Source organism: Wenzhouxiangella limi (genome assembly GCF_010499265.1).
Lineage (GTDB): Bacteria > Pseudomonadota > Gammaproteobacteria > Xanthomonadales > Wenzhouxiangellaceae > Wenzhouxiangella > Wenzhouxiangella limi.
In genome coordinates this window covers 1-53,855 of the sequence record NZ_JAAGSC010000031.1, presented here as the reverse complement: position 1 = coordinate 53,855, position 53,855 = coordinate 1, and the positions used below count along the sequence as shown (strand labels likewise).

63 protein-coding genes (1 of these 63 running past the window's edge) are annotated in these 53,855 nt (G+C 65.5%); 30 read left to right on the top strand and 33 right to left on the bottom strand.

Features of this window, described 5'->3' with window-relative positions; genetic code table 11:
- The 7 genes from lepB to rpoE form a co-directional block, all read right to left on the bottom strand.
- A protein-coding gene (gene lepB / locus G3I74_RS01825; protein WP_164209682.1) for a signal peptidase I crosses the window boundary here: on the bottom strand, positions 1-637 show its 5' portion. The gene continues 140 nt to the left of window position 1, outside the view; only the first 637 of its 777 coding nucleotides appear in the window; the start codon lies at positions 635-637; its stop codon lies beyond the left edge, outside the window.
- 15 nt (positions 638-652) lie between these two features.
- A complete protein-coding gene (gene lepA, locus G3I74_RS01820) occupies positions 653-2,458 on the bottom strand; it encodes a translation elongation factor 4 (protein WP_164209679.1) in 1,806 nt (601 codons plus the stop codon).
- Positions 2,459-2,556: 98 nt separating this feature from the next.
- Complete coding sequence (locus G3I74_RS01815; protein ID WP_164209677.1) at positions 2,557-3,975, bottom strand: Do family serine endopeptidase; 1,419 nt, start codon at positions 3,973-3,975, stop codon at positions 2,557-2,559.
- A gap of 31 nt (positions 3,976-4,006) precedes the next feature.
- Entirely contained in the window at positions 4,007-4,498 is a 492-nt protein-coding gene (locus G3I74_RS01810) for a SoxR reducing system RseC family protein (protein WP_164209673.1), read from the bottom strand.
- 15 nt (positions 4,499-4,513) lie between these two features.
- The gene (locus G3I74_RS01805) at positions 4,514-5,518 is read right to left on the bottom strand and encodes a MucB/RseB C-terminal domain-containing protein (RefSeq protein ID WP_164209670.1); all 1,005 of its coding nucleotides are present in this window, start codon (positions 5,516-5,518) and stop codon (positions 4,514-4,516) included.
- Positions 5,519-5,522: 4 nt separating this feature from the next.
- The gene (locus G3I74_RS01800) at positions 5,523-6,131 is read right to left on the bottom strand and encodes a sigma-E factor negative regulatory protein (RefSeq protein WP_164209667.1); all 609 of its coding nucleotides are present in this window, start codon (positions 6,129-6,131) and stop codon (positions 5,523-5,525) included.
- A 21-nt stretch (positions 6,132-6,152) separates the two neighbouring features.
- Positions 6,153-6,734 carry an RNA polymerase sigma factor RpoE gene (rpoE, locus tag G3I74_RS01795; protein ID WP_164209664.1) on the bottom strand — a complete coding sequence of 194 codons (582 nt, stop codon included), beginning with the start codon at positions 6,732-6,734 and terminating at the stop codon, positions 6,153-6,155.
- 181 nt (positions 6,735-6,915) lie between these two features.
- Between rpoE and amaB the strand changes: the two genes are divergently transcribed.
- From amaB to murB, 3 genes are read left to right on the top strand one after another with little or no spacing between them, the layout of a single operon-like run.
- Positions 6,916-8,445: an L-piperidine-6-carboxylate dehydrogenase gene (amaB, locus tag G3I74_RS01790; protein ID WP_164209661.1), complete on the top strand. Its 1,530-nt coding sequence runs from the start codon at positions 6,916-6,918 to the stop codon at positions 8,443-8,445.
- Positions 8,446-8,472: 27 nt separating this feature from the next.
- On the top strand, positions 8,473-9,507 hold the full coding sequence (locus G3I74_RS01785; RefSeq protein WP_164209658.1) for a quinone-dependent dihydroorotate dehydrogenase: 1,035 nt from the start codon (positions 8,473-8,475) through the stop codon (positions 9,505-9,507).
- Positions 9,494-10,516: a UDP-N-acetylmuramate dehydrogenase gene (gene murB / locus G3I74_RS01780; RefSeq protein WP_164209655.1), complete on the top strand. Its 1,023-nt coding sequence runs from the start codon at positions 9,494-9,496 to the stop codon at positions 10,514-10,516. The genes G3I74_RS01785 and murB overlap by 14 nt, the downstream gene beginning before the upstream one ends.
- A 23-nt stretch (positions 10,517-10,539) precedes the next feature.
- Here the strand turns inward: murB and rpoH are convergent, their stop codons facing one another.
- The 7 genes from rpoH to G3I74_RS01745 form a co-directional block, all read right to left on the bottom strand.
- Positions 10,540-11,397 carry an RNA polymerase sigma factor RpoH gene (gene rpoH / locus G3I74_RS01775; protein ID WP_164209651.1) on the bottom strand — a complete coding sequence of 286 codons (858 nt, stop codon included), beginning with the start codon at positions 11,395-11,397 and terminating at the stop codon, positions 10,540-10,542.
- Positions 11,398-11,527: 130 nt separating this feature from the next.
- A complete protein-coding gene (locus G3I74_RS01770) occupies positions 11,528-12,745 on the bottom strand; it encodes a heme biosynthesis HemY N-terminal domain-containing protein (protein ID WP_164209648.1) in 1,218 nt (405 codons plus the stop codon).
- On the bottom strand, positions 12,742-13,953 hold the full coding sequence (locus G3I74_RS01765) for a uroporphyrinogen-III C-methyltransferase (protein ID WP_164209645.1): 1,212 nt from the start codon (positions 13,951-13,953) through the stop codon (positions 12,742-12,744). The genes G3I74_RS01770 and G3I74_RS01765 overlap by 4 nt, the downstream gene beginning before the upstream one ends.
- 19 nt (positions 13,954-13,972) lie before the next feature.
- Positions 13,973-14,752, bottom strand: coding sequence for a uroporphyrinogen-III synthase (locus G3I74_RS01760; protein ID WP_164209642.1), 780 nt, complete (start codon positions 14,750-14,752; stop codon positions 13,973-13,975).
- 268 nt (positions 14,753-15,020) lie between these two features.
- A complete protein-coding gene (gene hemC, locus G3I74_RS01755; protein WP_164209638.1) occupies positions 15,021-15,938 on the bottom strand; it encodes a hydroxymethylbilane synthase in 918 nt (305 codons plus the stop codon).
- Positions 15,939-15,960: 22 nt separating this feature from the next.
- Positions 15,961-16,695, bottom strand: coding sequence for a LytR/AlgR family response regulator transcription factor (locus G3I74_RS01750; RefSeq protein WP_338063038.1), 735 nt, complete (start codon positions 16,693-16,695; stop codon positions 15,961-15,963).
- Positions 16,671-17,351: an alpha/beta hydrolase gene (locus tag G3I74_RS01745; RefSeq protein ID WP_164209635.1), complete on the bottom strand. Its 681-nt coding sequence runs from the start codon at positions 17,349-17,351 to the stop codon at positions 16,671-16,673. Before G3I74_RS01745 ends, G3I74_RS01750 begins: the two co-directional genes overlap by 25 nt.
- Between G3I74_RS01745 and lptM the strand changes: the two genes are divergently transcribed.
- The 14 genes from lptM (at position 17,350) to G3I74_RS01675 (ending at position 27,778) form a co-directional block, all read left to right on the top strand.
- Positions 17,350-17,520 (top strand): LPS translocon maturation chaperone LptM, encoded by a 171-nt coding sequence (lptM, locus tag G3I74_RS01740; RefSeq protein WP_164209632.1) that lies wholly within the window; start codon positions 17,350-17,352, stop codon positions 17,518-17,520. The two genes, G3I74_RS01745 and lptM, sit on opposite strands and share 2 nt — an antisense overlap.
- The gene (locus G3I74_RS01735) at positions 17,498-18,169 is read left to right on the top strand and encodes a class I SAM-dependent methyltransferase (RefSeq protein WP_164209629.1); all 672 of its coding nucleotides are present in this window, start codon (positions 17,498-17,500) and stop codon (positions 18,167-18,169) included. The genes lptM and G3I74_RS01735 overlap by 23 nt, the downstream gene beginning before the upstream one ends.
- Complete coding sequence (gene dapF / locus G3I74_RS01730) at positions 18,166-18,999, top strand: diaminopimelate epimerase (RefSeq protein ID WP_164209626.1); 834 nt, start codon at positions 18,166-18,168, stop codon at positions 18,997-18,999. The genes G3I74_RS01735 and dapF overlap by 4 nt, the downstream gene beginning before the upstream one ends.
- Entirely contained in the window at positions 18,996-19,676 is a 681-nt protein-coding gene (locus G3I74_RS01725; protein ID WP_164209623.1) for a DUF484 family protein, read from the top strand. Before dapF ends, G3I74_RS01725 begins: the two co-directional genes overlap by 4 nt.
- Position 19,677: 1 nt before the next feature.
- Positions 19,678-20,595, top strand: a complete 918-nt coding sequence (gene xerC, locus G3I74_RS01720; RefSeq protein WP_164209620.1) for a tyrosine recombinase XerC — start codon at positions 19,678-19,680, stop codon at positions 20,593-20,595.
- A 72-nt stretch (positions 20,596-20,667) separates the two neighbouring features.
- A complete protein-coding gene (gene hslV / locus G3I74_RS01715) occupies positions 20,668-21,219 on the top strand; it encodes an ATP-dependent protease subunit HslV (protein ID WP_164209617.1) in 552 nt (183 codons plus the stop codon).
- Between the two features lie 8 nt (positions 21,220-21,227).
- Positions 21,228-22,568 (top strand): ATP-dependent protease ATPase subunit HslU, encoded by a 1,341-nt coding sequence (gene hslU, locus G3I74_RS01710; RefSeq protein ID WP_164209615.1) that lies wholly within the window; start codon positions 21,228-21,230, stop codon positions 22,566-22,568.
- A gap of 123 nt (positions 22,569-22,691) precedes the next feature.
- A complete protein-coding gene (locus G3I74_RS01705) occupies positions 22,692-23,513 on the top strand; it encodes an ABC transporter ATP-binding protein (RefSeq protein ID WP_164209612.1) in 822 nt (273 codons plus the stop codon).
- Complete coding sequence (locus tag G3I74_RS01700; RefSeq protein ID WP_164209609.1) at positions 23,510-24,280, top strand: MlaE family lipid ABC transporter permease subunit; 771 nt, start codon at positions 23,510-23,512, stop codon at positions 24,278-24,280. Before G3I74_RS01705 ends, G3I74_RS01700 begins: the two co-directional genes overlap by 4 nt.
- 18 nt (positions 24,281-24,298) lie before the next feature.
- Positions 24,299-24,763 (top strand): outer membrane lipid asymmetry maintenance protein MlaD, encoded by a 465-nt coding sequence (gene mlaD, locus G3I74_RS01695; RefSeq protein WP_164209606.1) that lies wholly within the window; start codon positions 24,299-24,301, stop codon positions 24,761-24,763.
- Positions 24,763-25,380 carry an MlaC/ttg2D family ABC transporter substrate-binding protein gene (locus G3I74_RS01690; RefSeq protein ID WP_164209603.1) on the top strand — a complete coding sequence of 206 codons (618 nt, stop codon included), beginning with the start codon at positions 24,763-24,765 and terminating at the stop codon, positions 25,378-25,380. The genes mlaD and G3I74_RS01690 overlap by 1 nt, the downstream gene beginning before the upstream one ends.
- A complete protein-coding gene (locus tag G3I74_RS01685; RefSeq protein ID WP_164209600.1) occupies positions 25,367-25,699 on the top strand; it encodes an STAS domain-containing protein in 333 nt (110 codons plus the stop codon). Before G3I74_RS01690 ends, G3I74_RS01685 begins: the two co-directional genes overlap by 14 nt.
- Positions 25,687-26,427, top strand: coding sequence for an MlaA family lipoprotein (locus tag G3I74_RS01680; protein WP_164209597.1), 741 nt, complete (start codon positions 25,687-25,689; stop codon positions 26,425-26,427). The genes G3I74_RS01685 and G3I74_RS01680 overlap by 13 nt, the downstream gene beginning before the upstream one ends.
- A gap of 112 nt (positions 26,428-26,539) precedes the next feature.
- The gene (locus tag G3I74_RS01675) at positions 26,540-27,778 is read left to right on the top strand and encodes a polyhydroxyalkanoate depolymerase (RefSeq protein ID WP_164209594.1); all 1,239 of its coding nucleotides are present in this window, start codon (positions 26,540-26,542) and stop codon (positions 27,776-27,778) included.
- Positions 27,779-27,820: 42 nt separating this feature from the next.
- On the opposite strand, the gene G3I74_RS01670 is transcribed toward G3I74_RS01675, so the two are convergent.
- Complete coding sequence (locus tag G3I74_RS01670) at positions 27,821-28,033, bottom strand: hypothetical protein (RefSeq protein WP_164209591.1); 213 nt, start codon at positions 28,031-28,033, stop codon at positions 27,821-27,823.
- 20 nt (positions 28,034-28,053) lie between these two features.
- Positions 28,054-28,956 carry a VOC family protein gene (locus G3I74_RS01665; RefSeq protein ID WP_164209588.1) on the bottom strand — a complete coding sequence of 301 codons (903 nt, stop codon included), beginning with the start codon at positions 28,954-28,956 and terminating at the stop codon, positions 28,054-28,056.
- Positions 28,957-29,145: 189 nt separating this feature from the next.
- Between G3I74_RS01665 and G3I74_RS01660 the strand changes: the two genes are divergently transcribed.
- On the top strand, positions 29,146-29,334 hold the full coding sequence (locus G3I74_RS01660; RefSeq protein ID WP_164209585.1) for a hypothetical protein: 189 nt from the start codon (positions 29,146-29,148) through the stop codon (positions 29,332-29,334).
- A gap of 21 nt (positions 29,335-29,355) precedes the next feature.
- Entirely contained in the window at positions 29,356-29,862 is a 507-nt protein-coding gene (locus G3I74_RS01655) for a glycerophosphodiester phosphodiesterase family protein (RefSeq protein WP_203594458.1), read from the top strand.
- Between the two features lie 60 nt (positions 29,863-29,922).
- Here G3I74_RS01655 and recJ read toward each other — a convergent pair whose 3' ends face one another.
- The 8 genes from recJ to ppsR form a co-directional block, all read right to left on the bottom strand.
- Positions 29,923-31,671: a single-stranded-DNA-specific exonuclease RecJ gene (gene recJ, locus G3I74_RS01650; protein ID WP_239056520.1), complete on the bottom strand. Its 1,749-nt coding sequence runs from the start codon at positions 31,669-31,671 to the stop codon at positions 29,923-29,925.
- On the bottom strand, positions 31,632-32,537 hold the full coding sequence (locus tag G3I74_RS01645) for a hypothetical protein (RefSeq protein WP_164209582.1): 906 nt from the start codon (positions 32,535-32,537) through the stop codon (positions 31,632-31,634). Before G3I74_RS01645 ends, recJ begins: the two co-directional genes overlap by 40 nt.
- Before the next feature lie 5 nt (positions 32,538-32,542).
- Positions 32,543-33,025: a transcription elongation factor GreA gene (gene greA / locus G3I74_RS01640; protein ID WP_164209579.1), complete on the bottom strand. Its 483-nt coding sequence runs from the start codon at positions 33,023-33,025 to the stop codon at positions 32,543-32,545.
- Positions 33,022-36,252: a carbamoyl-phosphate synthase large subunit gene (gene carB / locus G3I74_RS01635; RefSeq protein WP_164209576.1), complete on the bottom strand. Its 3,231-nt coding sequence runs from the start codon at positions 36,250-36,252 to the stop codon at positions 33,022-33,024. The genes greA and carB overlap by 4 nt, the downstream gene beginning before the upstream one ends.
- 46 nt (positions 36,253-36,298) lie before the next feature.
- Positions 36,299-36,673: a GxxExxY protein gene (locus tag G3I74_RS01630; protein WP_164209572.1), complete on the bottom strand. Its 375-nt coding sequence runs from the start codon at positions 36,671-36,673 to the stop codon at positions 36,299-36,301.
- Entirely contained in the window at positions 36,670-37,809 is a 1,140-nt protein-coding gene (gene carA, locus G3I74_RS01625; protein WP_164209569.1) for a glutamine-hydrolyzing carbamoyl-phosphate synthase small subunit, read from the bottom strand. The genes G3I74_RS01630 and carA overlap by 4 nt, the downstream gene beginning before the upstream one ends.
- 127 nt (positions 37,810-37,936) lie before the next feature.
- Positions 37,937-38,440, bottom strand: a complete 504-nt coding sequence (locus G3I74_RS01620; protein ID WP_164209566.1) for a DUF1249 domain-containing protein — start codon at positions 38,438-38,440, stop codon at positions 37,937-37,939.
- A 57-nt stretch (positions 38,441-38,497) separates the two neighbouring features.
- Positions 38,498-39,313 (bottom strand): posphoenolpyruvate synthetase regulatory kinase/phosphorylase PpsR, encoded by an 816-nt coding sequence (ppsR, locus tag G3I74_RS01615; protein ID WP_164209562.1) that lies wholly within the window; start codon positions 39,311-39,313, stop codon positions 38,498-38,500.
- 64 nt (positions 39,314-39,377) lie between these two features.
- On the opposite strand from ppsR, the gene ppsA reads away from it, so the two are divergent.
- Complete coding sequence (gene ppsA, locus G3I74_RS01610) at positions 39,378-41,726, top strand: phosphoenolpyruvate synthase (protein WP_164209560.1); 2,349 nt, start codon at positions 39,378-39,380, stop codon at positions 41,724-41,726.
- 18 nt (positions 41,727-41,744) lie between these two features.
- Here the strand turns inward: ppsA and G3I74_RS01605 are convergent, their stop codons facing one another.
- The 3 genes from G3I74_RS01605 to orn form a co-directional block, all read right to left on the bottom strand.
- On the bottom strand, positions 41,745-42,068 hold the full coding sequence (locus tag G3I74_RS01605; RefSeq protein ID WP_164209557.1) for a type II toxin-antitoxin system PemK/MazF family toxin: 324 nt from the start codon (positions 42,066-42,068) through the stop codon (positions 41,745-41,747).
- Positions 42,065-42,277, bottom strand: a complete 213-nt coding sequence (locus G3I74_RS01600; RefSeq protein ID WP_164209554.1) for an antitoxin MazE family protein — start codon at positions 42,275-42,277, stop codon at positions 42,065-42,067. Before G3I74_RS01600 ends, G3I74_RS01605 begins: the two co-directional genes overlap by 4 nt.
- Before the next feature lie 72 nt (positions 42,278-42,349).
- A complete protein-coding gene (gene orn / locus G3I74_RS01595; RefSeq protein ID WP_338063036.1) occupies positions 42,350-42,931 on the bottom strand; it encodes an oligoribonuclease in 582 nt (193 codons plus the stop codon).
- 53 nt (positions 42,932-42,984) lie between these two features.
- Between orn and rsgA the strand changes: the two genes are divergently transcribed.
- From rsgA to G3I74_RS01580, 3 genes are read left to right on the top strand one after another with little or no spacing between them, the layout of a single operon-like run.
- Positions 42,985-43,860 carry a ribosome small subunit-dependent GTPase A gene (gene rsgA, locus G3I74_RS01590; RefSeq protein ID WP_164209551.1) on the top strand — a complete coding sequence of 292 codons (876 nt, stop codon included), beginning with the start codon at positions 42,985-42,987 and terminating at the stop codon, positions 43,858-43,860.
- Between the two features lie 55 nt (positions 43,861-43,915).
- Complete coding sequence (locus tag G3I74_RS01585; RefSeq protein ID WP_164209548.1) at positions 43,916-44,146, top strand: hypothetical protein; 231 nt, start codon at positions 43,916-43,918, stop codon at positions 44,144-44,146.
- Positions 44,136-44,585, top strand: coding sequence for a PIN domain-containing protein (locus tag G3I74_RS01580; RefSeq protein WP_164209544.1), 450 nt, complete (start codon positions 44,136-44,138; stop codon positions 44,583-44,585). Before G3I74_RS01585 ends, G3I74_RS01580 begins: the two co-directional genes overlap by 11 nt.
- Positions 44,586-44,615: 30 nt before the next feature.
- Here the strand turns inward: G3I74_RS01580 and G3I74_RS01575 are convergent, their stop codons facing one another.
- Positions 44,616-45,284, bottom strand: coding sequence for an SDR family oxidoreductase (locus G3I74_RS01575; RefSeq protein ID WP_164209541.1), 669 nt, complete (start codon positions 45,282-45,284; stop codon positions 44,616-44,618).
- Between the two features lie 167 nt (positions 45,285-45,451).
- On the opposite strand from G3I74_RS01575, the gene G3I74_RS01570 reads away from it, so the two are divergent.
- The 4 genes from G3I74_RS01570 to G3I74_RS01555 all read left to right on the top strand — a co-directional run bounded on the left by G3I74_RS01570 (position 45,452) and on the right by G3I74_RS01555 (position 49,896).
- Positions 45,452-47,560 carry a right-handed parallel beta-helix repeat-containing protein gene (locus G3I74_RS01570; RefSeq protein ID WP_164209538.1) on the top strand — a complete coding sequence of 703 codons (2,109 nt, stop codon included), beginning with the start codon at positions 45,452-45,454 and terminating at the stop codon, positions 47,558-47,560.
- A gap of 91 nt (positions 47,561-47,651) precedes the next feature.
- Entirely contained in the window at positions 47,652-47,984 is a 333-nt protein-coding gene (locus G3I74_RS01565; RefSeq protein ID WP_164209535.1) for a hypothetical protein, read from the top strand.
- 23 nt (positions 47,985-48,007) lie between these two features.
- Positions 48,008-48,997 carry an agmatine deiminase family protein gene (locus G3I74_RS01560; protein WP_164209532.1) on the top strand — a complete coding sequence of 330 codons (990 nt, stop codon included), beginning with the start codon at positions 48,008-48,010 and terminating at the stop codon, positions 48,995-48,997.
- The gene (locus G3I74_RS01555) at positions 48,994-49,896 is read left to right on the top strand and encodes a carbon-nitrogen hydrolase (protein ID WP_476726638.1); all 903 of its coding nucleotides are present in this window, start codon (positions 48,994-48,996) and stop codon (positions 49,894-49,896) included. Before G3I74_RS01560 ends, G3I74_RS01555 begins: the two co-directional genes overlap by 4 nt.
- Here the strand turns inward: G3I74_RS01555 and G3I74_RS01550 are convergent.
- Together G3I74_RS01550 and G3I74_RS01545 are read right to left on the bottom strand one after the other, a co-directional pair.
- On the bottom strand, positions 49,881-50,300 hold the full coding sequence (locus tag G3I74_RS01550; RefSeq protein ID WP_164209529.1) for a PIN domain-containing protein: 420 nt from the start codon (positions 50,298-50,300) through the stop codon (positions 49,881-49,883). The two genes, G3I74_RS01555 and G3I74_RS01550, sit on opposite strands and share 16 nt — an antisense overlap.
- Entirely contained in the window at positions 50,301-50,528 is a 228-nt protein-coding gene (locus G3I74_RS01545) for a type II toxin-antitoxin system Phd/YefM family antitoxin (RefSeq protein ID WP_164209526.1), read from the bottom strand.
- 112 nt (positions 50,529-50,640) lie between these two features.
- Here G3I74_RS01545 and G3I74_RS01540 point away from each other — a divergent pair, with 112 nt between their 5' ends.
- Entirely contained in the window at positions 50,641-51,291 is a 651-nt protein-coding gene (locus G3I74_RS01540; protein ID WP_164209522.1) for a DUF3313 family protein, read from the top strand.
- On the opposite strand, the gene G3I74_RS15810 is transcribed toward G3I74_RS01540, so the two are convergent.
- Positions 51,288-51,716, bottom strand: coding sequence for a barstar family protein (locus tag G3I74_RS15810; protein ID WP_164209519.1), 429 nt, complete (start codon positions 51,714-51,716; stop codon positions 51,288-51,290). The two genes, G3I74_RS01540 and G3I74_RS15810, sit on opposite strands and share 4 nt — an antisense overlap.
- Positions 51,713-52,138 carry a guanyl-specific ribonuclease gene (locus G3I74_RS01530; RefSeq protein ID WP_164209516.1) on the bottom strand — a complete coding sequence of 142 codons (426 nt, stop codon included), beginning with the start codon at positions 52,136-52,138 and terminating at the stop codon, positions 51,713-51,715. The genes G3I74_RS15810 and G3I74_RS01530 overlap by 4 nt, the downstream gene beginning before the upstream one ends.
- 51 nt (positions 52,139-52,189) lie before the next feature.
- On the opposite strand from G3I74_RS01530, the gene G3I74_RS01525 reads away from it, so the two are divergent.
- Complete coding sequence (locus tag G3I74_RS01525) at positions 52,190-52,498, top strand: FitA-like ribbon-helix-helix domain-containing protein (protein ID WP_203594457.1); 309 nt, start codon at positions 52,190-52,192, stop codon at positions 52,496-52,498.
- Between the two features lie 208 nt (positions 52,499-52,706).
- Entirely contained in the window at positions 52,707-52,979 is a 273-nt protein-coding gene (locus G3I74_RS01520) for a BrnA antitoxin family protein (protein ID WP_164209513.1), read from the top strand.
- A 224-nt stretch (positions 52,980-53,203) separates the two neighbouring features.
- Here the strand turns inward: G3I74_RS01520 and G3I74_RS01515 are convergent, their stop codons facing one another.
- The gene (locus G3I74_RS01515; protein ID WP_164209510.1) at positions 53,204-53,485 is read right to left on the bottom strand and encodes a helix-turn-helix domain-containing protein; all 282 of its coding nucleotides are present in this window, start codon (positions 53,483-53,485) and stop codon (positions 53,204-53,206) included.
- Between the last annotated feature and the right edge of the window lie 370 nt (positions 53,486-53,855).

Here is a 53,855-nt window from a genome sequence, read left to right as displayed (position 1 = left end):
GGTTGTCGCCCAACACAAAGTAGTGGCCTTCCGGCACCGTCCAGGTCCGCACCCCACGGTCGGGCTGGTCGGGAAAGATGAGTATCGAGTGGGGTTCCTCACCGAGATACTCCAGTCGCTCGATCGGCGTTCGGCCGGGCGGGTTGCGGTTCAGCCCCTCGCCCTCCCAGTGGCCCAGCGGTTCCTGCTCTACCGGCTCGCCGTTGATGAACAACACCTTGTTGCGGTAGGTAATGGAGTCGCCCGGGAGGCCGACCACGCGCTTGATGTAGTTGACCCGCTCATCTTTGGGAAAGCGGAAGACCATGACGTCGCCGCGTTCGGGCTCGCCGGTTGAAATAATCTTGCGGTTGAGCACCGGCAGTCGCAAACCGTAGGAAAACTTGTTGACGACGATGAAATCGCCGATCTGCAGGGTCGGGATCATCGAACCCGACGGAATCTTGAACGGCTCGAACAGAAACGATCGAAAGACCAGCACCAGCAGCAGGATGGGAAACAGCGAGGCCACGCTGGCCAGCCAGTGCGCCGGGCCGGATTCGGTCTCGCCGAAGCGGCGTCGTATCCAGAAACGTTCCAGCACCCAGAGCAGACCCGTAATCAGGGTCAGAACGGTCAGAATCAGGGCATAGTCCATGAAAGATTGACGTCTTTATTTATCGTTATCGGTGCGCAGCACGGCCAGAAAGGCTTCTTGCGGAATCTCGATCCGACCGACCTGCTTCATGCGCCGCTTGCCGGCCTTCTGCTTTTCCAGAAGCTTGCGCTTGCGGGTCACGTCACCACCGTAGCACTTGGCGGTCACGTTCTTGCGGTAGGCCTTGACCGTCGAACGGGCAATGATATGCGATCCGATCGAAGCCTGGATGGCGATGTCGAACATCTGGCGCGGAATCAGTTCGCGCATGCGCTCGGCCAGCTCGCGCCCGCGTCGCTCTGCGACATCGCGATGCACGATCGTACTCAGGGCATCGACCCGCTCGCCGTTGATCAGCAGATCCAGGCGCACGAAGGGTCCGGCCTGGAATCGAACAAAGTCGTACTCGAACGAAGCAAACCCGCGTGAGCAGGACTTGAGGCGATCGAAAAAGTCCATGACGACTTCCGACAGCGGCAACTCGTAGGTCAGCTGCACCTGGCCGCCGAGGAAGCGCATGTCCTTCTGCGTCCCGCGCTTTTCCTCGCACAGCCCGATCACCGCGCCGACGTGATCCTGCGGCACCAGGATATTGGCCAGGATCACAGGTTCGCGGATTTCGCTGATCTTGTTGGCCGGCGGCAGGCCGGCCGGGTTGTCCAGGGTCGCGATCTCGCCGTCGGTCAGCGCCAGTTCATAAATCACCGTCGGGGCGGTGGTGATCAGATCCAGATCGTACTCTCGCTCCAGGCGCTCCTGCACGATCTCCATGTGCAGCATGCCGAGAAAGCCGCAGCGAAAACCGAAGCCAAGGGCAACCGAGGTCTCCGGCTCGAACTGCAGCGCCGAGTCGTTGAGCTGCAGCTTGTCCAGCGCCTCGCGCAGATCCGGATAGTCGCTGGAATCGACCGGAAAAATGCCGGCAAACACCCGGGGCTTGAGCGGCTTGAAACCCGGCAGGGGAGCTTCAGCCGGCTGACGCGCGCGGGTGAAGGTGTCGCCGACCGGCGCGCCGTGGACCTCCTTGATGCCGGCGGCCACGAACCCGACCTGGCCGCAGCCGAGGACCTCGGTCGGGGTGCGCTTGGGATTGAAGATGCCAATCTGGTCGGCCTGGTGCTCTTCTCCGGTCGACATCACGCGAACCTTCTCGCCCCGCGTCAAGCGACCCTGCTTGATCCGGATCAGCGAGTTGACGCCGAGATAATTGTCGAACCAGGAGTCGATGATCAGCGCCTGCAGCGGGCCTTCCTCGGCATCGACAGGCGGCGGAATACGCGCCACGATGGCCTCGAGCACCTCGCGAATGCCGAGTCCGGTCTTGGCGCTGACCAGCAGGGCGTCGGAGGCATCAATGCCGATGATGTCTTCGATCTGGTGGCGGACCCGGTCGGGATCGGCGGCCGGCAGGTCGATCTTGTTGATGACCGGAATGACCTCCAGACCCTGCTCCACCGCCGTATAGCAGTTGGCCACGCTCTGGGCTTCCACGCCCTGGGCGGCATCGACCACCAGCAGCGCGCCCTCGCAGGCGGCCAGCGACCGCGAGACCTCGTAGGAAAAATCGACGTGGCCGGGCGTGTCGATGAAGTTGAGCTGGTAGCGATTGCCGGCGTCGCAATCGTAATTCAGGGTGACGCTCTGGGCCTTGATCGTGATCCCGCGCTCGCGTTCGATGTCCATCGAATCGAGCACCTGCTCGGCCATCTCCCGCTCCGTCAAGCCGCCGCACAGCTGGATGAAACGATCGGCCAGGGTCGACTTGCCGTGATCGACGTGGGCGATGATGGAGAAATTGCGGATTCGGGCTATTTGACTCATGGTCCAATAATTTCGCCGCCCCCGGCCGAGCCAGGGGCGGCGTATCTCAAAGACCCGATTATAGCGGCAAGCAGGCCCGGCAAGCCGGGCTGCATCGCTCAGTCATCGGTCTCGGGCGTGTAGGCGACAAAGGTCGTCGAACCGTTCGGGCTGTGCAGCAGCAGCGCGACCGAGCGCTCCGGCTCCAGATCCTCGACGATCGCTCTGAAATCAGCCATCCCGCCGATGCTCTGGTTGTTGATCATCAGGATGACCTGCCCGCGGCGCACGCCGGCCCGGTAGGCCGCATCGCTTTCCACGCCGCTGATGACCACACCGCCGTCGGGGTCGCCGAGCTGCTGCCGGGTTTCAGCGTCGATGGACTCGACGGCCAGACCCAGGGCGTTGCTGGGTTCCCGGTCGGGGCCTTGCGACCCCTGGGCCATGGCTTGTTCCTCATCGAGCTGCTTGATCGTCACCTGCTTGGTGATTTCCTCACCCCAGCGCGACAACACCACCGGCACCTCGCTGCCGGGCCGGACCATCCCGACCAGCGGCGGCAGTTCGGAGAACACGTCCAGCGGCTGGCCGTTGAACTCGACGATCACGTCGCCAACCTCGATCCCGGCCTCGGCCGCAGCACTATCGGGCTCGACGCGGTTGACCAGCGCCCCGGCCGGACGGTCGAGGCCGAGGGCGTCGGCTTTTTCGCGGGTGATGACTTCGATCCCGACGCCGAGATAGCCGCGCGAGACCCGACCGTATTCGAGCAGCTGGTCGATGGAGTTGCGCGCCACCTCGATCGGAATCGAGAACGACAGGCCGATATTGCCGCCGCCGGAACTCAGGATCCAGGAGTTGATGCCGACCACGGTTCCGTCGGTGCGAATCAGCGGCCCGCCGGAGTTGCCCCGGTTGATCGCCACGTCGGTCTGGATGAAGGGGACGTACTGCTGACGACCCTGGGTGCGGCCCTTGGCGCTGACGATGCCGGCCGTGACCGTCTGCTCGAACGAAAACGGTGAGCCAATGCCGATGACCCACTCGCCAACCCGCAGATCACTCGAATCACCGAAATCCAGCGTGGGCAGATCGTCAGCATCAATGCGCAGCACGGCCACGTCGGTCTGGGCGTCCGAACCGATCACTTCGGCTTCGAACTCGCGCCGGTCGGCCAGCCGCACCACGACCTGGTCAGCCTCATCAATGACGTGGTGGTTGGTCACGATCAGCCCGTCTTCGGAAATAATAAAGCCGGAGCCACCGCCGCGCCGGTCAGGCCGTCCCCCACCGGGGCCTCCTTCGCCGAAGGGAATGTCGAAAAAGCGACGGAACATGTCGGGGATATCTTCGCCCGGATCGTCGGGCGCCTGCTGGCGCTGGGTGGGCCGGGAGCCGAAGCGGATGGTCTCGACGTTGACCACAGCCGGGACGGATTCCTCGACCAGGTCGGTGAAGTCCTCACCCGGCTGGGCCCAAGCCTGCGGCAGCGCCAGCCCCAGCCCCAGAACGAATACGGTCAATGATTTGTTCAACATGCAATCTCCATTTGAGGGTAGTGCCTCGAGTTCAGATGTGGCCTTGGTCGGGGCCCGATTCAAGCCTCGGACGGCCCGCCCCTGCAGACAGTGTTTCCACGATGGGGTTCAACGCCCCCGTGCGCCGGCGAGCGACAAAGACCAGCGCGAGCGCGGCTGCCGCCAGACCGCCGAGCAGGCTCAGCACATCCTGTTCCCAACCCGGGGCCAGGAGCGTAGCAGTCGCGGCTGCAGCCAGAATGAAGACCACCACCGGCAGGCCGTAGATCACGACCGCCAATCGCACCAGCGTGCCGGACCGGATGCCGACGCGCACCGGCTGTCCCGGCGCCAGTCGGTGATCTGTAGGCAAATCCAGCTCGGCCCGGCGGCCGGCGAACAGCCGACTGAACACGCCCGCCCCACAGCCCTCGCCCCGCAGGCAGCGCTGACAATGCGTCAACGGTTCGAAGCGAATCCGGGCGGCAGCTTCAGTGGAATGCACCACGACGCCGGCCTGCCAGACATGTCCCGACGAGGTCATGACCGACGCCGGCGATCAGCGGTCGGACCCGGACTTATCACGCCGCTGTAACTGCTGGGCAATCAGGGCAACGGTGGCCGGGGGGACTTCTCCGACCACCGTGACGCGGTTCTGCTCAACCATGCCGGTGTAGACGTGGACCGGGCCGATCGCGTCGATGCGTTCGCTCGCCTGTCCGCCTCCGGCCTCTTCAACGTAGACCGAGAAACTGGTCAAACCATCGCTGAAAAGAAGGTGCTCGAAAGGCCGGCCTTCGGCACTGACCCCGCTTCCCACGCTGGCCAGGCGAAAGCCGTCGGGCAGGCGCGCAGGCGTCCAGGACGCCTGCCGCAGTTCCGACGCAGCCGCCGGCGGCGGCACCGAATGTTCGTCCATCGTGGCTTCCGGCGCGTCACGCACTTCAATGGCCGGGGCCAGCTCACTGTCGCTGATCGGCACACCCAGCTCGATATCAACAAAGGTCAGTTTCTGCAAATGCCGGCCGGCGTGATCCAGCAGGGCAGACCGCAGCAGCATGCCGGTTTTTTCTTCCAGCCAGAACCGGTGGCCGTAGCGGAACTGATCTCGGGGCCGAATCTCGATCACCCGGGTATTCATGCCTGCGACCCGCTCGGTACCGGCAAAGTCCATGCGATAGGCCAGGATGGGACTCGAAAGCTGGCTGACCGGCAGATGCGGCAAAAGCCGGGCCCCGATGCGACCCTCCACGATCAGCGGCTGATTGCCCTCCAGCAGCGTCCGCACCTGATTGCCCTCGCGCAGGATCTCGCGCGGCTGGCCGTCCATGGAATAGATTCGTTCGCGAATGCCGTTTTCGTCGGCGCGGTGAATGATGCGCAGGGTGTCGACATGGCCGTTGCGCATGTGCACCAGGGTGCCACGGTAGTTGAGCGAATCAACCGCCCTGGACATTCGATCCAGCCAGGCGCTGACGTCTTCGTCGGCCTGCGCCGGAACCATCGCCAGGCCGCTCAGCACCAGGCCGAGCAGCCCACTTCGCCAGCTCCTGCCCGGCTTCATCGTTTCAGCGGCCCCGCGATCCTGCAGGCGCCGAATCCGGCTTGGCCTGCGGCGCGGACGGCAGGTTGCCCGCGCCGACCACGATCGGAACGTAGGAGACGAAACCCGAGCTGCCGGCAGCCTGGTTATGACGCAGCAGGTAGGTATTGAGCCGCTGGCGGTCCGCGGCCGAGGTTTCGTTGAGGCTGACGGGCACCAGCGGCTGGTTGAACGGCCGATCCAGGGCCGTAGCCTGACTGACAAAGCCGGGCTGGTCGGCTGAACGCTCGCCCTGGCTTTGTTCGAGAACGCTGGAGTTGATGCCCACCAGCGCCGCGACGGCCACGCTGGCGGCAATCGCCATGCCGCCGGCCGGCTTGAGCCATCGGCCAAGCGCGGAGTCCCTGCGCTCCGGCAACGCCGGCTCGTCGTCCAGGGCGGCAGCGACGCGGCCGGCGAGACCCGTCTCGCCGGCAAACTCGCGCTGCAGGCAGGCCTTGATCACGTGATAGCGTTGCCATCGATCCGCCAGTTCGCGGTCGCCGGCCAGGCGCCGCACCAGGAAATCGCGCCCCCGGCGCTCGAGTTCACCGTCCATCAGGCAGGAAAGCTGCTCTCGGTTGGCTTCAGTCATGATTACTCTCGTTATTCCGTTTCACTGGTTGTCAAGCAGCGGTCTGAGCCGCTGATCGATGGCTTCGCGGGCCCGAAAAATTCGCGAGCGCACGGTGCCGATGGGGCACTCCATGGTCGTTGCGATTTCCTCGTAGCTCATGCCTTCCATCTCGCGCAGGGTGATGGCGATCCGCAGGTCTTCCGGCAACTCGGCAATCGCATCATGAATGGTCTGCTCGATCTCTTCTCGCAGTAGCTCGTGTTCGGGCGAAGCGCGATCCTTCAGCCGCGAATCAACCTGGTACTGTTCCGCGTCACCGGCGTCGACATCCGACTGCGGCGGACGGCGGCTCTGCGCCACCAGGTAGTTCTTGGCCGTGTTGATCGCGATCCGGTACAGCCAGGTATAAAAGGCGCTGTCGCCGCGAAAGCGCTTGAGCGCCCGGTAGGCCTTGATGAACGCCTCCTGGGCAACATCCATGGCCTCGGCATGGTCCGAAACGTAGCGCGACACCAGGCTGATGATCTTGTGCTGGTACTTCAATACCAGCATGTCGAAGGCCCGCTTGTCGCCTTTCTGGACTCGCTCTACCAGTAGCTGATCAACTTCCCGTTCGCCCATTGGCCTTGTCTTGCGGCTGTCCGACGATCGGGACACTGTTCTGGACAGCGGCCCGATCGATTAGTTTCGTGTCGCGAGGAGTGAAGCACGGGAAGAATAGCATGGGCGCCCCTGCAGTCCGCCCGGCGCGGTGCGATAATGGCAGCCACTATCGAAAACCATCGAAAAGGCTTCCAAGCACATGAGCAAACAGCAGCAGATTCTCGATCGACTCGGCATTCCCGACCTCCAGCCCGGCGCCTGTTTCGGCCCGGGGCAGTGGTCCACGCCTTCAGCTGACCGCGCCTTCGAGGCCATCAACTCCGCCAACGGCCAGGTCATCGGCAGAATCAGTGCAGCCACCGAGGCCGATTATGACCGCGTCATCACCGTGGCGCAGGAAGCAGCGGAGGCCTGGAAGATGATCCCCGCCCCGGTTCGCGGCGAGGCGGTGCGCCGGGTCACCGATGCTCTTCGGGACTACAAGGATCCGCTCGGCAGCCTGGTCGCGCTGGAAATGGGCAAGATCAAGCCTGAAGGCGACGGTGAGGTTCAGGAAATGATCGACATCGGCGACTTCGCCCTCGGCCAGTCGCGCATGCTCTACGGCAAGACCATGCATTCCGAGCGGCCGGGCCACCGGATGTACGAGCAGTGGCATCCGCTGGGCGTGGTCGGCGTGGTCACCGCGTTCAATTTCCCGGTCGCGGTCTGGGCCTGGAACGCCCTGCTCTCGGCGATCTGCGGCAATGCCACGGTATGGAAGCCGTCACCGAAAGGCGCGCTGTGCTGTGCAGCCGTCCAGAACATCGTCAACGAAGCGCTGGCCGATACCGACTACCCGCCGGTGTTCACCTCTTTCATGGAATCGGGCCACGAGCTGGCCGGGCGATTCATCGATGATGAGCGCGTCGCCCTGATGTCGTTTACCGGCTCCAGTCAGGTCGGCCGCATGGTCGGCGAGCGCGTTGCTCGGCGCTTCGGCAAAAGCCTGCTCGAACTGGGCGGCAACAACGCCATCATTCTCGACCCAACCGCCGATCTCAAGATCGCCATTCCGGGCATCGTATTCGGCGCGGTCGGCACCGCCGGTCAGCGTTGCACCAGCACCCGCCGCCTGATCGTGCATGAATCGATCGCCGATGATGTCAGCGATACCCTGGTCAAGGCCTACCAGCAGGTCCGTATCGGCGACCCGCTGGAGCCGGGCACCTTGATGGGCCCGCTGACGGACGCCGCGGCCGTCGAGCGCTTCGAGCAGGCCGTCGCGCGCGCCCGCCAGGCCGGCGGCGAAGTCCTGACCGGCGGCAAGCGCATCGAGGGTGAAGGCTTTTTCGTCGAACCCACCATCATTCGCGCCGAAAACCACTGGGACATCGTCCAGGAAGAGACCTTCGCGCCCATTCTGTACGTCATTCGCTACAAGACCCTGGAAGAGGCCTTGCAGTTGCACAACGACGTCCGTCAGGGCCTGTCCTCGGCGATTTTCACCACCGACCTGCGCAGCGCCGAATACTACCTGTCCCACCGCGGTTCGGACTGCGGGATCGCCAACGTCAACATCGGCACCTCGGGCGCCGAAATCGGCGGCGCCTTCGGCGGAGAAAAGGAAACCGGCGGCGGACGCGAGTCGGGCTCGGATGCCTGGAAGGCCTACATGCGCCGCCAGACCAACACCATCAACTGGTCGACGGAACTGCCGCTGGCCCAGGGCATCAAGTTTGGCCTCTGAGCAAGCCGGCGGCGCGGCGGGACTGCGATGTATCGCTGGCTGAGAAAGGGCATGTTCCTGCTGTCGCCGGAGACAGCGCACGAGGTCGCGGTGCGCGCCATGGCGGCCGGGCAGCTGACCGGCATGAGCCGGGTCTTTGCCGGCCCGCGTCCTGAACATCCGGTCGAGCTAATGGGGCTGAGCTTCCCCAATCCGGTCGGCCTGGCCGCCGGCTTCGACAAGAACGGTGATTTCATCGACGCTCTGGGCGCACTCGGGTTCGGTCATATCGAGGTCGGCACGGTGACCCCCAAACCCCAGCCGGGCAACCCCAGGCCGCGCCTGTTCCGGCTGCCTGAACACGAAGCCATCATCAATCGCATGGGGTTCAACAACAAGGGCGTCGATCACCTCGCACAACGCCTGCGACAGGTTCGGTACGACGGCGTGGTCGGCGCCAATATCGGCCGTCAAAAAGACACGCCCACCGACCAGGCGGCCGGAGACTACCGGATCTGCCTGGAAAAGCTTTACGGGGAGTGCGACTACATCGCCGTCAATATCTCCTCGCCCAATACCCCCAACCTGCGCGAGCTGCAGGACACCGGGCCGCTGAAGGAACTGCTGGAAGAACTGGTTCAGGCGCGGACCGCGCTGCAGGCCAAAAGCGAAACCTACCGCCCAATCGTGGTCAAGATTGCGCCGGACTGGAATCAAAAGGCCCTGGATGCGGCGCTGGAAGTCATCGGCCATTCCGGGCTCGACGGTCTGATCGCGACCAATACCACGCTGGGCCGGGCCACGGTTGAAGACCACCCCAATGCCGAACAGACCGGCGGCCTGAGCGGCCGGCCACTCATGGCTTCATCCACCGAAGTCCTTGCCCGCGCCCGCGTTGTCCTGGGTCCCGACTTTCCCATCCTGGCCTCCGGTGGCATTCACTCCGGCGACGATGCCCGGGAAAAGCACGCGGCGGGCGCCGACCTGGTCCAGCTTTATACCGGCTTTATCTACGAAGGCCCCGGACTGATCCGCGCCTGCACCCATGCCTGGGGCAAGAGCGCGCCCCATGCCGCAGCCTGAGCGCAGATTCGACGCCGACCTGGCGGCGCTGAGCACCTTTCGGCTGCCAGCCCGGGCGGCAGAAGTCATCTTCCTCGACAATCTTGATCAGCTGGCGGGGCTGTCCTACGGCCACCCCCTCCTGGTGCTGGGCGGGGGTTCAAACACGATCTTTCTGGCCAACTGGACGGGCACGGTGCTGGTCAACCGTCTACGCGGCATTTCGGTGGAACGCGCCAGCCAACGGGACAGCCGCGTGCGCGTTGCCGCGGGCGAGAACTGGCATCGACTGGTTCGCTGGTGCCTGGACCACGGCCTGCACGGTCTGGAAAACCTGGCTCTCATCCCCGGCTCGGTGGGTGCAGCCCCGATCCAGAACATCGGCGCCTACGGCGTGGAAATTGCCGACGTGCTCGAGTCGGTCACGGCCTGGGACTGGCGGCAAAACCGCCTGCGACAGCTTCCCGCCGAAGCGTGCGGCTTCGGTTATCGCGCCAGCCGTTTCCGGGACGCAGACCGGGGCCGCTTTCTGATCACTTCCATCACGCTGCGTTTGCGGCATGAATTCAGGCCGCAGATCGGCTACCAGAGCCTCGCGGCCGAACTCAAGCGCCGTCATGGCGATCGGATTCCCGGACCGCGGGCGCTTACTGCAGCCGTCATGCGACTGCGCCGCCACCGCCTGCCCGATCCGGCCCGGCTGGCCAATGCCGGCAGCTTTTTCAAAAACCCGGTGGTCAGCGGAGATTTTGCCTCAAGCCTGCTTTCCGACCATCCCCACCTGCCCCACTGGACGATGGCCGACGGTCAGGTCAAGCTGGCCGCCGGCTGGATGATCGAGCAACGCGGCTGGAAGGGAAAGTCAGTGGGCGCCGCGGCCGTCTACCCGAATCACGCCCTGGTCCTGATTAACCGCGGCGGGGCTTCGGCGCAACAGCTGGGCGCGCTGGTCGATGCGATCAGGGCCGACATTCAAAGGAGTTTCGGCGTTCGGCTGGAGCCGGAACCCATCCTGATCGGCCGCGCCTGACGCCCGGCCGCGTTGTTCAACCTTCAGGCTTCGAACCGCGCCTTGAGCTTTTTCAGCGCCGCGGATTCCAGCTGACGGATGCGTTCTGCCGAAACGCCGTACTTGTCGGCCAGTTCCTGGAGGGTGATCCTGGGATCAACCAGCCAGCGGCTCTGGATGATGTCGCGGGAGCGCTCGTCAAGATCGCCCATGCCGTCGAACAGCAGATTGTGGTGATGGTCCTCCCAGTCCTGGGCCTCGACCGCCTCGTGCGGAGAAACCGTCAGACCCTCCAGATAGGCCGCCGGGGCAACATACGAGGAATCGTCATCGTCGTTGGTCAGATCAAAGCCGATATCCTGACCGGAGAGACGCGACTCCATTTCAGTGACCACTTCGGGCTTGACGCCAAGATCCTCTGCCACGCGGTTGACTTCGGCCTGGTTGAGCCAGCCGAGACGCTTCTTCTGCCGGCGCAAATTGAAAAACAGCTTGCGCTGGGCCTTGGTGGTGGCCACCTTGACGATGCGCCAGTTGCGCAGAATGAACTCGTGGATCTCGGCCCGGATCCAGTGAACCGCAAACGAGACCAGACGGACGCCCTGGTCCGGGTCGAAGCGCTTGACCGCCTTCATCAGGCCGATGTTGCCTTCCTGGATCAGGTCTCCCAGCGGCAGCCCATAGCCAGCGTAGCCGCGCGCCACGTGGACCACGAAGCGCAGGTGGGCCATCACCATTCGGCGGGCCGCGTCCAGATCCTCGTCGTCGCGAAAGCGTCGCGCCAGATCCTGTTCTTCGTCCAGGCTCAGCACCGGCAGCCGGTTAACCTCCTGAATATAGGCATCCAGGGAACCGGTGCCAGCAGGTGCCAGCAGATGGCTCGGTACAAGCTGATTACTCATCCAACACTCCCGTTACTAATCTCTTCAAGTGTAACAGTCCACCGTGAGGCGGGCATAGCCTCGGCAGACTCAATATCCGTTTTTGGTTCGCTCGCTTGGACTGCGCAAAAACGACCAGGTTCCAGCCGCTTCAGCTCGATTCAAGCTCGCCGCCGTCTGCGGGGTCGGGGGGCGGCAGCGGCTCTGCACCCCGCCCGCTCTTGATGCGCAGGGCGTTGCGATAGCATTGCGCGGCCGCCTCCAGGCGACCGGAACGATCCAGAATACGCCCCAGCAAGGCGTAGGCATCACCGTCAGGCTGGCGCGCGACGGCCTTTTCCAGATGCTCACGGGCCTGATCGTAGTCGCGCTCGTCGAGTAGCATCATCCCCAGCGCCAGGTGCAGACCGGCGTGGTCGGGGTGAGCTTGCAACCAGCGTTTGCAGTCGCGAATCCGTCCCGGCCGATCGCCCGCCTCCACCAGCGCATAGACCCGCAACGCTTCGGTGTCCGGTGTTTCCTCGAGCAGGCGCTTGAGCTGCGCGCCGGCCAGCGCCGACCGTCCAAGCTCGGACGCTCTTCGCGCATACGCCAGGATCAGATCACGCTGGGAGCGCTGGCGTCTGGGCAAAGCCCGCCAGGCCGACTCCAGGGCGGCAACGTGCTCGGTCTGTTCGAGTTCACGCACGCCGGCATGAACCGCCAGTTCGTCACGGCGCCGCGCATCGACAATATCGGCCTTGTACAGCGCCGGGGTGAGCAGGCGCAAATCGCGCCAGCGACCGGCATCCTGATACGCCTGCAGCAACAGCCGCAACACCCCCTGGTGGGTGGGTTTTTTCAGGTGCAGACGCTCAAGCACAACGATGGCATCGCTTGCACGGCCCTCTCCCACCAGCATTCGCGCTCGCGCCAGGCCGGTGGCAAAATGGCGCCGGCCGAAGCGTGCGTCCGCCAGCTCAAGCCAGCGATCACGCCCTTCGGGATCTGACTGTCCTTCAGCCGCCCGCGCCGCGGCCAGATAACCCGCAGTCGAGGGCTGGTGATTCAGCGCGCGCTGCAACTGCCGCTCAGCCCTTGGCCAGTCGCCCTCCGCCAGGGCGAGGAATCCGTTCTCCAGCTGACGCCGGCCGCGCGCAGCCCGGGCTCGACGCAGGGCCCGGCCCGGCAGCCTCACCAGGCCAATCACCAGGGCCAGACCAATCCAGAGTGCGAGCACCAGCCCGACCAGAACCAGGGCCGACATCTCCAGGCGCCAGCGGCCGATATCGATCACGACCCGGCCAGGATCTTCCAGCAACGGCGGCGCCAACAGCGCGGCCATCGCCAGGACAGCCAGGCTGGCCACGATCAGAACGAGCTTCTTCACGACTCGTCCAGTCGCGCTTGCAGCTGTTCCAGCGCCGCCCCCAGCGCCGGCAAGTCAGGGCTGAGATCCAGCCCCGCCAGGCGCTGCAGCTGCTCGCGCGCCGCTGCCACCGGCTCGGCGTCGACGACAAACCACTCCTCGAGCAGACCGGCGGCGGCTTCCGCCTGCACCGCCAGGGTCGCTGCATCACGCCGAAGCAAAGCGAGCTCGGCGGCAACCAGGCGCAAACGCAGCTGCTCGCGCGCCGCCTCGAACTGTTCCTCGTCACGGCCCAGAGAATCACGGCTTTCCACCCGCACCAGGGCGCCGAAGGTTCGACCCAGCCGATCCCGCCAGCCATCGCCTTCATTGGCCGTCTCGGCCGCCGATTCGGCCTCCGGGAGCTGCAGCGGCCAGTTCTCGCTTGCGCGTCCCAGACGTTCCAGCCGCGCCAGTTCGGCATCAAGGTTCAGGGGGTCGTGGGCGGCCAGCGCCTCGATCTCCCGGGCAAGGGTGCGCATGACCGGATCCAGGCGAGCGTTTTCTGCCGCACTCAGACGCTCGCGGGCCCGCTCGAAGGCGCGCTGCGCCTCGCGGCTGTTGCCCCGCACTTCGGCCAGATCCTGCCCGATACGCAGCAGACCGGCCGCCTCCAGCATCAGCATCTGCTGGCGCAAATCGCGGTCGACCTCGCGCTGGAGATCACCGCGGGCGTCCAGTTGCTGAACCGCGTCCTCAAGACGACGACTCAGGTCGGCCGTTTCCCCCTTCCGGTCTGCCAGCTGCTGCTCCAGACCATCGACGCGGCGAACCAGCCCCTCGGTGCGTTCGTCGACTCTTCCCAGCCCCTGTTCCAGCGAACCCAGCTGATCAACCCGGCTATCCAGGCGGTCCTCGATCCTGTCGGCACGATCGTCCTGGGATTGCTGACGGCGCTCCAGCGTGACCAGTTGCTCGGCCAGGCTGTCGACCTTCTGCTCCAGGGCCGGCAAAACCTGCAGCTGTTCTTCCAGCCATGATCGATCGCTCGATGCCTGCCCATCAACCGGCTCCAGATACGCCTGGTAGGCCAGCCAGCCGCTCAGGCCAAGGGCGGCCAGAGCCAGCAGCAGCGCCAGCGTGCCAAGAACCCGGCCGCCCCGACGCGGTGGCTCGGGTGATGACGGCGGCTCGCGTTCGCTCTCCGACTGTCCGCCTGATTCAACCGTCTTGTCCTCGTTGCTGCTCATGCTGTTCTTTAGTTCCCGTTCATGATTCAAGGGTAACGCAAACCTGCAGGTCGCTGCGTGCCCGGGCCAGCGCGCGCAGCATCGAAGCATCATCGGCGCCATCAGCCAGTTCGACCTGATCGCCCCCGGCCGCCCGCGCCAGGGTCGCCACTCGCGGCGACGGTGCGATCATCAGGCCCGATGCCAGATGGGTCCAGGCCGCCGGCCCGAGCGCGGCTTCCAGCGCGGCAAGCGCACCGCCGCTGGCGAGCAAGGTAATCACCTCCGGACAACCGAGCAACTCAGCCTGCAGCTTCGACGGGATCGGCTGACGCAGGCGCCGATAGACATGCAGCCGCTGCACCGTCGCGCCACGCCGGTCGAGTTCGCGGCCGAGCGCCTCGCGCCCCCCGGCAGCGGCCAGCACAAGAACGCGCAGGCCGTCGGCTTCGCGCAGGCAGGGAAGACGAAGAATCTGCTCGCTGGTACCGCCGGACGCCGGGTGGCTCACATTGGTAAAGCCGAGCGCACGGGCGATGCGGGCCGTTCCCGCGCCAGGCACTATCAGCGCGATACCGGCCAAAGGCTCGACCCCGACCAGGGCAGCGGCCTGGCGCAGTGCTTCGGCGGAGGGAACGATCAAGCGATCGCAAGGCAGTGCCGACAGCAACTCCCGGCGGCAGCGCTCGGGGTCTTCGGGACCGTCAAGACGGACGGGCGCGAAATGCCGGGCCCGAAAGTCGTGTGCCTGAAGCGCCCGGCAAAGGCGAGCACCGTCATCACCGGAGCGAGTCACCAGAATGAGTGCGTCGCGTTTCATTGCTTCGAAAAGCAGACCGCTGAAAAGCAGAAAGCCCGCCGGCCGGCAGGCTTTCTGGGGATAAATTCCGGGTGCCTGACCAACCCCGCCAAAGTGCTGGGGGCTTGCGTGTTGGCGTTGGCAGTAGGGGGACGCACTTCAACAGAGAAGGTCGTAGACGGCACCCGGAAAGCGAACCTTGATGAACCCCCACCTCTGTAATTGGACACGATGATGCCACCTCACATCGGGATTGTCTACCCCGAATGACGGATTTTTTCAGGCCAGCCTATGCCGGCAGCGCGGCAATGATCTCGCGACCGCCGTGCTCGAGGATAGACTCACCGGCCTCGAGACCCAGCGCCTCGGCATCCTGCCGATCACCTTCGACCACGCGCTCAACAGCCAGCCGTCCATCCGGGCTGCAAAGCCGCGCGTGCAGCGTCAAACGACCCTTCCCATCGATCTGGGCCAGCGCGGCCAGCGGCATTCGGCAATCGCCGCCCAGGGTCGCCACCACGGCCCGCTCGGCCGCGACCTGGTCGGCGGTATCGGGACAGCCCAGCGGTGCCAGCAGTTGCTGTGTGTGCTCGTCATCGGCCCGGCACTGGGTCACGATAACGCCCTGACCCGGCGAGGGGATGAACGCCGGCGGCCCGAGCGCCAGCCGATGCTCAAGCGGGAACGCCAGACGCTGCAGGCCGGCCGCGGCCAGGATGACCGCATCGACCTGGCCACTGGTCATCAAGCCCATGCGCGTCTGCACGCTTCCCCGGATCGGCACGACGTCCAGGTCCGGGTACTGACGGATCAGCTGGCTTTGGCGACGCAGGCTCGAGGTGCCCACGCGGGCGCCCGAAGGCAGTTCGTCGGGCGTGCGCCCATCGGCGGTCAGCCACCAGTCCGCCCAGTCGCCGCGGGGCATCACGACCGAAAGTTTCAGGCCCGGCGGCGACTCGGCCGGGACGTCTTTGAGCGAATGCACCGCGATGTCGGCCTCGTTTTCCAGCAGCGCGCGCTCCAGTTCCTTGAGGAACACGCCCTTGCCGCCGATTTCTGACAGCGAACGATCCAGCACCTCGTCGCCGCGGGTGCTCAGCGGCAACAACTCTATGCTTGTTTCGGGATAGTGTCGGCGCAGTTCGTCGGCAACGTACTCGGTCTGCCACAAAGCCAGCGGCGATTTTCGGGTAGCCAGTCGGATCATTGTTTTTCCCCGTCTTTCGTTATCAGGATTGGAGTGCTCGCCGCACCGCCGCCAGGTTGCGACGGCTGACCTCGGGCTGGATCGGGCAGTCATCGATCTCGACCCGGTCGTGCCCCTGCTCATCGCGAAACAGCGCGCGCAGATGTCGGCGCGAAACCAGGGCCGAGCGGTGGACCCGCAGAAAACGATCGCCGAAGCGGTCTTCGAGACTGAGCAGCGAATCCTCGATCAGCGCTTCGCCGCCCAGGTGATGGACGCAGGTGTACTTGTCTTCGGCCTGCAGCAATCGGATATCGGCGACCCGGATGGCCAGCAGGCGCTCGCCCAGGCGCGCGCTGAGCGTGGCCGGTCCTGTCGAAGCCCGGGATTTGGCCGCTGCCGCCCGTTCCAGCGCCTGCCCCAGGCGTTCGGCCCGAACCGGCTTGACCAGGTAATCCACCGCCTGCAAATCGAAGGCATCCACCGCGTAACGCTCGAAAGCGGTCACGAAGATGATCGCCGGCGGTGACGTCTGTGACTGCAGCCTGTGCGCTGCCTCCACCCCGTCGATGCCGGGCATTTCCACATCCATCAGGACAACGTCCGGGCGCAGCCGCGCAGCAGCATCCAGCGCCTGCTCACCGTTGTGGGCGGCGCCAACACAGACGGCGTCGTCTCGCGCCGAGAGCAGCCGTTCCAGCCTCCGCACCGCCGGTGTCTCGTCATCGACCACCAGCACCTTCAGGCCACCAGTCACGCCCAGCAGCGTTCCAGCCACTGGTCTATTGCCGCGATTTCCTCCGGACAGACCGAGTGCGGCATCGGCCAGGTCTGCCACTCCGGCGCATATCCGGCCGCCTGCAGCCGTTCAGCGCTGGCCTGACCCAGGCGCGCCGGCACCACCGGATCCTGACTGCCGTGACCCATGAAAATGGGCACGTCCATCGCTTCGCTCACGGCCCATTCGGCGAGCCTGTCGGCATCCAGCAGGTACGCCGACAACACCATGATTCCCGCCAGCACAGGCCGCCGCGCCAGGCCACAGCGCAAGGCAATCGCACCACCCTGGGAAAATCCCGCCAGAATCAGGTTTTCCGCCGGGATGCCGCGCTCGATCTGATCGTCAAGCAGGTCGTTGACCTGGGCCAGCGAGGCGCGAATACCCTCACGGTCCTGGTCGCGGTCGATTTCCATCCCCAGAATGTCGTACCAGGCGCGCATGGCCATGCCGCCGTTGACGGTGACCGGCCGAACCGGCGCATGCGGAAAAACAAAGCGCACCGGGCGCCGGGCCGCGCTCTGGAGCTGGGGTACAATCGGCGCAAAGTCGTTGCCGTCGGCACCGAGTCCATGCAGCCAGATCACGGCGTGCCGGGGATCCGGGCCGGTTTCGCGCACGACGGATTCCAGAAGTTGACGTGATTGCGATTCCATGCGCCCAAGTTTACCCCTGATCGTTGCCGCCCTGCTGACCGCCGGCGTTGTGTCAGGTTGCGGCTTGAAGGACGATCTCTACCTGCCGCCGGAAGCCGCCGAACCGCAGGAACAGGACGACACAGCACCAGACAGTGAGCCCGAAGATGCAGAGAATTCCCGAGCCTGAACTGATGGACGAGCCGGCCCAGGCGCGGGCCTACGCCGAAGCCGACTTTTCCGAGCCCAACCAGCTGTTCGCCGAGGCCGTGGCCGGGCAACTGGCTGGCCAAACTCCCGGGCAGCTGGTCGATCTGGGCTGCGGGCCCGGCGACATCTGCCTGCGCATCGCGCGCGCCCTGCCGGACTGGCGCATCGTCGGGCTGGACGCCGGCCCCAACATGCTCAGCCTGGCCGGCGAGGCGGTGACCGCCGCTGACCTGGCCGAGCGCATCGAACTGGTTCATGCCCGGCTGCCCGAACACGGCCTGGACGGACGCTTCGACGCCGTGGTTTCCAACAGCCTGCTGCACCACCTGCCTGACCACATGTCCCTGTGGCGCGCCGTCGCCGATCTCGCCGCGCCGGGCGCCTATATCCAGATCATGGACCTGCATCGTCCCGACTCCGTGGCCCGGGCGCGCTGGCTGGTCGATCAGCACGCCGCCGACGCTCCCGAGATCCTGCGCCAGGACTTCTACAACAGCCTGCTCGCCGCCTGGACCATCGAGGAGGTCCGCGACCAGTACGAGCAGGCCGGTCTGGCATCGCTGCGCCTGTCGCGGCCCACCGAGCGCCACTGGATGGCCAGCGGCTTCCTGCCCGCGGCACCGGCGTGAGCCCGAATCAGTCTTTCACCAAACTCGAGGCCCTGGGCAACGATTTCGTCCTGCTCGACCACCGCGATGGCCAACCCGATCCGGGTCCGGAACGCATCCGCGCGCTGGCCGACCGCCGCAGCGGTATCGGCTTCGACCAGCTGCTGGCGCTGCACCCTGGCACTGCAGACGCCGACGACTGCCGGGTCCACATCTTCAACTGCGACGGCAGCCCGGCACGCCAGTGCGGCAACGGCATGCGCGCCATCGCGCGCTGGCTCGCAGACGAGCAGCCCGGGCGCGACCGCTTCCGCCTCGCCACACCGGCCGGCGCCGTCGAGGTCGAGATCCGCGGCGACAACCAGGTCCGGGTCAACATGGGTCGACCGGATTTCGGCGCCGCGGCGGTCGGGCTGGAGCCTGGCCTTGCGCTGAATGACCTCCTTGCCGGGATCCCCGGACGGCTCGATGCCGGGCTGGTTTCCATGGGCAACCCCCACCTGATACTGCTGCTGGAGCAGCCGCCAACCGCCGCCCTGGTCGAGCAGGCCGGCTCGCATTTGAGCCGGCACGCGGGCTTTCAAGACGGCGTCAACGTCAGTTTCGCCACCCGGGGTGACGACGGTGCGGTCCGTCTTCGCGTCCACGAACGCGGTGTCGGACCGACCCCGGCCTGCGGCAGCGCCGCCTGTGCAACGGCGGCCTTGCTGATCATGACCGGAGCGGCAAAATCCCCGGTCAACGTCGACCAGCCCGGGGGAAGGCTTGTGATAGATTGGCCCGGCGAGGAAAGCCCGCTTTGGATGACCGGCCCGGCTCGCCGGGTCTTTGACGGAACCTGCCTGACATGAGCGAAACAGACCCGCTGACCCCGGAACGCGTTGCCGAGTGGATCCGCCGCCATCCCGACCTGCTGTGTCGGTTCCCCGATCTCATTGATGAGCTGCAGCTGCCGGAGCCAAAGCAGGCGGTTTCGCTGGCTCAGCACCGGGCCCTGCGTTTGCGCCAGCAAAACGAGCAGCTGGAGCAGCGGCTGCGCCAGCTCGCCGCCATTGCCGGTGAAAACGAGCGCCTCATGCAGCGTCTTCACCAGCTGACGCTGGAAGTCATGAGCGCGCCTTGCGGCAACGCCTTCGTCGATCGCGTGCTGACCTGCATGGGTCGGGACTTCAAGGCCGACGAAGTGCGCCTGCACCTGGTTCATTCTCATCCGGAACTGGCCGAGCACGCCGGCGTGGTGATTCATGACGGCGATCTGCCCGAGTGGCTGGATCAGCTGGTGTCCAGAGACGAAACCTACTGCGGCCGCCTGACCCGGCAAAAGCTTGGCAAGCTGTTCCCCGCCGCCGAAGTCACGGTCGGGTCCTGCGCCCTGGTCCCGGTGGCCGGCAGCGGCTTGCTTGCAGTCGGCGCCGTTCGCGAAGACCACTTTCACCCCGGCATCGGCACGCTGTTTCTGGACCTGCTGGGCAACACCATCGCCTGGCGCCTGAAACTGGTGGAACAAGACGACCGCAAGCGCGCCTGAATTGCCCGAACCAGCCCCTGCCAGCCTGTCTCCCGTCGACCGCTCGCTGAAGGCGTTTTTCGAGCAGCTGGGCGACAGCGTCAGCCCGGCCACCCTGGACGCTTACCGCCGCGATCTGCAGCGCTTCGGCCGCTGGGCCGAAGAGCGCGGCCTCAGCCAGCCCGGCGACATCGGCCAGGCGGACATTCGCGCCTTCGCTGCCGCCGAACACCGCCGGGGTCTGAACCCGCGCAGCATCCAGCGTCGCCTGTCCGCCCTGCGGCGATTTTTCCGGTTCCTGCGCGAGCGCGGCGAACGCAAGGACGATCCGACCCAGGGCGTGCGCGCCCCGAAAGTGCGCCGGCGGCTGCCGGAAACGCTGGATATCGACCAGATCATGGCGCTGCTGGAAATCCCCGACGACAGCGAGCTGGGCGTGCGCGACCGGGCGATGATGGAATTGTTTTACGGCGCCGGCCTGCGTCTGAGCGAACTGGCCGGCCTGAACTGGAACCAGCTGGACTTCGGCGAAGGCATGATCCGGGTCATGGGCAAGGGCCGCAAGGAACGACTGGTCCCGGTGGGACGCCATGCGCTGGCCGCGCTTGGCCGCTGGCAAAGCATCCACCGCACGCTGGCCGACGGTTGCCAGCCCCGGATTTTTACCGGCCTGAACGGCAAACCCCTGACAACCCGCGCCATCCAGAAGCGGGTCGCCTACTGGTCGCAGCGTCAGGGTCTGGACCAGCGCGTCCATCCCCATCAGCTGCGCCACTCCTTCGCCTCGCACATTCTGGAATCCTCCGGTGACCTGAGGGCGGTCCAGGAACTGCTGGGCCACGCTAATCTCTCCACCACCCAGATCTACACCCATCTCGATTTCCAGCACCTGGCCAAGGTCTACGACCAGGCCCATCCGCGGGCCAAGAAGCCGCGCTGAAACCAAGCCCACTTGCTACACCCTGCCGCCGCCCCCAAGTTGACCTTTCACGCGGCACGCAAGCGAGTTTTTATGGAACAGTTTCACGGCACGACCATTGTTTCGGTCCGCCGCGGGCATCAGGTCGTGATCGCCGGCGACGGTCAGGTCACCCTGGGCAACACGGTGATGAAGGCCAACGCGCGCAAGGTACGCAGGCTCTACAAGGGCCAGGTGATTGCCGGCTTCGCCGGCGCCACCGCCGATGCCTTCACCCTGTTCGAACGCTTCGAGTCCAAGCTGGAAATGCATTCCGGCCACTTGACCCGCTCGGCCGTCGAACTGGCCAAGGACTGGCGCACCGATCGCCTGCTCAGGCGTCTGGAAGCCCTGCTGGCCGTGGCCGATACCGAGGCCTCGCTGATCATCTCCGGCAACGGTGACGTGATCGAGCCGGAGGAAGGCCTGATCGCCATCGGCTCGGGCGGGCCCTATGCCCAGGCCGCCGCCCGCGCCCTGTTACGCCACAGCGAGCTCGACGCCGAAACCGTGTGCCGGGAAGCGCTGGGCATTGCCGGGGAAATCTGCATCTACACCAACCAGAACTTCACCGTCGAAACCCTGGAAACCAAGCAAGGAAGTTGACTGAATCCATGTCCCAGATGACCCCCCGCGAAATCGTCCAGGAGCTGGACCGGCACATCATCGGCCAGTCGGCGGCCAAGCGCGCCGTGGCCATCGCCCTGCGCAACCGCTGGCGGCGCCTGCAGGTCGATGAGAAGCTCCGACCCGAGATCACGCCCAAGAACATTCTCATGATCGGACCGACCGGGGTCGGCAAGACCGAGATCGCCCGGCGCCTGGCCGCGCTGGCCAACGCGCCGTTCATCAAGATCGAGGCGACCAAGTTCACCGAGGTCGGCTACGTCGGCAAGGACGTCGAATCGATCGTGCGCGACCTGGTCGAAACCGCGGTCAAGATGGCGCGCGAGGACGCCATGGCCCAGGTGCGCTCGCGCGCCGAGGACGCCGCGATCGAGCGCGTGCTCGACATCCTGCTGCCGCGCCGCCAGTCTTCCGGCTTTGCCAACGCGCCCGAAGAGCCGGTTGAACAGAATTCCGAGACCCGGCGCAAGATGTTCACCAAGCTGGTCAACGGCGAGTTCAACGAGCGCGAGATCGAGATCGACGTGTCCTCCAGCATCGGCGTGGAAATCATGGCCCCGCCGGGCATGGAAGAAATGACCAGCCAGCTGCAGCAGATGTTTTCCAGCCTCTCCGGCGGCAAGAAGCAAACGCGCAAGATGAAGGTCAAGGACGCCATTCCCGTCCTGATCGAGGAAGAAGCCGCGCGCCTGATCAACGACGAGGAGGTCAAGCAGCAGGCGATCACCATGGCCGAACAGAACGGCATCGTCTTTCTCGACGAAATCGACAAAGTCGCGCGCCGCTCCGAGGGCCACGGCGGCGGCGAAGTCTCGCGCGAAGGTGTCCAGCGCGACTTGCTGCCGCTGGTCGAGGGCTGCACCGTCAACACCCGCTACGGCGCGGTCAAGACCGACCACATGCTGTTTATCGCCTCCGGTGCCTTTCACGTCGCCAAGCCGTCGGACCTGGTGCCCGAACTGCAGGGCCGGCTGCCGATCCGGGTCGAGCTCCGGGCGCTGTCGGTCGATGACTTCAAGCGCATCCTGACCGAGCCCGACGCCTCGCTGACCGAGCAGTACCGGGCCCTGATGGCCACCGAAGGCGTGGATCTGCGCTTTGCCGACGAAGCCATCACCCGGCTGGCCGAGATCTCCTACGCGGTCAACGAATCGACCGAAAACATCGGCGCGCGCCGACTGCACACCGTGCTCGAACGGCTGCTCGACGATATCTCCTACACCGCGCCGGACCGATCGGGCGAGAGCCTGGAAGTCGATGCCGCGTGGGTCGATGAGTCACTGGCTGACCTGGCGGGTAACGAGGATCTCAGTCGCTACATTCTGTAAGTCTGTGCGGCCGGGCCCGGTCCCCGGCCGTGATCTCTGTCACTGTTTCATGACAGGTCGGAAGGCTAAAATTGCGGCTGCAGTCAGGGTCAGAAGTATTCTTGAGGACGTTGGGAACCCCACATGGTCGATAGTAAAGCACCGAATGCGGCGGTCGCGCTGCGCGACGTGACCGTGCGCCTGGGTGGCCGGACCATCCTGGAGAATTTCAGCCTCGAGATCCCGGCCGGCCAGGTCACCGCCGTGATGGGTCCCAGCGGCGCCGGCAAAACCACCGTGATGCGCCTGATCACCCGCCAGATCCGGCCCGACGCCGGCCAGGTGCTGGTCGGCGAGACGCGGGTCGACACGCTCAAGGGCCGGGCGCTGGGTCGATTCCGGCGTAACCTGGGTGTGCTGCTGCAAAACGGCGCCCTGTTCACCGACCTGACCTGCTTCGACAACGTCGCCCTGCCCCTGCGCGAGCACACCGACCTGCCCGAAACCCTGATCCGCCGGCTGGTCCTGATCAAGCTGCAGGCCGTCGGCCTGCGCGGCGCGGCCGAGATGTATCCGCGCGAGCTGTCGGGCGGCATGAACCGGCGCATCGCCATGGCCCGGGCCATGGCGCTCGACCCCGACATCATGCTCTACGACGAGCCCTTTGCCGGGCTCGATCCGATCTCGCTGGGCGTTTCGCTGCGCCTGATCCGCGAGGTCAACGACGTGCAGGACACCACCAGCGTGGTCATCACCCACGACGTCGACGAAGTCGCCCGCCTGGCCGATCACTGCTTCATCATCTCCGACCGCAGCCTGATCGCCAGCGGCACGCCGGAGGAACTGGCCGCCAGCGACCACGAGCTCGTCCGGCAGTTCATGCGCGGACATCCCGACGGTCCGGTCGCTTTTCATTACCCGGCACCCGATATCGCCAGCGACATGCTCGGCCGGGGTGCGCAATGAGCGCGCCGGCCGTTCCCGGCCGCGGACCGATGGAATCGCTGCGCCAGATCGGGCGGGCGGGACTGTTTTTGGTCAAGGTCATCTCGCGCATGCGCTTCACCCGCCTGCAGCTGGCCGAGACCCTGCGCCAGATCTATTTCGCCGGCGTGCGCTCGCTGGTCATCATCGTCACCTGCGGCTTCTTTGTCGGCCTGGTGCTGACCCTGCAGTCCTACGACGCCCTGGCCCGCTTCGGCGCCGCCGACGCCACCAGCACGCTGCTGTCGCTGTCGCTGTTCCGCGAGCTCGGGCCGGTCCTGACCGCGATCCTGTTCGCCGGCCGCGCGGGCACCTCGATCACCGCCGAGATCGGCCTGATGCGCGCCACCGAGCAGCTCGACGCGCTCGACCTGATGGCGATCGATCCGCTGGAGCGCATCGTTCAGCCGCGCCTGATCGCCGGGATCATCGCCGTGCCGGCGCTGGTGCTGATCTTCAACGTCACCGCGCTGCTGGGCGGGGTGGTCTACGCGGTCTTCCTGATGGGAACCGACTCGCTGGTGTTCTGGGGCAATATCCAGAGCTCGGTCGAGCTCGGGCGCGATTTCGGTCACGGCATGCTCAAATCGGTGATCTTCGGCCTGATCGCGGCGTGGCTGGCCGTCTTCTACGGCTGGACCGCCCGTCCCACCGGCGAAGGCGTGGCCCTGGCCACGACCCAGACCGTGATCGCCACCGCCATCGTCGTGTTGTTCGTCGATTTCGTTCTTTCTGCCCTGATGCTGTAAATTGGATCCGTCACGCTCATGAAATCCTCCCACCAGATTGAATTGACCGCCGGCCTGTTCATGGTCCTGGCCGTCGCCGCACTCGTCTTTCTGGCCCTGCAGGCCACCGATCGCGGCGTGGTCTCCGGCGGCAGTTACACCGTTACCGCGGCGTTTTCCGACATCGGCAGCCTCAAGCCCCGGGCCAAGGTCAACATGGCCGGCGTCACCGTTGGCACGGTCGATCGCATCGAGCTCGACGCCAACACCTACGAGGCACGCGTCACGCTGCGCATCGGCGAGCAGTTCGACGAACTGCCCGAAGACACCTCGGCCTCGATCGTGACCGCCGGCATCCTCGGCGACCAGTACGTCAGCCTGGAGCCCGGCGGCTCGCCCGAGTTTCTGCGCGACGGCGACAAGATCCTGCTGACCAACTCGGCGCTGGTGCTCGAGCAGCTGATCAGCCGCTATCTGTTCAACAGCGAAGGAGAAGAAAACTGATGCCCAAGATACTCATCCTGGTGCTGGCCCTCGCGACCGGGATGCCGGCCCTGGCCAACCCGGCCGAGCCGGTGGAACTGATCCGCCAGACCACCGAAGAGCTGTTTACCCTGATCGATCAAAACCGCAGCGAGTTCGAGCAGGATCCCGAGCGCCTGCAGGAGGCGTTGCGCGAGCGCCTGCTGCCGCACCTGGACACCGTCTACTCCGCCCGTCTGGTGCTCGGTCGACACGGCCGCGGCCTCGAGCAGGAAAAAATCGAAGCCTTCGCCGAAGCCCTTTCGAACGTGCTGATGCGCAATTACGCCACCGGGCTGCTCGACTTCGAAAGCCGCGACCAGGTCGAGATCCTGCCGCTGGCCGGCGATAACACCGAGCGCGCCACCCGGGTGCGCACCCGGCTGGAACTGGACTCCGGCGAACAGGCCCCGGTCGACTACGTGCTGCGCCGCTCAGACGATCAATGGCGCGTGTTCGACGTCATTATCGAAGGCATTTCCTACGTCGCCACCTTCCGCAACCAGATCGGTGAGGAGATCCGGCGCGACGGCTTTGACAGCATGCTGGCCCGACTGCAGGCCGGCGACATCGAACTGGATGTCGATGTTGAAAGCTGATGCCAAGGGTCGCGTGGCGCTCAGCGGCGCGCTGACCAGCAAGCAGGTGCCTGAACTGTACCGGTCCAGCCTGCCCTGGCAAAAGCACGGGCTGCCCGACGTGATCGATCTTGCTGACGTCGAGCGCGCCGACTCCAGCGCGCTGGCCCTGCTGCTGGAGTGGCGCAGCTGGGCCGATGCGGCCGAACGCGAGCTGCGCATCATCAACGTGCCGCGCTCGCTGTGCGTCCTGGCCTCGCTGAGCCAGATCGGCCAGCTGCTGGGATGGCGAGCCGTCGATTTCGAATCCGACGAGGACGACCGCCAATGCTGCGCCTGAAGCGGTCGGTGAGTCTGCTCGCGCTGGCGCTGGTGCTCAGCGCCTGCGCCACCACCCAGGCGCCGCCGCCGGAAGAACGCTCGCCGGCCGATCCCTGGGAGCCGTTCAATCGCCAGGTCTACGCCGTCAACCGGACCGCCGACCGGGCCGTGCTGAAACCGGTCGCGCGCGGCTACAAGCACATCACACCGGCACCGGTGCGCACCGGCGTGACCAACTTCTTCGACAACCTGCGTTCACCGGTGACCATCGTCAACCTGCTGCTGCAGGGCCGACCCGGCGATAGCCTGGCCCAGTTCGAGCGCTTTTTCGTCAACTCCGTCTACGGCATCGGCGGCATCTTCGATCTGGCCGACCGGGCCGACATGCCCGAGCACCAAACCAACCTGGGCATGACGTTTGCGACCTGGGGCTGGGAGGACTCGCGCTACCTCATGCTCCCGTTCGTGGGTCCCTCGACCCTGCGCGACGGGATCGGCTTTTATGGCGACAGCTTCGTCAACCCGGTCCTTGACGGCGTGCGCAAGCAGGGCTCCTACGGCGTTCTGGCCCTGGACGCGATCCAGATCCGCGCCGACCTGCTGCCGCTGGACGAACGCATCGAGGAGGCCTTCGACCCTTACCTGTTCATCCGCGACGGCTACCTGCAGCGCCGCAACTTCAGGATTCAGGGCGAGGAAGCCGAGATGCCGGACTATGAAGCCTTTCTCGACGAGGATTTCGATTGAAAGCCCGATGAGGGCGGAGAAGGATCCCGTGCTCGGCGCCCGGGCACCCAGCCCCCGATCAACCTCGACGTGCTATTGTGCGCTGCAGTATCCGAACAGACACGCTTCAGCCATGCTTTACCAGTTCTACGAATTCCAGCGCTCCCTGATGAGCCCGTTCAGCATCTGGGCCGAGGCCGCGGCACGGTCGCTGACCATGCCGGGCAGCGCCTTTTCGCGCGTGCCCGGCGCCGAACGCCTGGCGGCCGGTTACGAGCTGTTCCATCGCCTGGGCAAGGACTACACCAAGCCCGAGTTCGGCATCCACAGCGTCACCGCGCACGGTCATGAAGTCCCGGTCGTCCAGCTGCAATCGCTCGGCCTGCCGTTTTGCAACCTGCTGCGAATGAAGCGCTACACCGACGACCCGCAGACCATCGCCGATCTCAAGGAAGATCCGGTCGTGCTGATCGTCGCACCGCTGTCAGGGCATCACTCGACCCTGCTGCGCGACACCGTGCGCACCATGCTGCCCGAGCACAAGGTCTACATCACCGACTGGATCGACGCGCGCATGATCCCGGCGGCAGCCGGTCCATTCGGGCTGGACGACTACGTCGACTACATTGAAACCTTCATCCGCCATATCGGCGCCAAAAACCTGCACGTAATGGCCGTCTGCCAGCCCGTTGTGCCGGTCCTGGCCGCAATCTCGCTGATGGCAGCCCGGGGCGAGGAAACCCCGGCCAGCCTGACCCTGATGGGCGGCCCGGTGGATGCGCGGGTCAGCGCAACCGGGGTCAACGATCTCGCCACCACCCGCTCCATGCGCTGGTTCAGCGCCAACCTGGTTCACCCGGTGCCCATGCACTACCCCGGCGCCGGTCGGCGCGTCTATCCCGGATTCATGCAGCACGCCGGGTTCATGGCCATGAACCCGCGCCGGCACGTCAGTTCACACTGGGATTTCTACAAGCAGCTCATCGCCGGTGATCTCGAAGACGCCGACGCCCATCGCCGCTTCTACGACGAATACAACGCCGTACTCGATATGCCCGGCGAGTACTACCTGGACACCGTCCGCGTCGTGTTCAAGGATCACCTGCTGCCGCGCGGAGAATGGTTCGTCGATGATGAGCGGGTCGACCCGACCGCGATCACCGACACCCGGTTGCTGACCATCGAAGGCGAATACGACGACATCTCAGGCCTCGGCCAGACCCGGGCGGCCCACGAGCTGTGCACGGCCCTGCCCGAATCTTCCCGCCAGCACTACGAAGTGCCCAAAGCCGGCCATTACGGCATCTTCAGCGGACGACGCTGGCGCAACCAGGTCTATCCCGAGGTGCGGCAGTTCATCCGCACCACCTGAGCCCGCGCGAACCAGGCCAGGGGATTTTCCGGCGCCGCTGGCTCAGAGCCAGCGGCCGATATTCACCCCGGTTCGAACGGACACCGGACCCAGGTTTACGGTCGGGCCGGCAATGCCGACATTGGCATAAACCCCGCCGCTGGAGCAGCCGGTCAGCATAAGCGCGGTCGCGAGACAGACCGCGGCAAGCACCACACGCCGTCCGGCGCGGAATCTGATGCGGCGGGAATGGGTCGGGCCGATCACGGTTCGCATGGGTTGTTCTCCTTGGTTCCTCAGCGGTTTGCCTTTTGCTCTGTCGCGGGTTCCCAGCTCTGCACCAGGAAACCGGCGCCGGCAGGGTCGTTCAGGATGGCAACTTCGCCGCCGCGCGGGTCATCACGAACCGGCAGAAGAATCTCGCCACCGAGCCGTTCGGCGGCGGCAGCCGTGGCCGCCGGATCCGCGACGTTCACGTAAGCCAGCCAGGTATCGGCGATGCGTTCGACCGGCTTGCGCACCACGCCGACTCGCGGAATACCGCCCGTACTGAGAATACGATATTCGCCGTTCTCACCCACGCGCTCGACCCGGTAAGCCGACACCAGAGATTGATAGAAAGCGAGCGTAGCCTCCGGATCCGAGGTCCAGATCTCGCTCCAAAGCCAGTCGCCAGGCCTGGCGGGGCGATCCGGCGGGTCGCCCTCACGGGGCTCGAGCAAGGTCAGCAGCGCGCCCTGGGGGTCGGCAACCACGGCAAGCCGACCTCTTTGCGGAATCTCCAGGGGCGCCTGGAAGACCTGGCCGCCGGCAGCGTCCAGCGCGGCCATCGCCGCGTCCATCTCGGCAATGGAGAGCACCGGAACCCACTGCGAAACGTTAGCCTCGCGACTGATGCCGCGGGCGTCGACGAGTCCGCCGATGACGCGCCCCTCGTGCTCGATGACGGTATAGGTCTGGCCGCGACCGAGGTCAACGTCGCGGAAGGTCCAGCCGAACAGCCCAGCGTAGAAACGCCGCGCCGCTGCCGGGTCTTCGGTGAGCAGGTCATGCCACACGATCTTGCCCGGAATGGGCTCGATGCCGGCGGTATCGACGGGCGGAATGCGGGCGGTATCGAGGCTGGCGCAACCGCCGGCGACGATGAGCATAAGCGCTGCCAGGGCAAGACGGCCGCCGCTGCGCGGAAATCGGATCACTGCTGCTCTCCTGTGGTGGCTGCGGTTTCGAGCCTTGCCGAAGTGTACCCGCCCGCTCCGTGTCCTACAACACGGGCCGCTCTATACTCCCCGCATGCAGAGCAGCACCCGTTCTTCAGACAAACAGGCCCTGCCGGGCTTGAGATCGATGCGGTCGTGGCGGTCGGGTTTCGGAGCGCAAACGCAGCCGTGAGCGTTTTGCGCGAGGTTCTCGCAAGTTATCGCGCCGCCCTGGGCTTTCTGGGGGCGTTCACGCTGATTCATCTGGCGGTCCGGCTGCTGGTGGCGGCGGTCATCGTACCGCTGGCAGGCCTTGGGCTGGCCGCCGCCCTGGCGGCATCGGGACAGGACGCGGTCACCGACCAGGACATCGCGTGATTCCTGCTGACGCCGGCGGGGTTGATCGGGGCTCTGACGCTCGCCAGCCTGTCCATTGTCGTCAGCGTCCTTGATGTGGCCGTGATGGCCGAGCGCGTCAGCGCCGAGCGCGAGATCGAGATCATCGCCCATCGGGGCGCATCCGTCACGCGGCCGGAGAACAGCATGGCCGCCGTCGAGCAGGCCCTGGTCGAACAAAGCGACTGGGTCGAGATCGACGTCCAGGAGACCGCCGACGGCCAGATCGTGGTCGCCCACGACAGCGACTTCATGAAGATGGCCGGTATCGATCTGAAGGTATGGAACGCCACCATGGCCGATCTGGCCGGGATCGATATCGGCAGCTGGTTCGACCCGGCCTATGCCGCCGAGCACACGCCAACCCTGCGCGAGGTCAAGCCTGCCCTGGCGCGACAGGTGATGGGGGCGCGCAACGATTTGTCCGCCCCCGAACGCCTGCTGCTTTGGATCAGCGACCGCTTCCGGCTGAAAAACCTCGATCTGGTGGCCGAAGAAGCCGACGCCTGAGGACCGCAAAGCCTCGGCCACAGGGTTGTCGCAACACGCTGCCGACGATCTGACGGGTCCTCAGGGACCGCTTTCGACCAGGTGCTGGACGTTGAGTTGCGGGTTGATCTGACCGCGCCAGCGGTTCAGCTCAAGGCGGTAGGTCACGTGGAACGGATCAGGCAGCTCGTTGCGCAGCAGGCTGCCGGCGCGAAAGGCGATCGCCTCGACGGCCTCGCCGCCGCTCTCGGGCTGCAGCCTCATCTTCAAATGCGCCTGGCCGACGATACGCCGCTCCAGGACCCGAAAGCGCCCGTCGAACAGCGGCTCTGGCCAGGCCTGGCCCCAGGGCCCGCCCCGCTCCAGCACCGCGGCCGTTTCCGCGCTCAGCTCGCTGGCACCCAGTTCACCGTCGGTCAGCACCACTTCATCGGCGAACTCGTGCCGGGCCAGGCACTCGTCGAAGCTGCTTTTGAAGGCGGCGAGCCGGTCGCGCTCCAGGCTCAGCCCCGCGGCGCGGGCGTGGCCGCCGAAGCGAGCCATCAGCCCCGGCTGCCGGGTATCGATATCGACCAGCAGATCGCGCATGTGCAGCCCGGCCGGCGAGCGCCCTGAGCCCTTCAGTTCGCTGCTGCCCGGCTCGGCCGGCGCAAACGCCATTACCGGGCGCTGCAGGCGCTCCATCAGTCGTCCGGCGACCAGACCGACCACGCCCTGGTGCCAGTCCGGATCGAACACGCACAGGCCCTGGACGGTGCCGTCGAGGCGTCCGGCCAGTTCATCGGCCTGGGCCTCGGCCGCCTGGAGCATGTCGGCCTGAAGGGCCTGGCGCTGATTGTTCAGCACGTCCAGCTCGCCGGCCAGGGTGCGCGCCGCACGCTCGGAGTCGGCCAGCAGGCAGCGGATGCCGATGCCCATGTCCTCCAGTCGGCCGGCAGCGTTCAGGCGCGGACCGGCCGCGAAACCGAGATCGGCCGCCTGCACGTGGCGCAGATTGCGCCCGGCAACCTCCAGCAGCGCGCGCACGCCGTGGCTGCATTGGCCGGCCCGCATCCGCGCCAGGCCCTGGTAGACCAGGCGGCGGTTGTTTTCATCCAGCGGCACCAGGTCGGCCACCGTGCCCAAGGCCACCAGGTCCAGCAGACCGTCCAGGCGCGGAATCGGCCGGCGGTCGAACCAGCCCAGCTCGCGCAAGCGCGCGCGCACCGCCATGGCGGTGTAGAACATCACCCCGACCCCGGCCAGCGCGGTCGAGCCGAAGGATTCGCCGGCCAGGTTGGGATTGACGATGGCTTCGGCCGAGGGCAGCTGCGGGCCGGGCAGATGGTGGTCGGTGACGATTACCCGCATGCCCTTGGCCTGCGCGGCCGCCACCCCGGCAACCGAACTCACGCCCTGGTCCACCGTGACCAGCACGTCGGGGGCGGGCGATGCGATTTCTTCGACCAGGGCCGAGCTCAGACCGTAGCCGTGGCGGAAGCGATCGGGGACTTTCCAGGCCACGTCCCGCGCCCCCAGGCTGGTCAGCGCGCGCACCGCCAGCGCGGTGCCGGTCGCGCCATCGGCATCGAAGTCGCCGACCACCAGGATGCGCTGGCCGGCCTGAATGGCCTCGGCCAAGAGTTTGGCCGCGCCTTCCAGCCCACCCATCGTGGGCGGCAGCAGCCCTTTGAGCGAGTAGTCCGGCGCCTCGCGCTGGCCGCGCCCGGCCAGCACCCGCGCCAGTACCGGGTGGACATCGGTCATGGCCTGTGGCGCACGCTCGCGCCGGCGGATGGCGACCGTACGGATCATGTCGGCAGCGTGGCTGAACGCTGCCAGAAACACCATGCGGCCGCCGGACTCAGGCGCCAGACGCGACGCCGTCCGGCGATCTCCAGGGCGTGCAGCCGACCCCATCGCAGTCTGCGCCACAACGGCGTGAGCCATTCATCCAGCGCAGCAAGGTTGGCGCCCTGGTCGAGCGCGGGATCCGGTTGCCATTCGATCAGACTGCCGTCGCGCGCCGGGCCAGCGTCAGCCTCGGCCGCGTGCTCCAGACCCAGCCAGGCCGCCAGCGCCGACCACAGCGGATCGGCTCCGGACAAATGGCGAACCCGCGGCCGAATCTGGTCGCGCGGCGGCAGGCTGCCCGCCCCCCAGAACCAGAGGCCGCCCGGACGGCCCGGATCGGCCGCGTCGGCCTGCTGGTGCAGGATCACCTGGCACTCGTTGAGCAGTCGGCGCCAGCGCGCGGCGTCCGGACCGGCCGGCAGCACGTAATCCATGCTCTCGCCGTGCACCTCGGCTGGCGGCACAAAGCGGCATTCGGGAAGACGCTCGAGCCGGATATAGCCACGCTCCGGATGCGGCAGGTCGAACGCCAGCCCGGCCTCGGCCAGGACATCGCGCAGCTCTGAAACCGCCGGACTGCCGGCATCCAGCCGCGCGCCCGGCCGAATCCAGACCGCGCTCAGGTCAGGGGTCAAGACGACAGGATCGGCCCGCAGCCAGAACCCCTCGGCGTCCTCCGGTGCGTCCAGCCGCCGGGTCAGGGGCGCGGCGGCCACGGCGCGGCCGGCTACCAGCTCGGCGGCCCAGGCGGACTCATCCAGCGCCCGGCTTTGGCCGCGGGCCAGCATCGCGCGCAGGCGGGGCGGCAGCGCGGGCTGTCCGCTCAGCAGCGCGTCGAGCTCCGGAACCGCGACGATGATCACCGTCGTCAGCCGTTGTAGGCGACCTCGACGATTTCGTAGACCCGACGACCGTTGGGTGCGTCGAATTCAGTCACGTCACCTTCCTCCTTGCCGATCAGGGCACGGGCCAGCGGCGCGCTGATGGCCAGCCGCCGCTCTTTCACGTCGGCCTCCAGATCGCCGACGATCTGCCAGGTCACCTCCTCGGCGCCCTCGACTTCCTCGAGCAGGGTCACGGTGGCGCCAAACACGATCTTGGTGCCGGCGTTGACCGTGGCCACGTCGATAACCCGGGCGTTGCCCAGGGCACTTTCCAGTTCCTGGATCCGGCCCTCGATAAAGCCCTGCTGCTCGCGCGCGGCGTGGTACTCGGCGTTTTCCTTCAGGTCGCCATGGGCGCGCGCCTCGGCGATGGCGGCGATGACGGCCGGACGCTCGGTTTTTTTGAGGCGATCGAGTTCTGCGCGCAGGCGCTCGGCGCCCGCGCGCGTAATCGGAATCTGGCTCATGTCGTTTCCTTGCTTGCGTACAGCTCGGCGAGCGAATGCACGCCGCGCTCGTTCCAGTGATCCAGGGCGCGCAGGGTGGCCCGCGCGCCGGCGATGGTGGTCGAGTAGTTGACCTTGTGCTGCAGTGCCGTCCGGCGGATCGAGAACGAATCCGAGATCGCCTGGCGTCCTTCGGTGGTATTGACGATGTAGTCGATCTCACCGTTTTTGATCAGGTCGACGACGTGCGGCCGGCCCTGCGTGACCTTGTTGACATAGTCACACTCGACGCCGTTTTCAACCAGGAACTTCCAGGTCCCCTCGGTGGCAATCAGCGTGAATCCACGCTCGACGAGTTCGCGGGCGACCGGCAGCAGACGCGCCTTGTCGGCATCGCGCACGCTCAAAAACGTCCTGCCCGAGGCGGCAGCGTGAATCTCGACCGCCTGCTGGGCGCGCGCCACCGCCGCACCGTAGGAATACCCCACGCCCATGGCCTCGCCGGTCGAGCGCATCTCCGGACCCAGAATGGGGTCGACCCCCTGGAACTTGATGAACGGGTATTTGGGCTCTTTTATGGAATAGAAGTTACTTTTAAGATCTTCAGTAATTCCTTGTTTTTCCAGTGTCTCACCGACCATGCACTGGGCGGCCACCCGGGCCAGCGGCACGCCGGTGGCCTTGGCCACGAACGGCACTGTGCGCGAGGCTCTGGGGTTGACCTCGAGTACGTAGAGCTGCTCGCCCTGCAGGGCGAACTGCACGTTCATCAGGCCGACCACGTGCAGGCCCCTGGCCATCTGCCGGGTCTGCTCGGCGATCTCGGCGATCACATCGTCTGACAGCGAGAACGGCGGCAGGCTGCACGAGGAGTCCCCGGAGTGCACGCCGGCCTCCTCGATATGCTCCATGATCCCGCCGATGATGACCCGCTCGCCATCGCAGATCGCGTCGACGTCGATCTCGATGGCGTGATCGAGAAAGCGGTCCAGCAGCACCGGCGAGTCGTTGGAGACCTTGACCGCCTCGCGCATGTAGCGCTCGAGCTCGTCTTCGCCCTGGACGATGTCCATGGCCCGCCCGCCGAGCACGTAGGACGGTCGCACCACCAGCGGGTAGCCGATCTCGCGCGCCAGCACAATCGCCTCTTGCGGGTTGCGCGCGGTGCGGTTGGGTGGCTGTTTCAGGCCCAGCTCGTTGAGCAGGTGCTGGAAGCGTTCGCGATCTTCGGCCAGGTCAATGCAGTCGGGCGTGGTGCCCACGATGGGCGCACCGGCGGCCTCCAGGTCGCGCGCCAGCTTCAGCGGGGTCTGGCCGCCGAACTGGATGATGATGCCCTCCGGCTGCTCGATCTCGACAATGGCCAGCACGTCTTCGAGCGTCAGCGGCTCGAAGTACAGCCGGTCGGAGGTGTCGTAATCGGTCGACACGGTCTCGGGATTGCAGTTGACCATGATGGTCTCGAAACCCAGATCGCGCATCGCCAGGGCGGCGTGGACGCAGCAGTAGTCGAACTCGATGCCCTGCCCGATCCGGTTCGGCCCGCCCCCCAGGACCATGATCTTGCGCTTGTCCGTGGGCTCGGCCTCGCAGCCCTCGCCCCAGGTGGAGTAAAGATAAGCGGTGGTGGTGGCGAACTCCGCGGCACAGGTATCGACCCGGCGGTAGGCCGGCCGGATGCCCGAGCGCTGACGCAGCTGGCGAACATCGGCCTCGCCGACCTTGACCAGCTCGGCGATGCGGGCATCGGAAAAACCGTAGCGCTTGAGCTCGAGCAGGTGCTCGGCATCCAGCCCGGCAACGCCGGCGGCGGCCGTGCGCGCCTCGACCTGGACCAGCTCCAGGATCTGGTCGAGAAACCAGGGGTCGATGCGCGAGAGCATGTGGACCTCGTCCAGGCTCAAACCCCGCCGGAACGCCTCGGCCACGTAGCGCAGGCGATCGGCGCCGGCTTCCTGCAGCTCGCGCCGGATCAGCATCAGCTCATCGCGCTGCTCATCGGCCTCGAACACCACCGGGTCGAGCCCGTCGAGGCCGGTTTCCAGCGAGCGCAGGGCTTTTTGCAGCGACTCCTGGAAGGTCCGGCCGATCGCCATGGCCTCGCCGACCGACTTCATCTGGGTGGTCAGGCGGTCGTTGGCGGCCGGGAACTTCTCGAAGGCAAAGCGCGGGATCTTGGTGACCACGTAGTCGATGGTCGGCTCGAACGACGCCGGGGTCGCCCCGCCCGTGATCTCGTTTTTGAGCTCGTCGAGGGTATAGCCCACGGCCAGCTTGGCCGCGACCTTGGCGATCGGAAAACCGGTGGCCTTGGAGGCCAGCGCCGAGGAGCGCGATACGCGCGGGTTCATCTCGATGACCACGACCCGGCCGGTGTCGGGGCAGACCGCGAACTGCACGTTCGAGCCGCCGGTATCGACCCCGATCTTCCGCAGGACCGCGACCGCGGCGTTGCGCAGTTCCTGGTATTCCTTGTCGGTCAGGGTCAGGGCCGGGGCCACGGTGATCGAGTCGCCGGTGTGCACGCCCATCGGATCGATGTTTTCGATCGAGCAGATGATGATGCAGTTGTCGGCCGAATCGCGCACCACTTCGAGCTCGAACTCCTTCCAGCCCAAAAGCGACTCGTCAAGCAGGACCTCGTTGGTCGGCGACAGGTTCAGCCCGTGGCGGACGATCTCGACGAACTCCTCGCGGTTGTAGGCAATTCCGCCGCCGGACCCGCCCAGCGTGAACGACGGCCGCACGATCACCGGAAAGCCGAGATCCTGCTGGATCTCGTAGGCTTCTTCCAGGCTGTGGGCGACCGCCGCGTTGGGCGATTCCAGGCCGATCTCGGCCATGGCCTTGCGGAACAGGTCGCGGTCTTCGGCCATGTCGATGGCCTGCTTGGACGCCCCGATCATCTGCACCCCGAACTCTTCGAGCACGCCGTGGCGGTCGAGATCGAGCGCGCAGTTGAGCGCGGTCTGCCCGCCCATGGTCGGCAGCAGCGCGTCGGGCCGCTCCTTGGCGATCACCTCTTTGACGATGTCCCAGCGGATCGGCTCGATGTAGACCGCGTCGGCCACCTCCGGATCGGTCATGATCGTGGCCGGGTTGGAGTTGACCAGGATCACCCGGTAACCCTCCTCGCGCAGCGCCTTGACCGCCTGCACCCCCGAATAGTCAAACTCGCAGGCCTGGCCGATCACGATCGGCCCGGCGCCGATGATCAGGATGGATTGAATGTCGGTTCTTTTGGGCATGAGATTTTTTAACCGCAGATGAACGCAGATGAACGCGGATGCAAGTTCATAGCTGGTGGACCATGCGCTTGATCTGGGCTTTCGGCGTACCGAAATTGACCAGCAAGCCGACGCTGAGTCGGGCAGCTTTCAGGTAGTTGATCAGCTGGGCTTGATGCTCTGGCAGCAACGCACGAACCGCCTTGAGTTCGACCAGTACGCAATCTTCGACAAGGAGGTCTACAGCAAACTGCCCGACCACTTCCCCAGCGTAATAGACTCGAAGTGATTTCTGTCGCTGAAAGCAAATCCCGGCAGCCGCCAATTCCAATGCCAGAGCATTTTCGTAGACCGATTCCAGAAAGCCGGCACCCAGTCCATTGCTTACGGCGTAGACGCAGCCAATGACTCGCTCCGTCAAAGCATTCACATCTGCGTTCATCCGCGTTCATCTGCGGTTTCAATCATCTTTACAAATTGGCCGAAAAGGCCGCGCAGGTCGTGCGGGCCGGGGCTGGCCTCGGGGTGGCCCTGGAAGCCCATTGCGGGTTTGCCGTCGATGCGGATGCCCTGGAGGCTGCCGTCAAACAGCGAGCGGTGGGTGGGGACAACGTGCTCGGGCAGCGAGTCCTCGTCGACGGCAAAACCGTGGTTCTGGCTGGTGATCAGCACCTGGCCGGTAGCCAGGTCCTTGACCGGATGGTTGGCGCCGTGGTGGCCGAACTTCATCTTGACCGTTCGCGCGCCGGCCGCCAGCGCCAGCAGCTGATGGCCCAGGCAAATGCCAAAGGTGGGTACGCCGCGCTCGAGCAGGCGGGCGATAGCGTCGATGGCGTACGTGCAGGGCTCGGGGTCGCCCGGGCCGTTCGACAGCATGACGCCGTCGGGCTGCAGCGCCAGCAGGCCGTCGATCGGGTGGCGGGCCGGCACCACGGTCACCCGGCAGCCGGCGTCGACCAGCATGCGCAGGATGTTGCGCTTGGCGCCGAAGTCGTAGCAGACGACGTGATGACGCCCACGGCTGGGCCCGAAGCGACCGCTGGACAAATCCAGCGCGCCTTCGGTCCAGGCATACGGCGACGAACAGGTCACGCCACTGGCCAGGTCCTGACCGGCCATGGGCTCGCAGCCGCGCGCCAGCCCCAGCGCCTGGTCAGCATCAACCTCCTCGCCCACCATCAGGCAGCCGTTCTGGGCCCCGTGCTCGCGCAAATGCATGGTCAGGCTGCGGGTATCCAGGCCCGCAATACCGGGCACGCCGTGGTCGGCCAGGTAGTCCGACAGCGAGGCTTGCGCCCGCCAGGAACTGTAGCGCCGCGGATAGTGCCGCACGATCAGGCCGTTGCAGTAGACCCGGTCCGACTCCGGATCCAGCGCGTTGACGCCGGTATTGCCCACGTGCGAGGCGGTCAGCGTCACCAGTTGCCTGGCGTAGCTGGGATCGGTGAGGATTTCCTGATACCCGGTCATGGCGGTGTTGAATACCACCTCGCCGACGCGCTGGCCGGGCGCACCGAAACCATGGCCGGAAAACGTGCGACCGTCTTCCAGCGCCAGTATTGCCTGCAGTCGAGACAAGATGAACGACCTCCGAATATGCGAAACGGGCCTGGCCGAGAATCAGCCGACCCGTCTGGGCACTACATCACGGATTGTAACCAAAGCGCAAGAAAGGGGCCAGCCAAATTGCCCCCGCGCGCCGGCCTCAGCCCGCGGCTTCCTGGTCGACCGGCAGATCGAGAAACGGCGGCGTTTCTTCCACGGGCTTGAGCGTGTCGGCCCCATGACCCTCGGCCAGCAGGTAGTCCAGCCACTTCAGCAGCGCCTGGTTCAGGCGCCAGTTGCGAATCACCAGCCCGTGCATGGGGATTTCCGGCCCGGCAAAGCGCTCGATGCCCTGTTCCGGGCTGAACGCAGTCGCCTCGGCCATGCGCGCATCATGGTAGATGCGAATATGGGCGTTGGGATTGTGCTGCTGCTCGTCGCCGATCACGTAGGTCAGGCGGATGTAGCTGGTGTAGTTGTGGCGCTCGATGACCTGCAAGAACAGGTCCGGCCCGGAACCGACGCGCGAAACAAGGCAGTCACTGCGGTTCAGACCTTCAGGCAGCATGGCGCCCAGCGCGCGGAAGACGGCCGTGTGCAATTCCGGCAGGCGGCGCGCCAGAACGCGGGTCGGCGGATGAAGATTTCGGACTCGGGTCAGCATGGCCGCGGAAGCGTATCACAGCCGAAGCGTTTCGCCTAGGGGGTCAGCGCGTCGTCGTCAGGACGCGTCTTTTTGCAGTCCCAGGTGGAGGATAATCCGGCTGGCCAGTTCCTCCACCGACGAGCCGGTCGAAGACAGCATTGGCACGCCCTCGGCGCGCAGCAGGCTCTCGGCCGCATCAACCTCGTAGCGGCACTGCTTGACCGAGGCGTAGCGGCTGCCCGGGCGGCGGGTTTCGCGGATCTTGCACAACCGCTCCGGGTCGATGGTCAGGCCGAACAGCTTGGCCTTGTGCTCGCGCAGGAAGGCCGGCAGGCGCGGCTGCTCGAGGTCTTCCTCGGTCAACGGATAGTTGGCCGCCTTGATGCCGTAATGCAGCGCCAGGTACAGGCAGGTCGGCGTCTTGCCCGAGCGCGAGACCCCGACCAGGATGACGTCGGCCTTGTCCAGGCGCTTGGAAATGCCGTCGTCGTGGGTCAGGGCGTAGTTGGTCGCCTCCATGCGGTCTTCGTAGGTATCGCTGTCGCCCATGCCGTGGGCGCGACCGATGCGCGGCGAGCTCTCGATACCGAGCACCCGCTCCAGCGGCTCCATGAAGGTGGCGAACATGTCGAATATGTGGGCGTTGGCGTTGGTTAACACCCGCCCGACCTTGTGGTTGACGATGGTACTGAACACCAGCGGCTTGTCCTCGCCGGCCTCGGCCGCCTTGTTGATCAGGCTGACCGCATCATGGGCCTTGGCCTCGGTATCGACGAACGGCAGCCGGATTTCGCGGAAATCCACCTTGTTGAACTGGGTCAGCAGGCTGTGCCCGAAGGTCTCGGCGGTAATCGCGGTGCCGTCGGAAACGAAGAACGCGGTGCGTCTCATGGGCAGCCCCGGGCGTTTACAATGTCAGGTCGAATCACAACAAACGTTTTCTTAAGGAGAAACCGTGAGCGAGTATATCCTTTGGCTGGACCGGCTGGGTATGGGGGACCTCGAGAAGGTCGGAGGCAAGAACGCCTCGCTGGGAGAAATGATCAGTCACTTAAGCGAGGCCGGCGTGGCCGTGCCGGGCGGCTTCGCGACCACCGCCGACGCCTTTCGCGCGTTTCTCGACCAGTCGGGCCTGGCCGAGCGCATCCGCGCCGAACTCGAGACCCTGGACACCGAAGACACCCGGGCGCTGGCCGCCGCCGGTCAGAAAATCCGCGCCATGATCATGGACACCCCGCTGCCCGAGCGCCTGGAGAGCGAAATCCGCGACGCCTTTGCCAACATGTGCGAGCGCTACGGTGACGATGTGGCCGTGGCCGTGCGCTCCTCGGCCACCGCCGAAGACCTGCCCGACGCCTCGTTCGCCGGCCAGCAGGAGAGTTTCCTGAACGTGCGCGGCATCGACGACGTGCTCGAAAAGCTGCACGCGGTGTTCGCCAGCCTCTACAACGACCGCGCCATCGCCTACCGCGTCCACCACGGCTTCGACCACCACGACGTCGCGCTGTCGGCCGGCGTTCAGCTGATGGTCCACGCCGGCAAGGGTGCCGCCGGTGTGATGTTTTCGCTCGACACCGAGTCCGGCTACCGCAAGGTGGTGTTCGTCACCGCCAGCTACGGTCTCGGCGAGAGCGTGGTCCAGGGCGCGGTCAACCCCGACGAGTTCTACCTGTTCAAGCCCAACCTGGAAGTCGGCAAACCGGCCCTGCTGCGCAAGACCCTGGGCTCCAAGGCCACGCGCATGCTCTACAAGCCCGAACGCGGCGTGGTCACCGAACAAACCCCCGAAGACCTGCGCCACGCCTTCGCCATCAGCAACGAAGACGCCGAGGCTCTGGGCCGCATGGCGATCACGATCGAAAAACACTACGGCCGGCCGATGGACATCGAGTGGGGCAAGGACGGCGAGACGGGCGAGCTGTTCATCCTCCAGGCCCGGCCGGAGACGGTCAAGAGCCGCGGCGCCCAGACCATGGAGCGCTTCCGCCTGGAAGAAAAAAGCGAGGTGCTGTCCGAGGGCCGCGCCATCGGCCAGCGCATCGGCCAGGGCAAGGCCAAGGTGATCGAAAGCCTGGACCAGATCCACGACGTGGTCGCCGGCGACGTGCTGATCACCGACATGACCGACCCCGACTGGGAGCCGATCATGAAGCGCGCCTCGGCCATCGTCACCAACCGCGGCGGCCGCACCTGCCACGCCGCCATCATCGCCCGTGAGCTCGGCATTCCGGCCGTGGTCGGCTGCGGCGACGCCACTAGCAACGTGCCGCACGACTCGGAAGTGACGGTTTCGTGCTCGGAGGGCGATACCGGCCGCATCTACAAGGGCAATCTCAAGTTCAGCATCGCCGAAGACAGCCTCGACGACATGCCCGAAGCCCCGCTGAAGATCATGATGAACGTGGCCAACCCCGACCGGGCATTCGACTTCGCCCAGATCCCCAACCACGGCATCGGCCTGGCCCGGCTGGAGTTCATCATCAACCGCATGATCGGCATCCATCCGCGCGCGCTGCTCGAATACGACCGCCAGTCCGACGATCTCAAGGCCGAAATCGACAAGCGCATCGCCGGCTACCCTGACCCGGTTTCTTTCTACATCGACAAGCTGGCCGAAGGCATCGCCACCATCGCCGCGCCCTTCGGCCCCAACCCGGTGATCGTGCGCCTGTCGGACTTCAAGACCAACGAGTACGCCAACTTAATCGGCGGCGAGGCCTTCGAGCCGCACGAGGAAAACCCCATGATCGGCTGGCGCGGGGCCTCGCGCTACGTCGACGACAGCTTCAAGCCGGCCTTCGAACTCGAATGCAAGGCCCTGAAAAAAGTTCGCGAAGAGATGGGCCTGGACCACGTCTGGGCCATGGTGCCATTCGTGCGCACGCTGGGCGAGGCGCGCGAGGTGGTCGAGGTGATGGATCAGTTCGGCCTCAAGCGCGGCGAAAACGGCTTGAAGATCATCATGATGTGCGAGCTGCCGTCCAACGCGCTTCTGGCCGAGGAGTTCCTGGAGTATTTCGACGGCTTCTCGATCGGGTCGAACGACATGACCCAGCTGACCCTGGGGCTGGACCGCGACTCCGGCCTGGTCGCCCACCGCTTCGACGAACGCGACGGCGCGGTCAAGGCCCTGCTGGCCATGGCGATCAAGACCTGTCGCGAGAAGGGCAAATACATCGGCATCTGTGGTCAGGGCCCCTCAGACTACCCGGACCTGGCCCAGTGGCTGCTCGACCAGGGCATCGAGAGCATGTCGCTCAATCCGGACACGGTGGTCGATACCTGGCGCAAGCTGGCCAAGTAGGACGCAGGGCTGGCGCATTCAGCCCATGCCCAGAAACAAGGCCATCAGACGGTTGACCGCAACCATGCGGTCTTCCTCCAGGTAACCGAAAGGCTTGCCGCAGCGTTCGCGACTGACGGTATGAATCTTGTCGATCATGACCTGCGAGAGCTTGCGCAAGCCGTTTCGCTCCGAGGGCTCTATATCCAGCCGAAACAAAGGCGTGTCGCGCAACTCCCCGGTCACCGGCATGATGGTCACCGATGGGTGCGCATCGAACAGGTCCGACTGAATCACCAGCGCGGGTCGGGGCTTGCCGTAGTCTCCCTTGAGCGTGACCGTGACCAGATCGCCGCGCTTCATTGCCAGCCGTCTGGATCAGCCACCTCTTCCAGCCACGCCATGGTTTGTGCTTCGTGCGGATCACCGTGCAGCAGCCTGGACTGACGCCGGCACTCTTCGGCAAAACCGGGGCGGCGTGCGTCGGGCACCCAGATCTGGATAGGCCGCAGGCCAGCGCGTCGCAGGTTGATGCGGTAAGCCGCTACGCGCTCACGCGTCGACTGGCTCATTCGTCGTGATCCCGAAAAGTTCAGCGTTACATGTAACCACGAATACGACGCCCGCGCAAGCCTCGGTAGAGATCAGCAGGACGCCTGATCCTGGCCGCCCGGCTCGGTGCCGCCGGCCAGCGGCCCCATGAAGCCGCGGTAGTAGCGTAGCTCGGCGATGGAATCCCTGATATCCTCCAGCGCCAGATGGACCGACTCCTTTTTCAGCCCTTCGGCAATCTCCGGCGCCCAGCGTCTGGCCAGTTCCTTGATGGTGCTGACGTCGAGGTTGCGGTAGTGAAAGAAGGCCTCCAGCTTCGGCATGTAGCGGGCCAGGAAACGGCGGTCCTGGCAAATCGAGTTGCCGCACATCGGCGATTGGCCGGCCGGCACGTAGCGGGCCAGAAAGTCCAGGGTTTCGTCCTCGGCCGCCTCCAGTCCCACGCCCTCCTCCAGGCAGCGCGCGACGAGGCCCGACTCGGTGTGGGTCCTGGTGCACCACTCGTCCATGCCGGCCAGCCGCGCCTGGCTGACGGCGATGGCGCGCACCGGGCCCTCGGCCAGAACCTCGAGCTGGCTGTCGGTGACGATGGTGGCGATCTCGATGATGGTGTCGGTCTCCGGGTCCAGCCCGGTCATCTCCAGGTCGATCCAGATCAGGTTGTTTTCGTCCACGAGACAGTTCCGCGCAAAGCCTGTCGGCGACTATACCAGCGCGGGGCCGGGCGTTGAGCCAAGCGGGGCTGGTCGTCAGGGCGTGGGCCAACCGCGGCATCGCCCAGCTCGACCAGGGCCCGCTGGTCCCGTTCCATTTTCCGCGCCGCCTGATCCGCCCGCTGCCGGGCGACCGGATCATGCTGGACGCGCAGGATTCGCTGATCGAAGTGCTACCGCGGAAAAACGAGTTCGGCCGCGGCGATGCCCGCGGTCGCTTTCGCGCCGTGGCTGCCAATCTTGATCGCGCCGTCATCGTCATCGCGCCGGAACCCGCGCCCAGTCCCGACCTGATCCATCGCTACCTGGCCGGCGCCGCGATCCACGGCATCGAGGCGCTGGTGGTGGTCAACAAGGCCGACCTGGCGCTGCCCGAGACCGGCCCGTTTGCCGACCTGAAAGATCTGGACGCGCTGGGCTATCGCATCGTCCATACCCGCTGCAAGCCGGCCGCCGATCTGGCCGAACTGCCCGACCTGCTGGGCACGGGCGCCAGCCTGCTCACCGGCCAGTCCGGGGTCGGCAAGACCTCGCTGCTCAACGCCCTGATCCCCGACCTGGACGAGCGCACCGGCGCCCTGTCGCAGGTCACCGGCAAGGGCACCCACACCACGACCACCGCCACCGTCTATCCGGTCTCTGAAAACGCGGTCATCATCGACACGCCAGGGGTCTGGGAATACAGCCTGTGGGCCATGCCGCCGGCCGAACTGCAGCGCGGCTTCCCCGAATTCGCGCCCCACGCCGCGCGCTGCCGCTTCCGCGACTGCCGCCACGACAGCGAACCCGGCTGCGCCGTGCGCGTGGCAGCCGAAAACGGCGAAATCCCCGCCTCCCGCCACGCCGCCTGGCTGCGCCTGCTGGCCGAGCAGCGACGCCTTCAGCGCTGAGTCGGCCGGCGGCCGAGCACTGGACACGAACTTCGTGGCCCACTAGAATCGTGGCATGAAGAACGTCACCGTCACCATGGATGAAGACACCGCCCGCTGGGTGCGAATCGAGGCCGCCCAGCGTGGAACCAGCGTCTCGCGATTGATCGGGGAACTGCTCCAGCAACAGCGCCTACGCAATTCCGAGTACCGCGCCGCCTTGGAGCGTTATCGCGGGCGAGAAGCGGTTCCTCTGAAATCGGCGAACGAGAGCTACCCCGAGCGCGACAGCCTGCATGACCGGTAGCGTTTTCGTCGATACCAATGTCCTGGTCTACGCGCGCGATGCCAGCGAGCCAGACAAGCAACCGCGCGCGCTGGCCTGGATGGACTGGCTGTGGTCGCAGCAGTCCGGTCGGATCAGCACCCAGGTGTTGCAGGAGTACTACCAGACCGTCACCCGCAAGTTGAAACCCGGCCTGGATCCGCAAGCCGCCCGCGCCGATGTGCGCGACCTGGCCGCCTGGAACCCCATCACCATCGATCATCCCGTGCTCGAACGGGCGTGGAAGCTGGAAGACCGCTACCGGTTTTCCTGGTGGGATTCGCTCATCCTCGCCGCGGCCTGTCAGGCCGAGTGCGACATCGTCCTGAGCGAGGATCTGGCCTCCGGGCAGCGCGTCGACAGCGTCCGGATCGTCAACCCCTTCGACACCCCACCGCCCGATCGGCAAACGCCTCGGTAGGAGAACTTTCGCCTCGCACCATCAGGGTCGCTACCAGGGCAGTTCCTCGCCGTTGGCGTGGCGGAAGCTGCCGGTGTTGTCCAGGCTCAGCTCGTCGATGCGCTTGATCAGGTTGGCGGCGGCCTCATCGGGGTCGACGTGGCCGGTGTGGCGGGTCATGCCGGTGCGCACGTAGCCGGGGTGGAGCAGGCCGACGGCGATCTGGCGATCCTTGAGCTCATGGGCCAGCGAGACCCCGGCCGTATTCACCGCCGCCTTGGACATGCGGTAGCCGTAGCTGCCGCCGGAGGTGTTGTCGGCAATCGAGCCCATGCGCGAGGTAATGATCACCACCTTGCCGCCGTCAAGCAGATTGCCCAATAGCGCCCGGGTCACCCGCAGCGGGGCCAGCGAGTTGACCTCGAACTGCAGGCGGAAATCATCAAGCTGGTCCTCGATGTCTTCCAGGCTGGTCGAGCGCATCACCCCGGCGTTGTTGATCAGCAGATCGAGCTGGGTGCCTTGCAGGCGATCGGCCAGCTCGGTCAGGCTGCCGCCATCGGTGATGTCGATGCCGGCCTCGACCCGAACCCCGAGGGCGTCGAGCTCGTCCGAGGACTGGCGGCAGACCGCAATCACGTCGTGGCCGGCGTTTTTGAGCTGGCGGGTCAGTTCAAAGCCTATGCCGCGGTTGGCGCCGGTAATCAGTGCTGTAGCCATGGATCTCTCCTGCAAAAATGATCGGTGAGCGTGAAAAGTGAACGTCGGTTGCCATCTCCTCGAGATGGCGCCAGCGGCCGCGCAGATCAAGCGCGGGCAAAATCGACTGGCAGAACGCGCCCGCCTTTCTCGTTGACTTGGGCAAGGCCCAAACCTGACTGCAATCCATGTTCAAAACCAACCCCTTCACCCAAGCCATTCTCGCCGGCGTGCTGCTCGGCTCGGCAGCGGCGGTTGATGCCGCGACCATCCGGGTCGGTACTGATGACCGCTGTGATATCGACAATCTCTCCGATGCCGTCGACAAGGCCGGCAGCGGCGACACCATCCTGATCACCGATAACCAGTCTTACGACGGCGTTTCGATCAGGATCGCAGGGAAATCTCTCACCCTGGAAGGCGGGTACGAGTCGTGCTCCAGCGATACGCCTGACGGACGCACCGTGCTGGGTACAGGCAGCAGCACCGCCATCGAAATAGACGGCGACGGAGGCCCCTATGAAGTCAATCTGATCAACCTTGAAATTACCGGGGTCGAAACGACCGACGACGGCGCCGCCATTCGGCTAAGCAACCCGACCATTCTGTCGCTGGAAAACGTCCGTATCCACGGCAACACCACGACGGGCAATGGCGGAGCGATCTTCATGAACGGCAATCTCCGCCAAGGGGTGTCGGTCGATTCACCGCGCACCGAAATGACCAACAACCAGGCCAACCTTGGCGGCGCGATCTACTGCGAGGAACCCGAAGACACCGACCCGACCGTCCAAGTCGATATCAACGCTGCCCTGATCAGCGGTAATCGGGCCGTGGTCGATGATGAAGGCAACGGCGGTACAGGCGGCGGCATCTACCTGGACAATTGTGATCTGACCCTGCGCGCCGGTGAGCTTGACAACGGCCAGGTCGTGGCCGGCATTCACGCCAACTCCGCCGACAGAAATGGTGGCGGCATTTCCGTCAGGGGCCGCTCGAAAATCGTGCTTGAGGCAACGACCCAGATCGACAGCCAGCCATTGATCGACGGCAACCAGGCCGACGGCTGGGGTGGCGGCCTTCATTGCTTCGGCCTGTCCGGCGATCCCGGCGCCCGGCCTGAAATCACCATGACCGACGGACTGGTGCACGACAACGAAGCCAGAAGGGGCGGTGGGCTGTACCTTGCTTCATGCAACGTCGACATCTATGCCAGCGGCCCGGACCAGGGCATTCAGAACAACGTGGCCAGAACGCCGGAAGGCCAGTTCGGATTATCCGGGGCCGGCGGCATCTGGGTCCAATCGGCCTCCGCCCTGAACATCGACGGCGGCGACCGCAGCCATTCCACGAAAGATCAGCCCGTCTACCTGTCGGGTAACATTTCCGACGACGATTACGGTGCCATGCACCTCCAAACGGCTTTTGACAGCAGCCCCGATGTGAACTTGAGGGATGTCCGCATCGAAGACAACGAAGCCCGCAGAGTTCCCGGTATCTCGCAGTTCGGAGGCCCCACAAGCCTGACGATCAAGCAGTCCGAAGACGGCGACTGTCCGGTTGCCGACGGCCCAGACGGCTGCTCGCAGATCATCAACAACCGTCAAACTTCCGATATCGCAACAGGCGTCGCGATGCGTATCTCGGCCGGTGAATTGGCAATCGAGCGAACGGTGATTCGTGGCAACAGCGGTGGCGGCGCAAGCTCCCTGATCAGCACTCTCGAAAAAGATTCAGCCGCCCCGGAAGTCGATATCACATCCTCGCTGATCGTGGATAACCAGATCGGCGGCATCGTCGAGAGCGAAGGCGATGTCCGAATCGCCTGGACCACGATGGCCGGCAACGTTTCTGCGGGCGGCACACAACCCCTGTTCCAACTCCGGTTCGACGCCCTCGAGGATGATGTACGCCCCACGCTCGACCTGATTTCCAGCATCGTCTGGGAGCCTGATTTCGGCGAGTCGAGCTTTTTCGAACTGGAAGAAGGCATCCTTGACCTCGCCGATTGCGTAGTCACCCACGATCCTGAAGCCGTAGATGCCGAAGCCAGAAGGCCCAACAACGTCATCGGTAAAGACCCGGACTTCGGCGGCCCGCAGCGCGGCGACTGGACCGTGAGCGCGGACAGCCCAGCCTTCCGTTGCGACGACTCTTTCTACGCCAATGAAGCGGATCTCCTGGGGGCCGAGCGCGGGGTGGAAGTCAATGCCGGCGACCCGCTGATCTTCGCCGCCGGCGCCTACGCCATCCGCTCCGCCAACATCCTGTTCAGAGACCGATTCCAGGCCGACTGAGGCTCCGGCGGGGTTATTTCGGCCGGCGCCTGTGGTAATCTTCGGCGGTGACCCGGACGCGGGCCGGGGATGAATCAGACTGGAGGCTGCGATGATCAGACGTTTGACGGTATTGGGTTTACTGGCCCTGGCGCTGAGCAGTGCCGGCGCAGCGCTGGCCGACCGCCAGACCGACGGCGACATGCTGTTGATCGAAAAGGTCATGGAGCGCATGAACCGCGACCTGCCCGGCAACGGCCTGAGCATGGCCGAAGTCGAGCAGCGTTTCGGCAGCCCGACCGAGCGCGCGCCGGCGGTGGGTGAGCCGCCGATCACGCGCTGGACCTACGACGGCTACAGCGTCTACTTCGAGCACGACCTGGTCATCGAAAGCGTGCTCCATCCCGAGGTCGTCATGCGCGAAGTGTCCGACCGCCAGAACTAGCCCCGGCGGCTGCCCGTATCACCATGCCGCACACCGACTACCGGCTGCCGGCAGAGTGGGAGCAGCAAAGCGCCACCCTGCTGGCCTGGCCCCACCCGGCCTCGGACTGGTCTGAACGCCTGCCCGGCATTCAGCAGGAATACGTCCAGCTCGTCCAAGCCATCGCGCCGCGCCAGCCGGTTGTGCTGCTGGTACCGCCCGGCAGCGATGAGGCCGCCGAGCGGCTGGGCGCCCTGCCCGGTCTGCACCTGGCCGAAATGCCCTACGACGATACCTGGTGCCGCGACTACGGCCCGATCACGCTGGTCAGCGGCGGCGAGCGCCTGGCGCTGGATTTCCAGTTCAACGGCTGGGGCGGCAAGTACCCGGCCGCGCGCGACAACCGGGTCAACACCCTGCTCGCCCGCCACGCCCTGTTTTCGCGCCTGCACTTTCGCCAGTACCTGTTCGAACTTGAAGGCGGGGCGATCGAAAGCGACGGCCAGGGCACGCTGCTGGTCAACTGGCACTGCCTGCACGAACGCCACCCGCACCTGAGCCGGGCCGAGATCGAGTACGAACTGTTTGCCCTGCTCAACGTCCAGCGCGTACTGGGCCTGGACATCGAACCGCTGCCCGGCGACGACACCGACGGCCACATCGACACCCTGGCCCGCTTTGTCGGCACCGACACCATCGCCTGGCAGCGCCAGCCCGACGCGCAGCGCAGCCGTATCCTGAAAGGCCAGCTCGACGCGCTGGAGCGTGCCGACGGCCAGGCCTATCGATTGCTGGAACTGCCCCACCCCGAAGGCGTGGATCCCACGCTGCCGGCCAACTACGTCAATTTCGTCTTCGTCAACGGCGCCTGCCTGGTGCCGGCCTACGGCGTCGAAACCGACACCGAAGCGCGCGAGATCCTGGCCGAGACCCTGCCCAAGCGCGACGTCGAAAGCGTGCCGGCGTCAGTCATGATCGAGCAATACGGCGGCCCCCACTGCGCCAGCATGCACATCCCGGCCGCGCTGCCATGACGCCGATATCCGATCGCGGCAGCCTGCGCGTCGCCCTGGTTCAGCACGCCATGGGCCCGGACCGCGAGGCCAACCATGCCGCCAGCCTCGAAGGCATCGCGCAGGCCGCCGCCGACGGCGCCGGGCTGATCGTGCTGCCCGAACTGCACGCCAGCGAGTACTTCTGCAAATACCAGGACCCGGACCTGTTCGACCTGGCCGAGCCCCTGGACGGGCCCAGCCGCCAGATCCTGGCAAAAGCCGCCGAGCGCCACGGCGTGGTCATCGTCGGCTCGATCTTCGAGCAGCGCGCGCCCGGCCTGGCCCACAACACCGCCCTGGTGCTCGAACGCGACGGCGCGCTGGCCGGCGTCTACCGCAAGATGCACATCCCCGACGATCCCGGCTACAACGAGAAGTTCTACTTCACCCCCGGCGACCTGGGGTTCGAGCCCATCGATACCTCGGTCGGGCGCCTGGGCGTGCTGGTGTGCTGGGACCAGTGGTACCCGGAAGCCGCCCGCCTGATGGCGCTGGCCGGCGCCGAGATCCTGGTTTATCCCACCGCCATCGGCCGCGATCCCAACGACACGGTCGACGAGCAGCACCGCCAGCTCGACGCCTGGCGCACCATCCAGCGCGGCCACGGCGTGGCCAACGGTCTGCCGGTGCTGTCGGTCAACCGGGTCGGCTTCGAGCCCGACCGCTCAGGCTCAGGCCTGGACGCCGAGTTCTGGGGCCACAGCCTGATCGCCGGCCCCCAGGGCGAAATCATCGACGAGGCCGGAACCGAGGCCGAAGTGCTGGTCGCCGACATCGACCTGGCCCGCTCCGAAACCGTGCGCCGCATCTGGCCGTTTTTGAGAGACCGCCGCATCGACGCCTACGCCGACCTGCTCAAGCGCTACCGCGGCGCCTGAAGATCGCGTAGCCAGTTCTCCAGGCGCAGGCCATCGACACGCTGAAACTCGCCCACATTGTCCGACACCAGGGTCAGATCCAGCGCCCGGGCCTGCGCGGCGATCCAGTAATCGTTGGCTCCGATGGTCTGCCCGAGCCGCTCAAGGCGGGCCCGAATCTCACCGTAGTGCCGGGCCACCTCGCCATCCAGCGGCAAGCAGGCGAACGACTGCATGACCCGGGCCAGGGCCGCCCGGTTGGCCGACTGCAAGCGGCTTTTTTCAACGCCCAGCTGCAGTTCTCCCAGCACGATCGGCGACAATACGATTTCCGAGGCGTCGACCGACGCCAACCGGGCCCGGATCGACGTCACACCCTTGATGGCAGCAATCAGGATGTTGGTATCCAGCAGGTAGCGAGTCATTTACCAGGCGCTGACCGGCGTGGCGGGAAGATCATCCGGCGCCTCAAGATCGCTAAAAGCCTCGTCCCACAGCGGGGCAAACACCTCGGCCGCCGTGCGCGGCCGCTCGGGCACCAGGCGCGCGACGGTCCGTCCGCGACGGGTGATGACCACTTCCTCACCGGCTTCAACCGAAGCCAGCAGCTGCGCGAAACGCTTGCGCGCATCCACCACCGCGACCGTTTTCATGGCAAAGCCCTCCACTACAAAATGTACATATGGTCATTTATAGCACGGTGAACATCGCTGATGCCAGCTTGTCTTATGCTTGATTCCTCGATCAAGCAACAGGACCATCACCATGTCAGCCACGCTACGCCTTGCTCTGCTCACCGCTGCCGCCCTGATTGTGGCCGGCTGCGCGACCACGCCGCAGTCGGACTACTCCCACGACGGTCTGGAACTGCGCGAGGTGCGCGGACTCGATGAGGTCTGGGTCCGGCCCGGCACCGACTTCGCCAGCTATGAAAACCTGTTTGTCGAGCCGGTCGAAGTCGCCTTCGACCCCCACTGGGACCCGCGCCGGACCGGCAGCCGGCTGCGGCTGAGCGACGACAAGCGCGAAGAAATCCGGCGCGATGCCGCCGAGCTGTTCGACCGCACCTTCCGGCGCGAGCTGGAGGGCTCCGAACGCTTCGAACTGGTCGACGAGGCGGGCGAGAACACCCTGGTGTTCGAGCCGAAAATCATCGACCTGGTCATCAACGCCCCCGAAGACCGGATGAGTTCGAGCCGGGTGCGCACCTACGTCTCCGAATTCGGCCGCGTGACCCTGGTCGGTGAGCTGAAAGACGCCGCAAGCGGCGCCATCGTCGCGCGCATCAGCGACAAGGAAATCGCCCGCACCGCCCGCCCGCTGGAGTTCACCGACCGCTTCATCAACGAGCGCGAGGGCGAGCGCGTGATCCGGCAATGGGCCCGCACCCTCGTCGAACAGCTCGACGGGCTTTAGAGGGCACAACCTCCAGTCACGATGGCACCGCGCAAGGTGCTGCGCTCTGAGCCTGCCACTTCGGCGACGATGTCCAGCAGGATGCGCAAATCCGCCGCATCCAGTTCCAGACCGGACGGCGGTAGCTGAAGAACAAGCACCTGGGCCCGCTCAATCGGCGCTTCGGGGCCGTACAGCGCATCGCTCAGCGCGTCCCAGTTGGCGCCAAACCAGGCATCCAGACCCAGCGCATCGCGCATGGCCGCCATCAGACCGGACTTGTCGACAACCCCGGCCAAATCGACCGCCACCGGATCGAATCCGGCCTGCTCTAGTTGCAAAAGCAGCTGCTCGTCGTCGGCCTCGGCCTCGGCTAAAAACAGTACCGGCTGATCGCCGGCCAGCCAGTCGAGCAGGCGCGCGCGCCAGGCACCCGGCGCGCTCACCGAACCCGCCGGAAACTTCGGTAGTGGTCGCTGGTATAGAACAGCTCACCATCGCGCCCGACCACCAGGCGCTGCGGGCCGGCATGACCGATCCCGGGCGTGCGGATGACGTACTCGCGGTAATGCCCGCCGGGCCGGTTAGGCAGAAGTCTCTCGCGGTTTTGGAACACCCCGCCGTCGTTGCGGTGCGGGTCACGCTCACCGCGCTCGATGCGCGCCAGCACGGGGCCCAGATCGACATCGCCACGCCAGGCCACTTGGCCATCGAGGTCGCGCACCGCCACGCCTTCGACCACCAGGGCCGAATCGCTGAGCTCGGTCGCATCCCCCTGCGGCGACGACCATCCGCCCGGCTCGCTCAGCCACTCAAAGCCGGCCAGCAGCAGCCAGCCGACCAACAGGATCAGCAACAGTTTTCGCATCGGCTATGTCCAGATCATCTTCAACGGCCGGCTTTCTGCAACGCCAGACCGTTGAGAAAGTACCACGTCAGCCAGCTGCGCTTCCTGCTTGCATTTTGCATGCACGGTCCTTATCGTCCTGTTATGAGCGTTCAAATCACAGTTCGTAACGTCCCGAACAATGTGCGCGATGAGCTGGCGGCCCGCGCGGCGCGCAGAGGACAGTCCATGCAGGAATTCCTGCGTCAGCAACTGGAAGTCATGGCGACCCGGCCATCGACGGAAGAATTGCTGGAGCGCATTCGGCTCCGCAAGGCCGGCGCAAACAAAACCCTGTCCGCTAGTGATTTGCTGGCCGCCCGCGATGCCGACCGCAGATGAGCATCGTCGTGTTCACCTAGAGAATATGGGCGCTTCGCTGCAATATCACGAGCTATGACGCCTGGTATGTTGCCATTGCCGAACAGCTCGGTGTACAACTGGCCACGCTGGATCATAAGCTGGCCAACAGCCCGGCACCACGCTGCCACTTCCTCCTGCCAGCAAAAGACATCAAAGGCCCCCTGAGCCGCTAAGGAACGAGACATTTATGCCAAAGTCCAGCAAGGCCCGGCCAGCATTCAGGACGGGAGCTGACGAACGCGAATACTGGGAATCCCATGACTCCAGCGATCAGGTTGACTGGAGCCAGGCGCGCTCGGTTCGCCTGCCTGCACTCAAACCGTCAACCCGGACGATCTCGCTGCGCCTGCCCGAAACGCTGCTCGATCGCATCCGCATCGAAGCCAACAAGCGCGATATGCCCTGCCAGTCGCTCATCAAGGCCTGGCTGGCAGAAGACGTCGAACGTCAGCAGCGCTGAGTCGCCCCGGTGCTGGTTCTAACCGCCGGCCAAAACCGCCCCATCCCCGCCCGCCAGGCGGCGTGTTGCTCGCCGAACATCTCGGCCATCTCGGCATCCTCGCGCTCGGCCTGACGCCGCAGCGCCCAGAGCGCGACAACCAGCAGTCCCAGGCTGACGGCGGTGGCGGTATAGACGGCAGAGGCGGCGTAGAGGAGGGCGTATCCGGCCCATTTTTTCTTATTTCAGGCCGCTTCAACGACCCGCATCTCAATCTGAAGCCCGGCTGCAGTGGCCATGTTCACGAGCACATCCAGACTGAACAGATTGATTTTGCCGCGCATCAAATCGGAGATTCGCGGCTGCGTGACGCCGAATAGCTTGGCAGCTTGTGCCTGATTCATGTCAGTGCGGTCAAGATGGTGCTTGAGCGCCATCATCAGCATAGAACGAAGCTTCATGTTTTCGGCCTCTTCCGGCGTGTCTTCAATAGCATCCCAGACGCTAAAAAATCTCTGATTGATCATTGATTTAGCTCCTGCACCAATTCCCGGAACCGTTTGGAGGCCAAGTCAAGATCGGCCTTGCTTGTTTTTGCAACCGATCGAGTTGATAACCCGCCTCACGTCTAGCTGGAAGAGGAAACTCCCTGAGATCTTCAAGAGAGCGACCGCGAAACTCGACGGATTTCAGCATGGCCATGTACTCACTATACAATATTTTGTATATCGTCGCCAATGCACCGAAGGCTTAGTCAGAACAAAAGTCATAGTTCGAATAGCCAAAACCGCCCCGTCCGCGACCGCCAGGCGGCGTGTTGCTCGCCGAACATCTCGGCCATCTCGGCATCCTCGCGCTCGGCCTGACGCCGCAGCGCCCAGAGCGCGACAACCAGCA

Bases quoted from the DNA above. Each gene is read 5' to 3' on its own strand.
- lepA (WP_164209679.1), bottom strand. From the start codon at position 2,458: ATGAGTCAAATAGCCCGAATCCGCAATTTCTCCATCATCGCCCACGTC.
- G3I74_RS01815 (WP_164209677.1), bottom strand. From the start codon at position 3,975: ATGTTGAACAAATCATTGACCGTATTCGTTCTGGGGCTGGGGCTGGCG.
- G3I74_RS01810 (WP_164209673.1), bottom strand. From the start codon at position 4,498: ATGACCTCGTCGGGACATGTCTGGCAGGCCGGCGTCGTGGTGCATTCC.
- G3I74_RS01805 (WP_164209670.1), bottom strand. From the start codon at position 5,518: ATGAAGCCGGGCAGGAGCTGGCGAAGTGGGCTGCTCGGCCTGGTGCTG.
- G3I74_RS01800 (WP_164209667.1), bottom strand. From the start codon at position 6,131: ATGACTGAAGCCAACCGAGAGCAGCTTTCCTGCCTGATGGACGGTGAA.
- rpoE (WP_164209664.1), bottom strand. From the start codon at position 6,734: ATGGGCGAACGGGAAGTTGATCAGCTACTGGTAGAGCGAGTCCAGAAA.
- amaB (WP_164209661.1), top strand. From the start codon at position 6,916: ATGAGCAAACAGCAGCAGATTCTCGATCGACTCGGCATTCCCGACCTC.
- G3I74_RS01785 (WP_164209658.1), top strand. From the start codon at position 8,473: ATGTATCGCTGGCTGAGAAAGGGCATGTTCCTGCTGTCGCCGGAGACA.
- murB (WP_164209655.1), top strand. From the start codon at position 9,494: ATGCCGCAGCCTGAGCGCAGATTCGACGCCGACCTGGCGGCGCTGAGC.
- rpoH (WP_164209651.1), bottom strand. From the start codon at position 11,397: ATGAGTAATCAGCTTGTACCGAGCCATCTGCTGGCACCTGCTGGCACC.
- G3I74_RS01765 (WP_164209645.1), bottom strand. From the start codon at position 13,953: ATGAGCAGCAACGAGGACAAGACGGTTGAATCAGGCGGACAGTCGGAG.
- G3I74_RS01760 (WP_164209642.1), bottom strand. From the start codon at position 14,752: ATGAAACGCGACGCACTCATTCTGGTGACTCGCTCCGGTGATGACGGT.
- hemC (WP_164209638.1), bottom strand. From the start codon at position 15,938: ATGATCCGACTGGCTACCCGAAAATCGCCGCTGGCTTTGTGGCAGACC.
- lptM (WP_164209632.1), top strand. From the start codon at position 17,350: ATGCGCCCAAGTTTACCCCTGATCGTTGCCGCCCTGCTGACCGCCGGC.
- G3I74_RS01745 (WP_164209635.1), bottom strand. From the start codon at position 17,351: ATGGAATCGCAATCACGTCAACTTCTGGAATCCGTCGTGCGCGAAACC.
- G3I74_RS01735 (WP_164209629.1), top strand. From the start codon at position 17,498: ATGCAGAGAATTCCCGAGCCTGAACTGATGGACGAGCCGGCCCAGGCG.
- G3I74_RS01725 (WP_164209623.1), top strand. From the start codon at position 18,996: ATGAGCGAAACAGACCCGCTGACCCCGGAACGCGTTGCCGAGTGGATC.
- hslV (WP_164209617.1), top strand. From the start codon at position 20,668: ATGGAACAGTTTCACGGCACGACCATTGTTTCGGTCCGCCGCGGGCAT.
- hslU (WP_164209615.1), top strand. From the start codon at position 21,228: ATGTCCCAGATGACCCCCCGCGAAATCGTCCAGGAGCTGGACCGGCAC.
- G3I74_RS01705 (WP_164209612.1), top strand. From the start codon at position 22,692: ATGGTCGATAGTAAAGCACCGAATGCGGCGGTCGCGCTGCGCGACGTG.
- G3I74_RS01700 (WP_164209609.1), top strand. From the start codon at position 23,510: ATGAGCGCGCCGGCCGTTCCCGGCCGCGGACCGATGGAATCGCTGCGC.
- mlaD (WP_164209606.1), top strand. From the start codon at position 24,299: ATGAAATCCTCCCACCAGATTGAATTGACCGCCGGCCTGTTCATGGTC.
- G3I74_RS01690 (WP_164209603.1), top strand. From the start codon at position 24,763: ATGCCCAAGATACTCATCCTGGTGCTGGCCCTCGCGACCGGGATGCCG.
- G3I74_RS01685 (WP_164209600.1), top strand. From the start codon at position 25,367: ATGTTGAAAGCTGATGCCAAGGGTCGCGTGGCGCTCAGCGGCGCGCTG.
- G3I74_RS01680 (WP_164209597.1), top strand. From the start codon at position 25,687: ATGCTGCGCCTGAAGCGGTCGGTGAGTCTGCTCGCGCTGGCGCTGGTG.
- G3I74_RS01675 (WP_164209594.1), top strand. From the start codon at position 26,540: ATGCTTTACCAGTTCTACGAATTCCAGCGCTCCCTGATGAGCCCGTTC.
- G3I74_RS01670 (WP_164209591.1), bottom strand. From the start codon at position 28,033: ATGCGAACCGTGATCGGCCCGACCCATTCCCGCCGCATCAGATTCCGC.
- recJ (WP_239056520.1), bottom strand. From the start codon at position 31,671: ATGGTGTTTCTGGCAGCGTTCAGCCACGCTGCCGACATGATCCGTACG.
- greA (WP_164209579.1), bottom strand. From the start codon at position 33,025: ATGAGCCAGATTCCGATTACGCGCGCGGGCGCCGAGCGCCTGCGCGCA.
- carB (WP_164209576.1), bottom strand. From the start codon at position 36,252: ATGCCCAAAAGAACCGACATTCAATCCATCCTGATCATCGGCGCCGGG.
- G3I74_RS01630 (WP_164209572.1), bottom strand. From the start codon at position 36,673: ATGAACGCAGATGTGAATGCTTTGACGGAGCGAGTCATTGGCTGCGTC.
- G3I74_RS01620 (WP_164209566.1), bottom strand. From the start codon at position 38,440: ATGCTGACCCGAGTCCGAAATCTTCATCCGCCGACCCGCGTTCTGGCG.
- ppsR (WP_164209562.1), bottom strand. From the start codon at position 39,313: ATGAGACGCACCGCGTTCTTCGTTTCCGACGGCACCGCGATTACCGCC.
- G3I74_RS01605 (WP_164209557.1), bottom strand. From the start codon at position 42,068: ATGAAGCGCGGCGATCTGGTCACGGTCACGCTCAAGGGAGACTACGGC.
- G3I74_RS01600 (WP_164209554.1), bottom strand. From the start codon at position 42,277: ATGAGCCAGTCGACGCGTGAGCGCGTAGCGGCTTACCGCATCAACCTG.
- G3I74_RS01585 (WP_164209548.1), top strand. From the start codon at position 43,916: ATGAAGAACGTCACCGTCACCATGGATGAAGACACCGCCCGCTGGGTG.
- G3I74_RS01580 (WP_164209544.1), top strand. From the start codon at position 44,136: ATGACCGGTAGCGTTTTCGTCGATACCAATGTCCTGGTCTACGCGCGC.
- G3I74_RS01575 (WP_164209541.1), bottom strand. From the start codon at position 45,284: ATGGCTACAGCACTGATTACCGGCGCCAACCGCGGCATAGGCTTTGAA.
- G3I74_RS01570 (WP_164209538.1), top strand. From the start codon at position 45,452: ATGTTCAAAACCAACCCCTTCACCCAAGCCATTCTCGCCGGCGTGCTG.
- G3I74_RS01565 (WP_164209535.1), top strand. From the start codon at position 47,652: ATGATCAGACGTTTGACGGTATTGGGTTTACTGGCCCTGGCGCTGAGC.
- G3I74_RS01560 (WP_164209532.1), top strand. From the start codon at position 48,008: ATGCCGCACACCGACTACCGGCTGCCGGCAGAGTGGGAGCAGCAAAGC.
- G3I74_RS01555 (WP_476726638.1), top strand. From the start codon at position 48,994: ATGACGCCGATATCCGATCGCGGCAGCCTGCGCGTCGCCCTGGTTCAG.
- G3I74_RS01550 (WP_164209529.1), bottom strand. From the start codon at position 50,300: ATGACTCGCTACCTGCTGGATACCAACATCCTGATTGCTGCCATCAAG.
- G3I74_RS01545 (WP_164209526.1), bottom strand. From the start codon at position 50,528: ATGAAAACGGTCGCGGTGGTGGATGCGCGCAAGCGTTTCGCGCAGCTG.
- G3I74_RS01540 (WP_164209522.1), top strand. From the start codon at position 50,641: ATGTCAGCCACGCTACGCCTTGCTCTGCTCACCGCTGCCGCCCTGATT.
- G3I74_RS01530 (WP_164209516.1), bottom strand. From the start codon at position 52,138: ATGCGAAAACTGTTGCTGATCCTGTTGGTCGGCTGGCTGCTGCTGGCC.
- G3I74_RS01520 (WP_164209513.1), top strand. From the start codon at position 52,707: ATGCCAAAGTCCAGCAAGGCCCGGCCAGCATTCAGGACGGGAGCTGAC.
- G3I74_RS01515 (WP_164209510.1), bottom strand. From the start codon at position 53,485: ATGATCAATCAGAGATTTTTTAGCGTCTGGGATGCTATTGAAGACACG.